This is a genomic window from Mycobacterium genavense ATCC 51234 (assembly GCF_000526915.1).
Taxonomy (GTDB): Bacteria; Actinomycetota; Actinomycetes; order Mycobacteriales; family Mycobacteriaceae; genus Mycobacterium; species Mycobacterium genavense.
In genome coordinates this window covers 288,358-346,028 of sequence record NZ_JAGZ01000004.1, presented here as the reverse complement: position 1 = coordinate 346,028, position 57,671 = coordinate 288,358, and the positions used below count along the sequence as shown (strand labels likewise).

The following is a 57,671-nucleotide window of genomic DNA, read 5'->3' as shown; positions in this document are numbered from 1 at the left end:
TCGGGCTGGACCCCAAACGGGCGCGCGCGATCGCGCGCAGCAGCCCACACCGTCACGAGATGCAGGCGGCCGGATTCGCTCCGCTCGCAGCGTTTTTGACCGAGATAGGCCTGCTGGGACCGATTGCGCGTCGCGGCTGGAAGCGCACCAACTTTCTGTGAGTCCCACTCAGGTCATCGTCGTCGGAGCCCGGGGCCGCGGCGTCGCAACCGAACTAGTGACGGCGGGCATCACCGACGTCGTCGTTCTCGATCGATCACCGGTCGTCTGCTCGCGCTTCGACGACGACACCCACACCTGGGAGCTGCGCACCGCCGCCGGCGAGAGGTTGCACGGCTCGGCGGTCATCGCCGTCCAGCAACCGATGCTCGCCGCATGGACCCCAGAACTGGCCGGCCGCAACGACTTTCACGGCGTATCGTTTCACGCGGCGCAGTGGGACGCCGATTTCGATCCGATCGGCAAGCACGTCGCGGTCGTCGGCACCGACTCCGCAGCCGGTTACCACCTGCCACCGCTGACCGCGGCGGCGGCCTCGGTAACCGTCTTCGCGCATCCGCCGCGCCGCATCGTCGCCGAATTGCCGCTGCCGCCAACCCGTGTCAAACGCTGGCTGCGCCGCCAGGCTCGAGCAGCGCTGGGCCGGCGGCCTTCTCGGCCGGCGCTGGTGACCTCGCCGATCGCCGCCATCACCGCGTCGGGCATCCGCACCAGTGACGGCGTCGATCACCGGGCCGACGCGATCATCTACGGCACCGGGTCCACGATCGCCGACGCGGCACCCGAGTTGATCGGCACCGGCGGGGTGTCCGTCAAACAGGCCTGGGTCGACGGCACCGAACCCTTTCTGGGCGTCGCGATGCACGGGTTCCCCAACTACTTCTCGATCACCGGGCCCGATGTCGACGCGCAAACTCGCTACGTCGTCGCATGCCTGAAGGCGATGAAACGCAGCGGCAGCACGCGAATCGAGGTGTTGCGCAGCAGTCAGCAGGTTTTCAACGAGCGCGCCCATCTGCAAGCCGCTCCGGCATTCCGGGTGGCGTCGGCGTTCGACCTGTCGGCCGGTGCTCCCGGCGGCGACCAGGTTTATGACGGTATCGCGACACTGACCATCGCCGGCACGTCACATCGGGTGCGGGTGCGGCTGGCCGGACACCTCCACCCGATCGACGGCCGCTACCACTGGCAGGGCACGCTGTTTGGCTGCCCGGACCAGCCCCTGCCGGACGACGCGCTCAAGCAGACCCGGACGGCGACACTGACAGTGGGCGACCACAGCGCGACCGCCCGCATTGTGGAGCAGACGCCCTGGGGCACGCACGCGGTCGCCGGCGTGGGCGCACCCCCCTATGCGATGGCGCAATCCTGAACGGCCCCACAAGTCCGTGCGCTGGTGGCATCGATGCCACTGAACTAACGTGAGAAGTCTCTGCCGCCGGGGGCAGTTCCTCATTTGGTTTGCCGGATGGGAATTCGAGGAGCAGGAGATGGAAGGCCGGATCGATACATTCGGTTGCTTTCCGGCAGCGCTAGGAAGGATTCGTGTGCCCTGACCGCAATTAGGACATGCGCCCACAAACCGCTGCATCGCGGAGGGCGATATGCAGGGATAATGCCCTAGACGGAAAGGAGTGCCTAGCGTGAGTGCGGTAGCGGAGTCGCCGAGCTCGCTGGCCGCCGCGACGCGGACGAACGATTCGATCGCCGTCCTCAATCGTCGGCGGTGTGCTCGACGCCAGCAACTCCGGGGCCCTGCGCGAGAGCATCTCCAAGGCGACGCTGCAAGAGCCGACGGCCGTCATCGTCAACATCAGCGAGCTCAAGGTGCCCGCGGAGTCGGCATGGTCGGCCTTCATCAGTGCCCATCTAGGGCTCGGGACCACGACGAAGGTCCCCATTGTGCTGGTCAGTGCGCACCGCACGACCCGCGAGGCGATCACCCGCAGCGACGTTTCTCGGTTCATGCCGGTCTACTCGACGGAAAAGGGGGCCATCAAAGCGCTGGGCAAGCTCACCCGTCAGACCATCCAGCGCGCCGATGCCGAGCTGCCCGCGAACCTGACCAGCCTGCGTGAGTCACGCCGGCTGGTGCGCGAGTGGCTGACCGAGTGGAAGAAGTCCGGGCTCATCCCGGTCGCGCTGGTGGTCGTCAATGTTTTCGTGGAAAACGTGCTCGAGCACACCGGCAGCGTCCCGAAGATGCGGATCGAGACCGACGGCGAAACCGCGACGATCGCGGTATCCGACGAGAGCACGGCGGCCGCCGTGCGGTTGCCGTCGCCGGACAAGGGCATCGACGTGTCGGGGCTGGCGATTGTCGACGCGCTGTCCCGCGCGTGGGGCAGCACGCCGACCGCGTCGGGTAAGACGGTGTGGGCCGTTATCGGCCCCGAAAACCAGCTCTAGCCGGGTCGCGTCATCCCGCTGGGAGGGACCCGCTCGCAAGCCAAACTAGAACACGTTCTAGTGTCATGTGACGGCCCCCACAAGGAAGGCGGATGACGTGCGGTTCACCTACGCAGAGGCGATGACCGACCACCGGTACTACATCCCGTTGGCCCAAGCCGCCGAGGCGGCCGGGTACCACGCGATGACGATCGCCGACAGCATCGCCTACCCCTGCGAGTCCGACTCGAAGTATCCGTACACTCCGGACGGCAACCGCGAATTCCTGGACGGCAAGGAGTTCATCGAAACCTTCGTGCTGACAGCGGCGTTGGGTGCGGTGACGACGAAGCTGCACTTCAACTTCTTCGTCCTCAAGCTGCCCATCCGGCCGCCGGCGCTGGTGGCCAAGCAGATCGGGTCGTTGGCCGCGCTGATCAACAACCGGGTGGGCTTCGGGGTTGGCACCAGCCCGTGGCCGGAGGACTACGAACTGCTCGGTGTGCCGTTCGCCCGGCGCGGCAAGCGCATGGACGAGTGCATCGAAATCATCCAGGGTCTCACCAGCGGCGACTACTTCGAATTCCACGGCGAGTTCTACGACATCCCCAAGACCAAGATGACGCCGGCCCCGACCGAGCCGATCCCGATCCTGATCGGCGGGCACGCCGACGTCGCGCTCAAGCGCGCCGCCCGGCTGGATGGTTGGATGCACGGCGGCGGCGACCCCGAAGAACTCGACGGGCTGCTCGCCAAGCTCAAGCGATACCGCGAAGAGGCGGGCAAGACCGGGTCGTTCCAGATTCACGTGATCTCGGCCGACGCCTACACCGTCGACGGCATCAAGCGGCTGGAGGACAAGGGCGTCACCGACGCGATCGTCGGATTCCGCATCCCCTACATCAAGGGCAACGACACCGAGCCGCTGGACGCCAAGATCCGCAACCTCGAAATGTTCGCCGAGAACGTCATCGCGAAGCTCTAGCGCGGCGAGGCCGGGCGCAGCGGGCCGCCGCCGTCGAATCCCGCCTCACAGCGGATCCCATTTGGGCGCGCGCTTCTCCATGTGCGCCTTGGCGGCCTCGACCGGGTTGTTGGTGAAGCCGTTGAGGATCTGCGTGCGGTTCTCGATCTCGATCGCATGCCGCAAGCTGGGTGCGTCCAGCGCCGCGTTGAGGCCAATCTTGTTCTGCCACACGCCGTAAGCGTTGTTCTCGGCGATCTCGCGGGCCTTGCGCAAGGCCGCCCGCATCAAGTCGTCCGGCGCGACCACCTCGTGCACGAGCTTGATCCGGTAGGCCTCTTCCGCGTCGATATGTGGCCGGTCAGCATCAGCTCGCGCGCCACGCCGGCGCCGACGATTTTCGGCAGCAGGTAGCTGGTGCCCATGTCCATCGACGAGAAGCCGGCCTTGATGAACACCGAACCGTACCGGGCCTGTTCGGATGCCACCCGGATATCGCTGACCAGCGTGAAGGCCAAGCCGCCCCCGACCGCGACACCGTTGACCGCGGCGATCACCGGGATGTCCAGCTCGTAGATCCGGGTGTAGAGGTTCGCCAGCCGTACTTGAGCGTCGTATCTGACCTTGACCGGCGGAGTGGCCGGACCGGCGGGCTGGGTCCAGGCCTGGCCGGTGCCGCTCAGATCGGCGCCGGCACAGAATCCGCGTCCGGCACCGGTGATGATTGCGACCCGGTATTGGCCGTTGCCGAGCACGTCCAGGGCGGCGTCCACGCCGTCGATCAGCGACCCGTCGATCGCGTTGAGACGCTCCGAGCGGTTCAGGGTGATGCAGGCGATGTTGTCCTCGAGAGTTTCCAGTTCCACTGCGGGCATATCGAAACCGTATGCGACATCGTTGTTCACCTTGCAGGCATTTCGCGATTCGACTCGATGCCGAAGGAGACCATGGCGCGCGGGTGGCCGCTCTACAGCGCGAAACTGTAACTACTGACGGCCGCACTCGGTCAACGGGTAGCGGAATACAGTTTCGCGGTTAGGACGACCGTTTGGCCAGCCACTCGGCCTGCATCACCAGCAACGCCATCGTCTCCAATTGCGGTGTGCCCGAATCGAGTTCGCGATAGCACTGATAGACGTTGACGACCACCCGCTCGGCGTCCAGCCAGGTCGCGTACTCGCCGAGGTCGATGGTGTCGGCGGCCTCGGCCCAGGACAATCCCTTGTCATAGGCGGCCTTGGCTTGCTCGGCAACGTGCACGAGGTAGCCCCGCACCGCGCGGATTCCGTCCGGATCGGTCACCGGGCCGTGCCCCGGCACCACCGTCGGTGTGTCCAGGGCGATCATCGCGTCGCAGGCGGCGACCCAGTTGGCGATCGGGCCCGCCCACACGATCGGGGTGCAGCCGATGAACAGCAGATCGCCACCGAACAGGACTCCGGCGTCGGGCACGTGCACCACCGAGGCGGCGGCGGTATGCGCGGGACCGAGATTGCGCAGCTCGACCCGGCGCCCGCCGACCTCGATGGACAGCTCGCGGTCGAACGTGTGGTCGGCGTTGCGCACCCGGATGCCACTGAAGTCGAAAGGCCCGAAGCGGTCTCGCGTGTACGGCGTCGCGACCGGGCCGAGGTTGGCGGTCTGCACCATCGCCAGCATTTCGGGTGCCATCCCGTGCTCGATCTCATCGGCTGTGCCCTGCGCGGCGATGATACGCACCGACGGGTCGAGCAGTTGGTTGCCGTGGGTGTGGTCGCCGTTGGAGTGGGTGATCAGCGCGTCGGTGATCGGCGCGCGTTCGGTGAATGGCCGCATGGCGGTGAGCATTTCGCGGGTCAGCGCCAGGTCGAACAGCGTGTCGACCAGTAGTGAGGCGCCGTCGCCGCTGACCAGTCCGGCGTTGCTCCAGCCGTAGCCGCCGTCCGGCAACGTCCACGCCCACACCCGATCTGCAACCTCGTGCAGCCCGCGGGTGTAGGGCACCCGGGCGGGCGCCCGGTTGACGCGGTTCGGCGCGGGTGCGGCCTCCGGATTGGGCCGGGGCGCCAGCCGGTGCGGGGGGCTGCTGGCCCGCACGGTTTGCCGGCTCTCCCCCAGTCCCTGCACCCGCAACGTGACGACGTCGCCGTCGCGCAGCCACCCCGGGAAGGATTCCAGCTCCGTCATGCTGAGGTGCTCGACGAGCGTGCAGGTGGGCACCGTGCCGGAGCCGATCACGTCGCCGGGCGTGAGCTGCACGCCGCGCGAGACGTAGGAGATGACTTCGCCGAAGCTCCAATCCATCTGGGGCGTCGAGCCCGACCCGATCACGCGATCGTTGACCGACGCGGTCACCTGCAGATCAAGCTTGCCGTCACAGCGATACTCCTCGAGCTCGTCGGGTGTCACCAGGTACGGCCCGAGTGTGACTCCGCTGTCTTTGCCTTTGCCCTGTCCGATCACCAGTTGGGTTTCCAGCTGTTGCAAGTCGCGCGCCGACCAGTCGTTGAAGATGGTGTAGCCGATGATCGCCTGTTCGGCCTGCTCGACCGTCAAACTCTTTACCGCCCGTTCCGATGATCGCGGCGATCTCCAATTCGAAGTCCGGCCCCAGAACGGTTGCTGGACAGGCGAAGTAGAACGCCGGGATGCGATACCAGGTATCGCCGAGGACCCGTCCGCCCCCCACGGCGGCCTGACAATTGCGCATATGATCCAAAAAGCACAGCGAATCCCGGATCGACGGCGGCCGCGGGATCGGCGCCAGCAGCGTCACGTCATCCAGACCCACCGGGTCGAAACGCCGTGCCTGCTCACCGGCTTGGCGCAGCCCCTCGGCGCCGCGGCCGATCAGGTCGAGCAGCGTCACCCCCGACGGCATCGGGTGGATCGCATCACCGGCGAGCAGCCCGGTCCGCTCGCCGTCGGCCCCTCGAAAGGTCACCCATTTCATTCGCGCACCACCTCACTCGGCTTTTTGTCAGGTCGTAGTCCACGCCAACTCGGTTGGCGCAAGCGGCCATCCGGTGTCCACTCGCTGTAGCGCACCTCGCCGACCAGAACCGGCTCGACGAACGTCACCCCCTTGGCATCGCGGGTGGGCAGCCTGGCGTCGAAGGGCGACGCGTCGGTGTGCAGGGGCGCCAGCGTCTTTTTCAGATTCGCCAGGTCACGTTCGGTGAAGCCGGTGCCGACCCTGCCGGCGAAGCGCAGCCCGCCGCTGGCGGGAATGCCCACCATCAGCGAGCCGATGCCGCTGGTGCGGCCACCCTCCCCGGCCTTCCAGCCACCAATGACGACTTCCTGTGTGCTCCAATGCTTGTCCTTGACCCAGGATGCCGATCGTCGGCCCGGCTGATAGGTGGAGTCGCGCTTCTTGGCCACCACGCCCTCCCAGCCGTGCTCACGGGAATGCTCGAGAGCATGCGCACCGTCCTCGCCGGGCAGCAACTCGGGGACGACGAGACTGCTTGCGCTGCCGAGGGTTTCCAGAAGCTTGCGCCGGTCGGAGTATTTTGCCCGGAGCAGCGAGCGACCGTCCAGGTAAATAAGGTCGAACGCCCTGAACTCGATGCGGGTGGCGCGATTGCGATTCTGCATCTCGTTGAAGCTGGGCACCCCCGATTTGTCGAGCGCCACGATCTCGCCGTCGAGTACCACATGGTGGTCAGCGAGATCTTCTGCGAGCGAGTCCAATTGAGGGTACTCCTTGGTGACGTCGCGGCCGCTTCTCGAGCGCACCCGCACCGTGCCGCGGTCCGCCTCGATCAGCAGCCGATAGCCGTCCCACTTCCCCTCGAACGCCCACTGTCCGGCCTTGAGCGCGGCCACCGAGCCGTGCGTGGCGAGCATCGGGGCGACCTCGTCGAATTCGAAGACCTTCTGGTCCTTCATCCGGTGCGCCAGCCACTGGTCACCGTTGGTCTGAATCAGCGCGTAGCGCCCGGAAATTCGGCTGCCATGCAGATTCACGATCACCTCCCCCTTTTCGGCGGAGTCATTGAACTTCTCGGTGTCATACGTTCCGGCGTCCCAGATGACCACCTTGCCGGCGCCGTACTCCCCCTTGGGAATGTCGCCCTCGAAGGTGCCGTATTCCAGCGGATGGTCTTCGGTGTGCACCGCGAGATGGTTCACCGACGTCGTCTCGGGCAGGTTTTTCGGCACCGCCCACGACACCAGGACACCGTCTCGCTCAAGCCGGAAGTCGTAGTGCAGCCGGCGAGCGTGATGCTCCTGGATGACGAACGTATTTCCTGGGCCCACAGTTGGTTTAGTGTGTGGTACCGGTTCGGGCGTCTTTGCCGCGTCACGCATGCTGCGGTACTTCGTCAACCGGTCGGCGACCGGTGCGTCGGGGTCCAACGGCGCCAACAGATCACCGTCACGGGCCACTCGGGCCAGCACCTCGTCGTAACGCAACTGAGTCAGCGCCGGATCGTCGAGTTCCTCCCAGGTGCGGGGCGCCGCAACAGTCGGATACTCCCGCCCACGCAGCGAATAGGGGGCGATCGTGGTCTTCGATCCGTTGTTCTGGCTCCAGTCCAGGAACACCTTGCCGGACCGCACGCTCTTGGTCATCGTCGAGGTGACCAACTTCGGCATCGATGTTTCCAGTTGCTGCGCAATACGTTTCGCCAGCACGGAGGCGCCTTTGCTGCTCACCGGCTCCGCCAGCGGCGCGTAGAGGTGCAGCCCCTTGCTACCGCTGGTGAGCGGGAAGGTGGTCAGCCCGATGTCGGCGATCAGGTCGCGCACCGCGCGGGCCACCTCGCTCAGCTGCTCCATCGTGACGCCCTCACCCGGATCCAGGTCGAACACCAATCGTGTTGCCGGACCGGGCTTGAGTTCCTCGGCTTTGCTGCGCGTCCACTGCGCGACGAACCGCCACTGCGGAACGTGCACCTCCAGCGCGGCCTGCTGCGCGATCCAGGCCAGCCCGTCGACGCCGTCGATGATCGGATAGGTAGTCGTCCCGGACCGATGCGCAATGCTGGCGCGCGGCAACCAGTCCGGCGCCGAGTCGGCCAGCTGCTTCTCGAAAAACGATGACTGCTCAACACCATTGGGCCAACGCTTACGGGTCGCCGCACGCCCGGCGATGTGCGGCACCATCACCGCCGCGATAGCGGTGTAATACTCGAACACGTCGGACTTGGTGGTACCGGTCACAGGGTAGAGCACCTTGTCGGGGTTGGTCAGCTTCACCCGGGGCGCCATGGGATCAACTTACGCGTTTCAGTCGTGTTAACGGCCTTGACCACCGAAAATCGTTCTCGCGGCTGATTTATTTTGTGACAACAACCACGGATGGGTTAGTCCAGCGGCTATGTCGGGCACAGGGGAACAATGTTTGATGTCATCCCCCCTGGCGTCGAAAAGGCGGCGTCCCCCTCAGCGACGCGACCCTCCAACTGCATGCACAGCGTGTTGACGTGCCCGGCTACGACAGATCGGCGCTTGCCCGTGGTGTGGTTCACATCGGCGCGGGCAACTTTCACCGCGCACATCAAGCCGTGTACTTCGACGACCTTGCCCGCTCGGGAATCTCCGACCATTGGGGGGTGACCGGCGTCAGCCTCAACTCCCCCAACGCCAACGACTTGCTGTCGGCCCAGGATGGGCTGTACACCGTCGTACAGCGCGGCCACGACCGTCAGACCGCCCGCGTGGTCGGCTCGATCGGTTCGGTGCACTACGCGCCCAGTGACGGCACTGCCGTCCGGGCCGCCCTGGCAGACCCACAAACCCGCATCGTCAGCCTGACCATCACCAACAACGGCTATTTCCTGAATCCCGTCACCGACGAGTTCGACGCCGACCACCCCGACGTACGCGCCGACTTGGTCGCGTCCCAGGGCTATGCCACCGCGTGGGGATATCTGGCAGAAGCACTCGACCGGCGCCGCCGCGCGGGCGTGGCACCGTTCACCGTGCTCTGCTGCGACAACATTCCCGGCGACACCCGGCCGGCGCGGACCGCGCTGGTGTCGTTCGCCGCGTTGAAGGACCCGGGCTGGCCCGGTGGATCGACACGCATGTCGCGTTCCCGTCGACGATGGTCGATCGCATCACCCCGCAGACCTCGGAGTCGGAGCGCAAGTTCGTCGAGCAGACGTTCGGCGTCGCCCGATAGATTCCCGGTCGTGACCGAGCCGTATCGCCAGTGGGTCATCGAGGACTCCTTCTGTAACTGGCGTCCGCCGCTCGAGGAGGTCGGCGCCGAATTCGTGGCCGATGTCAGCGACCACAAGCTGATCAAGACCCGTCTGCTCAACGGGTCCCACATCGCGCTCGGGTGTTTGGCCACGCTGGCCGGGTATCGGCGCACCGACGAGCCGATGCGGGACCGCGTCCTCGTCGATTACGTCGAGCGGCTGCTGCGCGACGAGGTCCAGCCGTTGCTACCCGCCGTGCCCGGGATGAACATACCCAACTACCGGGCCACCCTGCTCGCAAGACTCGGCAACCCGCGAATGAGCGACCAGCTGTCGCGGCTGGCTCGTCGGGGAACGAGCAAGATCGCGCAGTTCGTGATGCCCTCGCTGCGGGAGGCAATCGCGCGGGGCAGGCCGCACACGTTGCTGATGTTGGCCGTTGCCGGATGGGCCCGTTACATGCGCGGCCACGACCTCAGCGGCCGCAAGCTGAGCTTGGAAAACTCCCAGGCGATACCGCTGGTCAAGCTGGCCAACATGGCAAGCAGCGATCCCGATCCGCTGCTGGGGCATGAGATGTTCGCCGAGGTACGCGGGGTTCCGGGTTTCGCGGAGCGACTACACGAGATGATTGCCGACATCGACGAGCGCGGTGTGGTGCCCACGCTGCGCGACGCGATGCGCAACGACGAGCGGGAGTTGGTCTCGCGATGAACTCCCGCCTGACCTTCGTGCGCCCCTTCGACCCGGCGCCGCTGACTACCCTGCTCTGCGACGCCGACGACAACCTGTTCGCCTCGGAGAGGCCGGCGTTCGACGCATCGACCGAGGTGACGAATCGTTTCCTGGCCAGGTTCGGGGTAACCGCGCCGCTGTCGTCCGAGGAGTTGCGCAAGCGGGCCGTCGGCAAGAACTTCCGGACCACGGCCCTGGACCTGGCGGTGCGGTGCGACGTGCCCCTCGAGCCGACCTTGGCCCAGGACCGTCCCGCAGCGGTGGTCGCCTCGGCCGGCGACCTCGCGGACGGCACCGGATTGTCCGTCGACGAGCTCGAGCGGTGGGTGCGCGAAGAGCGCGAACGGGTCACCGCCCATCTGGGGCACACCCTGAAACCCGATCCGCAGGTGCTGGAGCCGCTGCGCGACCTCGGGGCGCACTACGCACTGGCGGCCGTCAGCTCGAGCGCCACCAAGCGCCTGCGCGCCTGCTTCACGGCCACCGGTCTCGACGCACTGATCGCGGAATCGGCGACCTTCAGCGCGGAGGATTCGCTTCCGGTGCCGACCAGCAAACCCGACCCGGCGGTGTATCTGCATGCCGGCCGAGAATTGGGCGTCGCGGCCGAACAAGGGCTGGCCATCGAGGATTCCGTGGCGGGTGTGTCGTCGGCGGTCGCGGCCGGCTACGCCACGGTCGGCAATCTGATGTTCCTGCTGCCTGACGAACGGGATTGCCGCCGTGCAGAATTGATCGATGCCGGCGCGGTCGCGATCGTCGATTCGTGGCGTGCGCTTGCCGATTTCCTGCTGTCGTCCGCGGTACCGACCGGAGGTTCCCGACTCAGCTAGGGCAGGGGTAATCCGGGCGGTGGTCCGGAAAGGAGGTGGCCGACGATGGCCAGCGCGATCGACCTGAACAATGCGTCGCTGTCCAACCTGCCCATCGACGCGCCGAAATACGATCGCGGCAGCGTCCGGGTCGGCATCGCACACATCGGCGCCGGACACTTCCATCGGGCGCATCAGGCCGCCTACCTCAACCTGCTGCTGCAGCAGAGGCTGGCGCGCGAGTGGGGCATCTGCGGGGTTGGCGTGCTGCCCGCCGACTGGACCATGCGCGACGTGCTGTCCGATCAGGACGGACTGTACACGCTGATCTTGGAAAACCCCGACGGCAGCCGCGACGCCCAAGTGATCGGCTCGATCGTCGACTACCGGTACGCCCCGGACGATCCGGAGTCGGCGCTGCAGGTGCTCGCCGCGCCGTCCACCCGGATCATTTCGCTGACCATCACCGAGGGCGGCTACCGCGACCCCGACGGTCCCGCGTTCACGTTGATCACCCAGGCGCTCGCCCGGCGGCGCGATCGTGGCGTCCCCGCGCCGACGATCGTGTCCTGCGACAACATCGAGAACAACGGTGAGGTCGCCAGGCGCACCGTGCTCGCGAGCGCCGAACGCATGGATCCCGGGCTGGCGGCGTGGGTGACCGAGCACGCCCGCTTCCCGAATTCGATGGTCGACCGCATCACTCCGGCAACGACTTTGGAGATGGCCGCCGAAGTACGGCGCGACTTCGGCGTCAACGACCGATGGCCGGTGGTGGCGGAGCCGTTCACCACCTGGGTGCTCGAGGATGATTTCGCCGATGGCCGGCCACCGCTGGAACGGGCGGGCGTGCTGATGGTCGACGACGTCCGCCCGTACGAGCTGATGAAGCTGCGACTGCTCAATGCGGGACATCAGTGCCTGGCCTACTTCGCCCACCTGTGCGGCTACGAGTTCGTCCACCAGGCGGCGCAGGATCCGTTGTTCGCCAAGTACTTGCTCACCTACTTCGACACCGAGGCCATCCCGACGCTGCCGCCGGTGCCCGGGGTCGACCTTCACCAATACGGCCGCACGCTCGTCGAGCGGTTCGCCCACCCAGCGGTGCGTGACACCGTCGCCCGCCTGTGCGCGTACTCGTCGGACCGCATCCCGAAATGGCTGGTGCCCGTCATCCGCGACAACCTGGCCAACGACGGGCCCGTGCAAATGGCGTCGGCGGCCGTGGCCAGCTGGGCACGCTACGCCGAGGGCGTCGACGAGTGGGGCGAACCGTACGAGGTGCTGGACCAGCTGGCGGATTCGCTCATCCCGATCGCCCGATCGCACCGCGAGAACCCGTGCGCTTTCGTCGAGATCAGTGCGGTATTCGCAGACCTGTCCCACCAGCATCGCTTCGTGGAGGCATACCGCTGGGCGCTGGATTCGTTGCACAGCAAGGGAGCTCGCGCCACATTGGAAGCGTTGGTGCAGTGACCCGAGGCCTGGTGATCGGTGAGTCACTGATCGACGTCGTCGGGGCCGACGAACACGTCGGTGGTAGTCCGCTCAACGTCGCCGTCGGACTCGCCCGGTTGGGCCGCGACGTCGACTTCCTGAGCCACATCGCCGACGACCCGCGCGGGCACCGAATCGCCGAATACATCAAAGCCTCTGACGCACAGCTTGTTTCGGGAAGTATGACCGCCGCTCGCACACCGACCGCCGCGGCAACGATCGCCGAGGAAGGGTCGGCCACCTACCGTTTCGATCTGGACTGGCAGCTCTCCGGCACACCCGAGGTTTCCCCGCCGTTGTTCGTGCACACCGGGTCCATCGCGGCCGTGCGCGAACCGGGATGCTGGGCGGTCGCGGCCTTGCTCGACGCGTATCGGGTGTCGGCGACGGTCACGCTGGACCCCAACGTGCGGCCCTCGTTGATCACCAACCGGGAATCGGCGCGTCAACGCATCGAGCATCTCGTGGAACGCAGCGACATCGTCAAGGTCAGCGATGAGGACCTGCGCTGGATCGACCCCGATCACGCGCCCGACCACACGGCGCGAACCTGGTTGGCGCTGGGGCCGGCAATCGTCGCGGTCACGATGGGCGAACAGGGTGCACGGGGGTTCTGCGCGGCGGGCGAGGCCCACGTGGCCGCCAAGCGCGTTCCGGTGGTCGACACCATCGGCGCCGGCGACGCGTTCATGGTCGGTCTGCTCGACGCGCTCTGGGAACTGGGCCTGTTGGGCTGCAAAAGCTTGGCCGAATTCGAGCGTAAAGTCAGCTCGTCAAGTCGGCAGCGGTCAAGTCGTCGACCAACGCCAGGAGGTACGAGCGAGTTTCGTGGCAAAGCAGCCAGACCAGTTCGACTGGATCAGTGCCTACCTGGACGGTCACGGCCTCCTGAAGCCGTGGCGCAGGATCTCGGCTGTCTTTATCGCGTCATTCGCGGCGTTTCCGCTGATCATGCTCTGGAGTCCGGCCGGGCCCGCGGATCCGGTCACCCGGACGGTGACACTGGTGGCATCGGCATTGGGAATCACCGGCGCGAGTCTGCGGTTGAAGCGCTGGCCCTCGCGGCGCCAGTCGACCAGCTGGTTGCTGATCGCCATGGCGGGCATCGCGGCGGCGCTGTTGACGCTGTCAAATCCCTACGTGGGATTGCTGGGGTGCACGACCTTCGCGATCCTGGGTGGCTACATCGCCTACTTCCACGCCTTTAGCTACGTGCTCACCAACTTCGCCGTGGCCGCGACGTGCGTGGTGGTCCTGTCGTATCGCATCATCGCGGACACCGGCGACGTAGCGTTGACCGCCGCTTCGCTGATCGTGGTCGCGGGACTCAACATCGGCGTGCCGGTGGGCATGCAGTCGTTGGTGCACACGCTGCGACGGGATCTGCAGAGCTCCGGCCGTGACCCGCATACCGGCCTGCACAACCGGCGTTCCTTCACCAACTCCGCCTACGAACTGATCCGCGCTCACCGCAACACGGCGGGCTCCTACCTGGTGGTCGCCGTGATCAATCTCGACCACTTCAAACGGCTGAATGACACTCACGGCCACGCCGCGGGCGATCAGGCGTTGGTCGCGGTCGCCGCCGCGCTGCAGCAGAGCTGCCGCGCCACCGCCGTGATCGGCCGGGCCGGTGAGGAGGAGTTCGTCGTCGCCGACATCAAGACGACACCCGATCCGACGAGGATGGCCGAACGAATTTGCGATGCCATCGCGGCCATCCATTTCGAGATCACCGCGAGCATCGGCACCTCCACCGCGCCGCTCGGCACCGGCCCGGTCAGCCCGGCCATGGAACCCATCGACGATCTGATCAGGACGTCCGACGCCGCCATGTACGAAGCCAAACGCGCGGGGGGCAATCAGGTTCGCCACTATTCCGGTGACGTACCCCCGCCGGCGACGGCCTGACCGGGTTGCGCGTCAACGACTTTCGCTCTTGCTTCACGCGCAATAGTGGACGTTACAGGCCCACCATGCTCCGCCTGAGCGCCGCTGAATCCCAGCTCACGGGCCTGTCAGGCTGTTTTGCGGGCCAGCGTATGGGCATACTGACAAGATGCGCTCCATCTGGAAGGGTTCGATTGCGTTCGGGCTCGTCAATGTGCCAGTCAAGGTGTACAGCGCCACCGAGGACCATGACATCAAGTTCCATCAGGTGCACGCCAAGGACAACGGCCGTATCCGCTACCAGCGGGTGTGCGAGCTGGACGGCGAGGTCGTCGAATACCGGGACATCGCCCGCGCCTACGAATCCGACGACGGCCAGATGGTGGTGATCACCAACGACGACATCTCCACCCTGCCCGAAGAACGCAGCCGCGAAATCGAAGTCCTGGAGTTCGTCCCGGCTAGCGATGTCGACCCGATGATGTTCGATCGCAGTTATTTCCTGGAGCCGGACTCAAAGTCGTCCAAATCGTATGTGCTGCTGGCCAAGACACTGGCCGAGACCGACCGGATGGCGATCGTCCATTTCACGCTGCGCAACAAGACTAGGCTTGCGGCGTTGCGGGTCAAGGACTTTGGCAAACGCGACGTGATGGTGATTCATACCCTGTTGTGGCCGGACGAGATCCGCGACCCCGACTTTCCGGTGTTGGACAAAAAGGTCGAGATCAAGCCCGCCGAGCTCAAGATGGCCGGGCAGGTGGTGGAGTCGATGGCCGAGGACTTCAACCCGGACCGCTATCACGACGACTATCAAGAGCAACTGCACGAATTGGTTCAGGCCAAACTCGAAGGCGGAGAAGCGTTTACCGCCGAAGAAAAGCCCAAGGAGCTGGACGAGACCGAAGACGTCTCCGATTTGCTCGCCAAGCTGGAGGCCAGCGTGAAAGCGCGCTCGGGCGACGGAAAGGCGCCGACCAAGAAGACCGCCGCCAAGAAGTCCGCCACGAAAGCGGCGTCGCGGTCCTGATTACGCCCGGGTGAAACTTTCGCCGCGCGGTCGGCTGGCCAAGAAACGGACCGCGCCGGCAATGAGGTTGATGGCGGCCACGATAATGATCAGGGTCAGTGCCGCGCCCCAGATCCGCAGGAACCCCGCGTGCTCCGGGTTGGTGAGTTCCGTGTAGATCAGCAGCGGCAGCGACGCCATATTGCCGTGGAAGACGTCGAGGTTGATAGCACGGCTGTAGCCCACCAAAACGAGCAGCGGCGCGGTCTCGCCGATGACGCGTGCGATGGCCAGCAGAATGCCTGACACGACGCCCGGCATAGCGATCGGAAAGACAATCCGCACAATCATTTTCCATTTGGGAACGCCCAATGCGTAGCTGGCCTCGCGGAGTTCGTCGGGAACCAACCGCAGCATCTCCTCGGTGGAGCGCACCACGACCGGCAACATCAGCAGGACCAGCGCCAGTGCCACCGCAAAGGCACTCTGCTGGAACCTCAAGGTGGCGATCCACAGGCTGAAGATGAACAGCGCCGCCACGATCGAGGGCACCCCGGCGAGCACGTCGACCATGAAGGTGGTCACCCGGGCCAGCCGTCCCGAACCGTATTCCACCAGGAACACCGCCGTCATCAAGCCGACCGGCCCGGCCAGCACCGAAGCCACGCCGGCCTGCACCAGCGTCCCGTACAACGCGTGGTAAACCCCGCCGGTGAACTCCTCGGGCAGCACGCCGCGCAGCGAGTGGGTCCACCACTGCGACCGAATGACGGCGTGACCCCCTCGGTGGATCACCACCGCGAGCACCCAGATCAGCGGTCCCAACGCGAGAGCGAACGAGGCGAGGAAAAGAATCGTCGCGAGGTGATTTTTGATCTTTCGCCACATGCTGACCGGCTGTATCACCGCACCTTTGACCGGCCCACGCAGTGTCTCGGCGGTCATGCGTTGACCTTTCCACCGGCGATCGCGCGAGCGGCGGCGTTGACCACGAAGGTGATCACAAACAGCGCGAACCCAGCCGAGATATAGGCCCCCGTCGGCAGCGGTTCGCTGAATTCGGATGCCGCGGAGGCGATCTTCGAGGCGAACGTGTAACCGCCGTCGAACAACGACCAGTTACCGGGCCGGGCCGCCGCGCGCAAGATGATCAGCACCGCAACGGTTTCGCCCAGCGCCCGGCCCAATCCCAGCATCGAGGCGGCTACCACACCGCTACGGCCGTAGGGCAGCACGGTCATTCGGATGACCTCCCAGCGGGTCGCGCCCAGCGCCTGCGCCGCTTCCATTTGGATGCGCGGGGTCTGGCGGAATGCTTCGCGGGAAACCGACGTGATGATCGGCAAAATCATCACCGACAGCACGATCGCTGAGGTGAAGATGGTCCCGCCGCCCGCCAACGACACGTTGCCCTGCTTGAACAGAAAGATCCAGCCGAGGTTGCGGTTCAGAAATTCGGCCAGCGGCCGCAGTTTGGGCGCCAGCACGAAGATCCCCCACAGCCCGAAGATGATCGACGGCACCGCGGCCAACAGATCAACCATCGCGGCAAACGGGCGCGCCAGCCGCGCCGGCGCATATTGGGTGAGGAACACCGCGATCCCGATCGCAACCGGCACGGCCATCACCAAAGCGCTGGTGGCACTCAACACCGTGACCATCAACAAATCGTGGATGCCGAACGCCAACTTCTTCGGGTCGCTGGTATCGAATTCGTTGCTGGTCAAGAAGTTCGCGTGGTTCGCCTGCAGCGCAGGGATAGCGCGAATCAACAGGAATATCGCGATCAGCACGATCGCGATGACGATCGTGGCCCCGGCGGCAGCGGCGACCGAGGAGAATATTCGGTCACCCCGCCGCACCGCGCGGGGTTTGGTCTTCGTGAGCGTGGGCTTTGCCTTGGGAGGAGAAGCGAGCGCTTCGCGGGCCATGGCTGCGCTAGATCACGAGATCGCGTTGACCGCGGCCGACAACCTCGACCCGAACGCGTCCGGAATCGGGATGTATCCGTTGTCCGCCAAGCCATTCTGGCCGGCGCCGATGGTGCTCTGCAGGAACGCCTTCACTGCCGAGCCGACCTGGGCGTCGGGTTACTTCGAGCAGACCACCTCATACGTCGCCAACACGATCGGGTACGAGCCCGCCTGCTTCGGCCGGTAGAACGAAATCGTGTCGAGAACCAGGTCGTTGCCCTGCCCCACGATCGAGGCCCCCGCGATCGTCTTGCCCACCGGGTCGGTGCTGATCCCGACCGGGTCCGGACCCGCCGACGTGACGACCTTCGCGACGTTCAGGTGTTGCGCCTGAGCGAAGGACCATTCGTTGTAGGTGATGGACCCCTCGGTGCCCTTGACCGCCGCACTGGTGCCGTCGTTGCCCTTGGCACCCTCACCGACACCGCCGTTGAACTTCTTGCCAGCTCCCCTACCCCACGCACTCTTGGAAGCGGCATCGAGATAGTTCTGGAAATTGTCCGTCGTTCCCGACTCGTCACTGCGGAACACGACCTGAATCGGCTGGGCCGGCAGGCTGACACCGGGGTTGAGTTCCTGGATCGCGCGGTCATTCCACCTGGTGATGCCGCCATTGAAGATCTTGGCCGTGGTCTGGCCGTCCAGGATCAGCGAATTCAGGCCGTCGACGTGGTAGGTGATCGCGATCGGGCCGATCACCACCGGCAGCTGCCAGGCCGGCGAGCCACAGCGACGCACTGCCGCGGCGTACTCGTCGGGTCGCAACGGCGAGTCCGAACCCGCCAAATCAGTTCGATTGCCTGTGAATTCGTCGATGCCCGCACCCGAGCCGTTGGGTGTGTAATTGACCGTGTGGCCCGGGCACGCCCGTTCGTACGCCTTGAGGAACCGAGTCATCGCGTTGGCCTGAGCCGTGGATCCGCTGGCCTTGAATTTGGCTTTGCCGCCGCAGGCCACCTTCACCGGCGCCGCCGACGTAGTCGCCTTCTCACCGCTTACGGCGTTGTCGTTGCCACACGCCGACAACGCCACTGCGGCAGTAACCAGAACACCCAGGACGGCACCAAATCGGTTGATGTTCAATTCAATCCTTCGACGGTACGCACGACGCTATCGTCGCAGGCCACCGCGGGCGCGGGCAATTTCCGTCCCGATTCGCGAGCAGTAACGCCGAGGCGGTATGCGGACGCCGCATCGCCGCTACCGTATGCCAAACTAGAACCTGTTCCAGAAACTTCGCGATCGTAGACGGTCAGTCTTGCTTCCGTTTCGGCCGACAACTCGACGAAGAGAGACCGTAATGATCCTTGATAGGTTCCGTCTCGACGACAAAGTCGCCGTCATCACTGGTGGTGGCCGTGGCCTCGGGGCGGCGATGGCGGTGGCGTTCGCCGAAGCCGGCGCCGATGTCCTGATCGCCTCGCGCACGGAATCCCAACTAGAGGCCGTCGCAGAAGAGGTCCGCGCCGCGGGCCACAAAGCCCACATCGTCGCCGCCGACCTGGCCCATCCCGAGGCCACCGCGAAGCTGGCCGAGCAGGCCGTCGAGGCGTTCGGCAAGCTGGACATCGTCGTCAACAACGTCGGCGGGACCATGCCCAACACGCTGCTGACCACGTCGACGAAGGACCTCAAGGACGCGTTCACCTTCAACGTCGCCACCGCTCATGCGCTCACCATCGCGGCGGTGCCGCTGATGCTGGAGCACTCCGGTGGCGGCAGCATCATCAACATCACCTCGACGATGGGCCGACTGGCCGGGCGTGGTTTCGCCGCCTACGCCACCGCCAAGGCCGCGCTGGCCCATTACACCCAGTCGGCAGCGCTGGACCTGTGCCCGCGCATCCGGGTCAACGCGATCGCGCCCGGCTCGATCCTGACCTCAGCGCTGGACGTGGTGGCTTCCAACGACGAACTGCGCGCGCCGATGGAGAAGGCGACACCCCTGCGCCGCCTCGGCGATCCGGTCGACATTGCCGCTGCGGCAGTCTATTTGGCGTCACCGGCCGGCAGCTTCCTGACCGGCAAGACGCTGGAGGTCTACGGCGGACTCACCTTCCCCAATCTCGACATCCCCGTCCCGGACCTGTGATCGCCGACCACTAAGGAGCCCCTCATGCCCATCCCCGTCGTCCAACTGGGCACCAGCAATGTCGGTATCCACGCGCTGCGAGCGCTCATCGCCAACCCCGAATACGAACTCACCGGCGTCTGGGTGTCATCGGATGCCAAAGCCGGTAAGGACGCGGCAGAGCTTGCCGGACTTCCGGATTCGACCGGCGTGCTCGCCAGCACCGACCTCGATGCCGTGCTCGCCACGGGGCCCAGGTGCGCGGTGTACAACGCACTGGCCGACAACCGGCTGCCCGAGGCGCTCGAGGACTACCGGCGGGTGCTGGCGGCCGGAATCAACATCGTCGGCAGCGGTCCGGTGTTCCTGCAGTACCCGTGGGAGGTGATTCAAGAGGAGCTGATCAAGCCGCTGGAAGACGCTGCCCGCCAAGGCAATTCGAGCCTGTACGTCAATGGCATCGATCCCGGCTTCGTTAACGACCTGCTGCCGCTGGCGCTGGCGGGTACCTGTCAGAGCATCCAGCAGATTCGGTGCATGGAGATCGTCGACTACTCGACCTACGACAGTGCGGCGGTCATGTTCGACGTCATGGGATCCGGTAAACCGATGGACGACATCCCGGTGCTGCTGCAGCCGGGCGTGCTGAGCTTGGCGTGGGGATCGGTGATCCGCCAGATAGCGGCGGGTTTGGGCGTCTCGCTCGGCGCCGTCACCGAGGAGCACGTCCGGATTCCCGCGCCCGAGGACTTCGACATCGCGTCCGGTCATATCGCCAAGGGCACTGCGGCGGCGCTGCTTCGAGGTGTTCGGCATCGTCGACGGCAAGCCCGCGATCGTCCTGGACCACGTCACGCGGTTGCGTCCGGACCTGCAGCCCGAGTGGCCCCAGCCCGCCCAGGAGGGCGGTTCGTACCGCATCGAGATCACCGGCGAACCCTCCTACGCCGTGGATGTCTGCCTAGGCAGTCCAAACGGTGACCACAACCATGCCGGGCTGGTCGCCACCGCGATGCGGGTGGTCAACGCAATCCCGGCGGTGGTGGACGCCGCGCCGGGCATCGGGACGACCCTCGACTTGCCGCTGGTCCCGGGCAAGGGGCTCTACCTGCCCGGGTGACCGATAGCACGGCATGAAACGCCGCCGTTTCGGCGTTCCCTCTAATCGGCTGCATCCGCGAGCGCGAAAGGGGAAAGCGATGTCGAAGCGGCGCGTACTGGTCACCGGCGCGTCAAAGGGGATCGGCCGTGCGGTGGTCGACCGCCTGGCTGCCGACGGCTTCGAGCCGATCGGGCTCGCGCGCAGCGCACCGCCGGATTTTCCCGGCCAGTTCGTGGCCGTCGACCTCGCCGATCGGGCCGCCACCGCGGCGGCGCTCGATACGATCGTCGCCGAAGGCCGGGTCGACGCGGGACGCGGTGGTCAACAACGTCGGCCTGGCCCGGTTCGGCCACATCGGGTCGGTCGATCTGGACGACCTGTTTCTCACCTACGACCTGAACGTGCGCACCGCGGTCCAGTCGTGCAGGCCGTGCTGCCCGGCATGGTCGAGGCCCGGTGGGGCCGCATCGTCAACATCAGCAGCCTGACGACGACCGGCGTCGACGAACGGACTCCGTACGCCGCCGCCAAGGGCGCGTTGGAGACCGCGACCCGCATTTGGGCCGACGAGCTGGCCTCCTCGGGCATCACGGTGAACGCGGTGGCGCCCGGTCCGATCGAGACCGAGATGTACCGGGAACGCAGCCGAGTCGGGTCGGCGCGCGAAGCGCTGGTGCTCAAGGGCATCCCGATGCGGCGGGTCGGCACTCCCACCGAGATCGCCCACGTGATCTGTATGTTGCTGCACGATGACGCCGGCTACATCACGGGCCAGATCGTTCGGGTCGACGGCGGCGGGAGCATCGGCGCCAGCTAAACCGGCGGGCCGCGGCACACCGGCCCGCGTTTATCGGCTACCCTCACTTTTTCATTCGGTGACACGTTGAAGGTCGGATAGTTGGCGCAGGACACCCGGGCCTCATTCAAGACCAGCTGGTATCTGCTGGGGCCGGCGTTCGTCGCCGCGATCGCGTACGTCGATCCGGGCAACGTCGCCGCCAACGTCAGCTCCGGGACACAATTCGGCTATCTACTGCTGTGGGTGATCGTCGCGGCCAACGTGATGGCCGGGCTGGTGCAGTACCTCTCAGCCAAGCTCGGGCTGGTGACCGGGCGCTCGTTGCCCTCGGCCATCGGCAAGGAGATGGGGCGCCGGCTCCGGCTGACCTTTTGGGCGCAGGCTGAAATCGTGGCGATAGCAACGGATGTCGCCGAAGTCATCGGTGGTGCGATCGCGCTGCGGATCCGGTTCGGTCTGCCGTTGCCGCTCGGCGGGGTCATCACCGGGGTGATCTCGTTGCTACTGCTGGCGATCAAAGATCGGCGGGGGCAGATCATTTTCGAGCGCGTCATCACCGGTTTGCTGCTGATCATCGCCGTCGGTTTCACGGCCAGTTTCTTCGTCGCCACGCCGCCGTCCGACGCGGTGCTCGGTGGATTCGTACCACGCTTCCACGGCACCGAAAGCGTGCTGCTGGCCGCGGCCATCCTGGGCGCCACCGTGATGCCGCACGCGGTGTACATGCACTCGGGTCTGGTCCTGGATCGGCACGGACATCCCGAGCCGGGCCCCGAGCGACGCTGGCTGTTGCGGGTCACGCGGGTGGATGTGGTGCTGGCGATGGCCGTGGCCGGAACGGTGAACGCGGCGATGCTGCTGGTTGCCGCGATCAACCTGCAGGGCCAGCAAGACGTCGCGTCCATCGAGGGTGCCTACACCGCGATCCACAACACGCTGGGCCCGGCGATCGCGGTGCTGTTCGCGGTCGGCTTGCTCGCGTCCGGATTGGCGTCGTCGTCGGTGGGCGCCTACGCCGGCGCGATGATCATGCAGGGTCTGTTGCACCGGTCGATACCGATGATGGTGCGCCGCTTGGTCACGTTGTGCCCGGCCGTCGCCCTGTTGGCGATCGGTCTCGACCCGACCCGCTCATTGGTGATCTCACAAGTCATTTTGTCGTTCGGAATTCCGTTCGCGGTGCTGCCGCTGGTCAGGCTCACCAGCAATCGAAAACTGATGGGCGGCGACACCAACCACCCGATCACCACGGCCATCGGCTGGGCGGTGGCGATACTGGTGACCGCGCTGAACGTCGTGCTGATTTATTTGACCGTGAAGGGGCACTGACGTTTCAGGCGTTTCGGTTGATTTGTCCAAGGTTTCTCTATTTTTCATATTTGCGCCATTTTTCATATTTGCGCCGCATTCGGCCCGCACACTGACTCGGCCTTAAATGTGTAGACGGAGGGGAACGCGCACATGCCTTCATCCCGCTGGCTGGCCAGCCTCACCGCCCCTCTCGTCGTTGGAGCCGCCCTGGTGACCACCGTGTCGGTGGCGGCGGCCGACACCGTCGACACCAACTTCCTGGCCCAAATGCGCGGCCTCGGATTCACCTGGCCGCCGAACGAGGACGGCGACATCCTGTTTATGGCGCACCATATCTGTGCCGATCGGTGGAATCGCTGGTCGTCTCAGCAAATTCCCGACGACGTCCACAACACTTGGGCCCGCGCGGCATCAATTTCGGTGACGTCACCTCGATGGTGAACCTCGCGGTCTCGACCTACTGCCCGTAGGCCGCGGCTCAGGTTCATTCGGAGCTTGTTTTACATAGCTATACGAAGCACATAGGCTCACCTGGTGCCGATTTGTCCGACGGCGAGCAGCTGAATGCCGGCGCGCCGACATCTCTACTTCGCATACGGCTCCAACCTGTGCGTCAGGCAGATGGCTCGGCGCTGTCCCGACGCCGCCGACCCGCGGCCGGCGGTGCTGTCCGATCACGAATGGCTGATCAATCAGCGTGGTGTGGCGACCGTCGAACCATTCGCCGGGAATCAGGTTCACGGGGTGCTCTGGCAACTCTCCGACCATGACCTGGCCACCCTGGACAGCGCCGAGGGCGTTCCGGTGCGCTACCGGCGCGACGAGTTGACCGTGCACACCGACGACGGCCCGTCGGCGGCCTGGGTCTATATCGACCACCGGGTGACCCCGGGTCCACCCCGCCCCGGCTATCTGCCGAGGATCATCGCCGGCGCCGTTCATCACAGGCTTCCGCAGCGCTGGATCGACTTCTTGAAACGTTGGGATCCCACGAACTGGCCCCGTCCGGCGGCCGTGCGATCGGCGTCCGGCCCTGGGCCACAGTCACTTTCGGCGCTGCTGATCCAGCCGTGGGTGGTCGAGGCCAGTCGGCTGCGGTCGCGTTTCGGCTTCATGGCCATCCATGGCGGTGGCCTGGAACACATGACCGACGTCATCTCCGAACGCGCGGCCGAGGCCGCCGGCGCGTCGGTATACGTCTTGCGCCACCCCAACCGCTACCCGCATCACTTGCCCTCTGCGCGGTTCGATCCCGCCGAGTCACCACGGCTGGCCGAGTTTCTCGAGCATGTCGACGTCGCGGTGTCACTGCACGGGTACGGGCGCATCGGTCGGAGCACGCAACTGCTGGCCGGGGGCCGCAATCGCACGCTGGCCGCCCACCTGGCCAAGCACATTGCGCTGAGCGGCTATCAGGTCGTCACCGACCTCGACGCTATCCCGCTCGAACTACGGGGGTTACATCCTGACAACCCGGTAAACCGGGTACGCGAAGGCGGAACACAACTCGAGTTGTCCGTACGCGTCAGGGGTCTCAGCCCGCGCAGCCCGCTGCCGGGTCCTGATGGCCTATCGTCGGTCACCTCCGCCCTGGTTCAGGGCTTGGCGGCCGCGGCTCGCTCCTGGTAATTGTTGCTAACTCATTTGGAGGTTGTTGGTGGCCAAGGATTTTCGATTTGGTATGAGCATGCGGTTCTTCAAGTCGCGCGAGGCGCTCCTCGACAAGGCCAAGCGCGCCGAGGATTCCGGATTCGACATTCTTTGTGTGCCTGACCATTTGGGCGCCGCGGCGCCATTTCCTACCCTGACCGCGGTCGCGATAGTCACCACGACACTGCAGCTGAGCATGTATGTGCTCATCTGCGCGTTCTACAAGCCCGCGCTGCTCAGCCGGGACATGGGCGCCCTGGATCTGCTCAGTGACGGCCGCCTCGAAATCGGGCTGGGCACCGGCTACGTCCGCGAAGAGTTCGAGGCTGCGGAGATCCCCTACCTTAGCGCCGGTGCCCGGGTCGACTACCTCGAACACATGACGAAATACCTGAAGGAGCACCACCCCTCGACACCGCTGATCATCGCCGGCAACGGGGACCGCGTGCTGACCATCGCCGCCCACCACGCCAACATCATCGGGTTGACCGGCTCCAAGGTGCGCGACGTGGCGGACCCGTTCGCCGAACGTGTGGACTTCGTCCGCAAGGCCGCCGGCGATCGGTTCGACTCACTCGAGCTGAACCTGGCGATCACAGCGATGCCACGCGACGGCGAGACCGAGCCCGACCTGAAGCTGACGCGCAGCTACGCGCCGGACCTCTCTGACGCCGAGATCCTGTCGATGCCCTCGGTGCTCAGCGGTTCGCCCCGCGAGATCGCCGACACGTTACTGGGCTACCGCGAGAAGTACGGCGTTTCCTCCTTCACCGTGCAGGACAACAACATCGCCAACTTCTCGAAGGTGATCGCCGAACTGCGCTGACCGTCGTCGCGGCCAACGGGCCTGAGCCTGCCGTCACGGTAAGCTCAGGCCCGTCCGCCCTCGTAGCTCAGGGGATAGAGCACGGCTCTCCTAAAGCCGGTGTCGCAGGTTCGAATCCTGCCGGGGGCACCAAAACGTGGTTCTTTCAAACCTGCGCCACAGAGCGCGGGTTTGTTTGTTTGTCTATTAAGACTGCCAGCCAAGCTAGCTGACTCGTCCGGCTCGGCATCTGTCGCCGAACCCTGACGCAGAACGTGCTTAGCCGCATCGTGCAGCGCGGACAAAAGCGGACCACAGCTATTTATAGTAGAGAATGCTATAGTTGAGCATGACCGGTCGGAGTGACGTATTGCGGACGGTGATGCACGAAACAGGCACCACCCAGTCCGAGTTGTCTCGGCTCAGCGGCGTGCACCAGCCGAGCATCAGCCAGTTCCTCTCCGACAAGGTTGAGCTCAGCGATGAGCAGCTCGACCGACTTTTGTCCTGTATGGGGTACCGACTCGAGATCACCCGCCAACCAGTCACTCCCAAGCTGACACGTTCAGAACGCCACTCGTGGAAACTGCACCGCGAGCTGGCCAGACACCTGACGCGGTCGACTCTCACACAATGGCAACCCACGATCGAGCACAACCTGCGACGATTGCGGTCCGGCGTCACCGGCCAGCCGCATATGAGAAATCTCGACCGCTGGGAATCGCTCGTGAGAGACGGCGACGTACCCGGCCTTCATCGCGTCCTTACTGGACTCGGCCGCGATTGCATCGAGATGCGCGAAGTTTCACCGATGGGTGGACTGCTTCCCGATGAGGAGCGGATCCGCGTTCTACGCACGGTTCGCTGATGCGCCGCGACCAGCTTGAGCATGCTATCCGGGCCGCCTGCCAAATCACCGGCCTGACTGAAGTGATTGTCGTCGGCTCCCAAGCGATCCTCGGCACTTATACCGATGATCAGCTGCCCTTGTACGCCACAAGGTCGGTGGAAGTCGACGTTCTGCCGATCACCGACGACACGGGTGAAATCGCCCGTCTTGCAGATGAACTCGCTGGAGCAGCGGGCGAGTTCTCCCCGTTTGAGCAGCTTCACGGTTTCAGCATCGACGGCGTGGACCTGCAGACCTCGGCACTGCCCGACGGATGGCGCGATCGACTGGTCAAAGTCCAGAACGAGAACACCGCCGCCCCATCGGGCGATCCTAAATTCATCGGATAGTGCCTCGACAAGGAAGACCTGTGTGTTGCGAAACTGTGTGCCCTACGGAAGAAGGACCAGAATTTCGTCGACGCACTGATCGCAGCTGATCTTGTTGACCCGCAAGTCATCGCAACCCGCCTAGCGGCCGTACCTGAACACTATCGGAGAGCCTCCCAACGAGCGGCCGCCTGGCTCACTCACCGCACAAACAGCGTTGAGTAGCTTAGGAAGCTGCGGACAACTGCGGCCGCGATGGCGGCCCCTCGGTGTCGAAAATGGACCGCTCAACGCACAACCTCTCCAACCGAGGCTTGTGTGAGACGGGCCGGTCCAGCGCGGCGAGGAAATCAGTCCACGCGGCATCGGTGAGCACGAAGAGCCGGCGGTCGGCCAGCACGTCGCGCGCGTGCGCCGCCGCCGCTGTCACCGCGAAATTGGTGAAGTCAGTCCCCTCGACCTCGGCGGCACGACGAATCAGCGCGTCCTGCTCAGGGGTCAGGCGCGCTGAAAGAGGCCAGGTCATCCGCTCAGGCTTGGCAGCCATGCCATCAACTGTGTGACTGATAGGCGTACAAGCCAACGCTGGCAAGCCGCGACCACTAAGCGCTCTAATGCTCGCCTGCCGCCGCAGACGCTTACCGCGTAGCAGGCCGCTACAGGTTCCTAAAGGCATCAACAGCGCTGGCGTAGATACGTCGTATACTGACGACATGACTACGACTGAGGCCGTGGCGACGCCCGATCTCGCCTCGCTGCTCGACCGGGTCAACGACGCGACAAAGTTGTTACAGCGCTCCCCGACGGTTCCCGACGAGGTCGCTCAGCTCGCCGACAGTTTCGAGCCGACACTGGGTGCGGCGTGCCGCTGCGTCTGGAAGCCGACCCATACCTGACGACGACGCTATGGGCCGCGGCGTTTCGCGCGGAGAAAGCACTTCGCCGCGCCAATGACGAGCAGCAACGTCGGGATGTGCGCATCGCGCTCGAGCAATTCCGCCATGCGCTACGCGACATTGTCGAGAACCGGCCGTACAACGATGATGCTCCGGTCCGCGACGTTCTCAGCAAATCCGCCGAGGTCCTCGCCGCCCCGCAGAAAACCCTCGCCGAACTGCTCGGGGTCTCCGTTCGTCAGCTGCAACGCTGGCGCGCCGATGACGGGACGAAGCCCGCAGCCGAGGACGCCGCGCGCATCCGCGTCGTCGGGCAGCTGGTGAATCAGTTGCGCCATTCCTTCACCGGTCCGGGCGTCATCGCCTGGTTCGATCGGGAACACCCCGTGCTGGGCCGGCAGCCGATCAAGCTGCTCGACGATCCCCTGCGCTATCCGGCACTCCTGCAAGCCGCGACCGCGACCCGTGCAATGACTGCATGAAACTGACGGTGTTTCGCCACGCGTCGTATGACTCGCCGTGGTGGGCATTCCCCAGCTCGCGCGCCGGTCGTTTCCACCACGCAAAGAGCCAAACCGTTCAGTACCTGAGTCTGCATCCGCTGGGCCCAGCCGCCGAGATGCTTGCGCCACAACGTCGGGCCCACCGGCAATCCCGACGAGGTCGTATTGAATTTGTGGACGGCCGTCATCGACGTGGACAGCCCGACACGGGTCGACTTCGACGACTGCGCGACATACGGGCTGACGGCCGACGAGCTGGTCGGCGACGATTACACGCCGACGCGGGCCTTGGCCGACGCCATCCGAAATGACGGCGCCACCGCAATGATCGTGCCCTCGGCCGCACTACCGGGAACCCACAACCTGATCCTGTTCGGTGTGCGGATTCTCAACCCGTACTTGGACATACCGCGAACCGTCGAGGAAGTCCCGACCGAACACCTCACCGACGCCGCACGTCCACCAGCCGAGGTGGCACCGCACGTGCGCTGGTTCGGCGCACCACACACCGCGGTAGAGCAGTGGAAGGCGACTGGGCGCTACGACCTGTTCGACGATCCCATCGCAACCCGGTGGTAGCTGACATCCGGTGCAGTCCAGTCACTTTGCCACAACTATCGTCAAACGTATTGCCCGACAGTATCTTTCGTCATTCCAGTCACAGACACGGATGCCTATTCGTAAAGATGCGACGCCTGCGCCGAGATCGGGCCACACAGTTGCCGCGCCACGGCAGCGAACCAGCCGAGGTGGAAGTGGTCCCCGTCGGCCGCGAACGCCGCGCGCAGTTCGTACCACGCCAGGCCGGGATGCCGGTGGTGAACGCTGTGCAAATTGAAGGCGAGGACGAATAGCTCCAGCGGTCTGGGCAGCCGGAGATTCATCGCCTCCAACCGGGCGTCCAGCCGGGTGCCGTAGTGATATGCATTGTCCGCAACCGAGATCAGCACCGCACGGGCGACGAGCGCGGCGGCGAGCATCCAGACATGACGACCGTAGGCAACGCCGGCAATTGCGTAGACGGCGACCACCGCCACCGCGTCTGCCCGGAACTGGCGCAAGTGTAGTCGGCTGATGCCCTCGAGCAACATGCCACCGAACGTGTCGGGCGAGTCGAGCAGCCGCGCCAGGAAGCGCCAGACCCGGCGCGGCGCGGCCGCGAGCAGCACCGACGCCACCTCGATGAGGTAAAGCCCGCCGAGCAGGTGCAGGTAGTAGCCGGGAGCCGCGGCCCAACTCGAAATGCCCGGGTCATAGACCTCGGTCCGCTCCCGGCGACTGCGGTTGTACCGGTGATGGAGCAGATGGGCCGACTTGAGCAGCACGAAAGGCGCACCGTAGCCGACGGCAAGCATCCGCCCGACTCGATCGTTCCACGTCCGTTCGCGCAGCAAGGTGGCGTGAATCGCCTCGTGGATCAGGGACCACAACGGGGTGGAGAGCAGCACCAGCGGCGCCAGCAGCCATCCCCAGGCCGCATCGACGGGCAACAGGACGACCGGCAGCACTGCTAGCTGGAGGCAGAGGCCGGCCAGCGCGGCCGCGATCAACACGACGGAGACGACGTAATCGGGCGTACCGTCTGTCGCCCGGGCGCGCTGTTGCGTCGTCAACGGGCGCTTGGTCCGCCTGCCTGACGACGGGATTAACACCATTGCCGGCTGCCCCCTTGTCTCGGCGCCAATTGATGCCTGACGGATCGGATTCGGGTCGTCCATGGACACTTGGGTGATGGCCGATGCGTCGCTGCCGGCCACGTCGAATACGCTCAGCGAACGGGTGCGTCGGCGGTGTCAGCGGCCCGCCTGCCGAGCGCGAGCAACGCACCAGCATATAGGAAGTCGGACGCGGTGCCGACCATCACCGGCGGTGCGATCGCCAGCACGATGTTCGGTGTGCCGACCAGCAGGTGGCCTGCGTAGAGCCACGCCGCACTGAGCGTCGACGTTCCGAGCGCGGCTAACCAGAAGCCGCGCACGGGATTTGACGGCCAGCGAAAAAGTCGTTCGAGCACCAGCACCACAACCAGGGTCGCGATCACGCTCAGTCCTACCTGCGCCAAGCCCGCACGCAGTGCCACGCCCAAGCCGAGCTGCTGTTGGGCGAACGCCGCCCAACAGCCGTATGCCCCACCCCCGATCAGCGCGGCCAATACCGGCCGCACATGCTCCCCGAGCCGCCTGCCGAGAAGTACGTTCATTAGGCTAGCCCCGCGCTCGTCGCGGCCCGCACCGACGAGCAAGTTCTGTGGGCACGCAATTTTGTAGAAGGCGAATTTAAGAGAAAGGAATTTACCTCATCTAAAACTGCGGTACGCATGAAAACCCTTTTTGTTGGGTACGCCAAACATCGATTCAGCTGCCGCTATTGCTTCCTTCGCCAATCATCCTCGCATCGGCCGGGGGTATTCGCAACGACCCCGACCGCCGATTCGCTTCCCGCGCGCCCGCCTTTGACAACGCAGCGCAGCCGCACCCGACTTCGGGCTGGTGGTACCCACCCGTTGACACGCCAATCTGTCCGCTGAGTTGCCATTGCATGACCGCTCGGTGACGAAACGTGTTGGCGGAGGGGCGTGTTGAGCACCAAACGAGGTTGTGGTTAGGATCGGGCCAGCGGCCCCGGGGCCCGGACAGCATGAGCCCCTACTATTTCGCTCGACTCTTTTGTGCCGTAGACGTGACTACCCACGCCACCAACATTTGCAGTCCGACAATACTTTTGCGAGATGGCGGTGGCAGAAAGGCTGATTCCATGGCAGGTTCCGTCCGACGCACCGTAGGTGTCGAAGACACTTTGAGCCGGCCGGGGCTCGTGAATCGGGCACTGATGGGTATAGCCGAATGGGCCCAGGGGCTTAACGATAAATACTCGAAACTTCCCAATTGACCCGTCTACGACGCCGCCGAATTCCCGTGGGCGGCCGATGTCGAGCGCGAATGGCACCACGTCCGTGCCGAACTCGACACCCTGCTCACGCGCAAGGAAGAGCTACCCGGCTGCCACGAAATCTTGAGTGAGTTGCGCTCGATCAGCACCGACCGCGACTGGAAATCGTTTGTCTTCGCCTGCTACGGCGCCAAGTCGACCGAAGCCATTCGGCAATGCCCACAGACCTGGCGCGTCCTGCAGACGATCCCCGGCATGAAGACGGCGATATTCTCGGTCCTCGAACCTCGCACGCACCTCAAGCCGCACCGCGGGCCCTACAACGGGGTGCTCCGGCTCCATCTGGGGTTGGTCGTGCCGGACGCGCTGCCAGAGACGGTCGCAATCCGGGTGGACGACACCGTCTGCCAGTGGGAAGAAGGAAAGGTCCTGATCTTCGACGATTGCTACGAGCACGAGGCGTGGAACCAGTCCGACAAGACCCGCGTCGTGCTGTTCGTCGACTCGTCAAGCCGTTGCGTTTCCCCGCGTCGTTCGTCAATTGGCTGATCCTCAACATCGCGGCTTTCACCCCGTTCATCAGGGAGGGGAAGAAGGCTCAGAAGAAGTGGGAGGAGGGCTTTTACGGAAACGGCGGCCCGCCCGCGACGGCGGCCCCGGTCGTTGCCCCAACCCAGTCTTCAAGCCACACCGCATAGCTCGGTCGACGAGTCCGAGTGAGCGAAATGACTTCTGGGACAACCGAGTACAAGACGGTGAAGCTCCCGTCTGGCCGAGAGCTGGTGATCTCCCTCGGGCTCTGGCTGCTACCGATCGTCGACCGGATCATGATGTGGTCAGCGGCCACGAAGGAATACCAGGTCTTCCCGAACGAGATCTTTTCGTCGACAACGTATCTGGCCGAGAACTGGACCGCCATCCGCGACGAGGCGCAGGCAGTGATGTGCGACCCGATGTCCATCCTTTCGTTGCGCGAGATTTCGGTCGATCATGAAAAGATCGCGGTCGATGATCGCTGGCGCTCCTTTTTCCTCTGGGGGTATGGGATCCGCAGCGACGTAAACTGCGCCCGCTGTCCCGAAACGGCACGAATCCTGGAACACATCCCCGGCCTGCTGACCGCCATGTACTCGGTGATGCTGTTGGGTGCGCACGTGCCGCACCACACCAAGTCGACCAAGGGCATCGTCACCGCCCATCTGGGGCTGATCGTGCCGCGCGAGCGCCAGAACTGCCGGATGGAGATCGGCGACCACGAGGTGGTGTGGCGGGAGGGCCAGATCGCGATCGTCGACGACATGTTCCCGCATGAGGTGTGGTACGACACCGAGGATCATCGGGTGGTGCTACTGTTCCACGTGAAGCGACCGCTCCGCTTCCCGGGCTCGTTGGTCCGCGACACATTGTTCGCTCTGTTGCGGGCCAGCCCGTTCGTGCGCGACGGGGTGCGCAACATCGAGCGGTGGCATGAAGTCGGTGCTGCCGCAGCCGACTGACGGTGCTGGGCCGTATATCGGGCGATCAGCAAAACCCAACACCACCACATCCGTTCGTAGGAACCCTTACCGGCGCGCTGCTTTCGTGCGGGAACGGCGATTCGTCTTATGGTTAGAACAACTAACGGCATCGACGTCAAACGGTGTCCCGTCGAGCACGTCGCGAATCTGGAGTGCACGCGCGATGCGCCGAGCCTCCAGCCGCACCCTGTGCTCGCCCTGGTAAGCCGCGAGCGCCTGTTTTGACACCACGTCGACGTACTTCAACAACGTCCTGGCCAGGGTCTCGATGACCGCAGCCTGGCTCTCGGGCGCCATGCCGAGGGCCTGCAGCTCGGCGAGCACCACCTCGCTTAGCTGGTGCTGCCCCAACCGGTGACCGCGCATCATCGCGTCGATCGGAACATCGCGGCGCGCAAGGGCTTTGGCGTACTCGACATGTGTCGGCGGTGCGGTGATCTTCGTGACGTCGATGTCGTGTAGCAAGGCAACGAAGATCGTGTGCAGATGATCCCGCATCGCACTGCGCATCAACGTGCTCATCGCGCCGTCGCGGGGAAGCTCCGGAACATTGTCTCGGGCCGTGGTGCAGAGAATGTCACTGATCGTGGCCGCACGCTCGTCGAGTCGAGCGACCATCCTCGCGACGTGGCTATTCACGCCAGCCTCGCCGCTGGGGTGCGTTGGGCATTGGTCGACGGTAGCCCGTTTCCGCGACCATCGGCTACCCGTTGAGTTGGCAGCACCTCGCGCTCATCGTCTGGTACCCAAGCGAACAGACAACACCCGGCCGGCTCGCGGACCTATCACAGTTCGTCGATGTGCTGGCCGCGGCTGTCGGGACTTCGGCACGCCCGCTGCTGACCGGAACCGATTCGGCCACCGTCTGGGTTTGGTTGCCGTTTCGCTCGGTGCCCGGTGAGACCGTCATGAAGATCCACGAATTCGTGCGCTCACGGACGAACGCGCCCAACATCGCGATCGGGGCGATGGGTTGCGATGTCGCCGGATTTCGCCGATCTCATCGTCAGGCGCAGCGCGCACGCGAAGCCGTGCAGGCGTACGGCGTTCAGCAAAATGCGGTGATCGCGGCCACGGACGCCGATGTTGTTGGTGCGGCGCTGCTGGACGCCGATCTCGAGGAAGTACGCGGGTGGGTGGTCGATGTCCTTGGCCCGCTGGCGTCGGACAGCGACGACGACGCCCGCCTGCGGGAGACCTTGCGCATGTTCCTGCGTTTCGGTAGGCCCTACCGGGTCGCAGAGGAACTCGACATTTCGCTGGGGGCCGTGAAGGACGACATGGAGCGAGCCATTACCAGACGCGGGCGCCCGATCGACGACAGGCGCAATGTCGAACTCGCACTGCTGGCCTGTCAGCGGTACGGTTCGGCCGTTCTAAAGCCCGGCTAGGACCTCCAGCCCGACGAACACGTCGCCAAAGAGTGCCCAAGACCGTCAGCACCCGGATGCCGCAACCAGCAAGCCGATCGCGATATCGGTAAGTACCGCATCGACTCCAGGCAGGTCGCGTAACCGCGGCATGACCGCGACGTCGTTGATCATTATCTGCGCCGCCTGCACTCGGATGCGCGCTTCGGTGACTGTCTGGCCGGGGTGCAGCTGTCGCGCGAGATGCACCCACTCGTCGATGTAGGCCCGTTGGGCACTTCTTGCGCTTTGACCATCTGGCAGTGGGAGATTCGCTACTTCGGTAATGAGGAGCTCGACGGCGTCTGGATTCTGGAACGCGAAACTCTGGTAGCTGCGCACGACGCCGTTCAGCGCCTGGTCCGCATCGCGCGCATCTGCGACGGCGCGATGGAACTCCGTCCAAAGCCGCTCGTTGCCCCGGAACATCACCGCCGTCAAGATGTCGGTCTTGGAGCCGAAGTAGGTGTAGATACTGGGCCCGGCGATGCCGACAGCGGCACCGATATCGTCGACGCTGACCCCGGAGAAGCCCCGCTGGGCGAAGAGGTCGGCGCTGGCCGACAGGATCGCCTCTCTTCGTGAGAATGCGGCTGAACTCCGTTGCGGCCCAGCGCTGTTGACCTCACGCAGCTCTGCGCGGGCGCCGAGTGGCACCGCGATCAATTTGGTCAACAACGACGAAAACCCGGGCTCGGGCATCGAAAAGTGGTGAAACGAAACGGTGTTGGCGATACCAAGCGCGCACCATGCGAGCAGTTCAACTTGCACGGATTCCAACTCGGGACGCCGGTGTTGAATGTGTTGGGCAAGTCGATCACCGATCCTGCGGGCAAGCCTGCGTAATCTTGTGCGGTCGGGTGCCGACAAGTGTCGGGCTTCTCGCCGCCACAGCACGCCAACGGTGCGGCGATCCAACACCACGTTGGCCAAAACCGCGGCCACGTCGGCCGACGCGTCCGCCGCTTTGAGCGCTTGGTCCAAGGTGCCAAGCGCATCCTCGATAACTGTTGCCAGCAGCGCCTGTTTACTGCGGAAGTGTCGGTACAACGCCGATGGACCGACCGCTACGGCCGCGGCGACATCGCTCATCGAGACATTGCCGAATCCCGCGTCACAAAGGAGGCCCGCTGCCGCGTCGATGATGAGCTGACGCCGGTTGGGAGGTCGCGTTCCGCGCGCGGGACGACTCGACGGCGACTGCCGCTGACTAATCACTATCGCTTGCCGATAGGGCCCCGATAGCGTTGGCGCAGTTCACGCTTGAGCACCTTACCAGCCCCGGAAATGGGCAGGCCAGGGACGAACTCGATACTGCGCGGTACTTTGTAGCCGGCAATGCGTGCGCGGCAGTGCTCCCGCAGCGATTCTTCGGTCGACGCGCGGCCCAGGCGCAACACGACGAAAGCGTGGACCCGTTCACCCCACCGATCGTCAGGTACCCCGATGACCGCCAAGGCGGCGACCGCGGGGTGGCTGGCCAGGGCGTTCTCGACCTCGGCCGAATAGACGTTTTCGCCGCCGGTGATGATCATGTCCTTGAGCCGGTCGATTATGAACAGGTACCCGTGCACGTCCATGCGCGCCATGTCGCCGGTGTGCATCCACCCGTTTCGAATGGCCGCCGCGGTGTCGTCGGGCCGCTTCCAATAACCAAGCATGACGTTGTAACCACGAACCACCACCTCCCCGATCTCGCCGGCGGGCAGCTCGGCGCCGTCGGTATCGACGACCCGCACTTCGACATGCGGTAGTGCCCGACCGCCGGATCGTTGCAGCTCCGGCTTCTCGTGGTCCGACGCCGTCAGCAGCGTCGCCGCGGGCCCCAATTCGGTCATACCGTAAGCCTGCGTGAAACCCGTTGCGGGGAAAACCTTCTTGGCACGTTCAACCAGAGCTTCGGAGATTGGCGAGGCACCGTAGATGAGGTTGCGCAGCGAGGTGAAATCGAACGCGGCGATCTCGTCGTGATCGACCAGCATCTGAATCATCGTCGGCACCAGCAGAACATCCGTGACCCGACGATCGCTGATCGCCTGGGCCACGCCACGGGGGGTAAACGACTGCACCATCACATGGGTTGACCCCGCAACGTTGCCGGCGATCCACATACCGATCGCCGCCAGGTGAAACAGTGGTGCCGCGGACAGAATTCGTCCATCGTCCGTGAGGAACCGGCCGGTGGCCAGGCTGCCCAGCGCCGACGTCATCACGTTGGTGTGGCTGAGCAACACCCTTTAGGCTCACCGGTCGTGCCGCCGGTGTAGAAGATGCCGAAAAGTGCATCCCCATCGCGTCGTGCGTCCGGGACCGGCGACGTGGCGGCGATGACCAATTCGTAGTCGATCATGCCCGCCGGGCACCCGCCCTCCCCACAGTAGATCACGGTGGATAGCTCGGCGCCCGCAGCGTGAAGCTTGGGGATCTCCGGCGCGAATGCGTCGTCGACAAGCAGCACCGTGGTTTCAGATTCCCGCAGCGAGTACGCGATTTCGGCTGCGCTCCAACGAACGTTGACCGGATTCACCACCGCATCGGCCCACGGTACAGCACAGAGGTATTCGTGGTAACGGTCCGAGTTCAAACCCAAGAACGCGATTGGGTCGTCGGCGCGAACACCATGCACCTGCAGGGCACCAGCCAGCCGGGCTATGCGATCGACGGATTGGCGTACCGTACGTTGACGGTCGGCGAAGACGGTTAGCGGCATCTCCGGGCTTTGCCGCAGCATCCGGTGCAGCGGCTGCGTCACATACATTTCGCCTCCTCCCACCAACGCGGTTCATAACGAACGTTTGACCAGTTCTTTCATCACTTCATTAGTGCCGGCGTAGATCTTTTGGGCACGCGAATCGGCGTGCATCCGCGTGATCGGGTACTCGAGCATGTAGCCATATCCACCGAACAGCTGCAAGCATCGATCGATGACGTGACACTGCATATCGGTGACCCACGCCTTGGCCATCGACGCCGTCGCAGCATCGAGTTCTCCGCGCAGGTGCTTGACGACGCAGTCGTCGACGAAGGTACGCGCCACCCGCGCGATCGTGACGCAGTCGGCGAGTTCGAAGCGCGTGTTCTGCATGGAAAACAGCGGCCTCCCGTAGGCGCAGCGCTGTTTGGTGTAGGCGATGGTGTCCTCGACCGCACGCTCCAGCGTGGCGATGCCGACGAGGGCCACAATCAACCGCTCGTGCGCAAGCTGCTTCATCGCGTAGCCATAGCCGGCGCCCTCCTCACCCAGCAGGTTATCCGCCGGCACCCGCACGTCATCGAAGAACAGTTTGGCGGTGTCTTGGGCTTTCATCCCGAGCTTGTTCAGCACCCGGCCCACCCGGAAGCCCGTGGCGCCGTTCGTTTCCAAGACAAGCAGGGATACGCCTTTTGCGCCCGCGGCCGGATCGGTCTTGACCACGAGGACGATCAGGTCCGCGCTGGCGCCATTGGAGATGAACGTCTTGGACCCGTTGAGTCTGTAGTGGTCGCCATCGCGGATGGCGGTGGTGCGAAGGGCCTTGAGGTCGGAGCCGCCCCCAGGCTCCGACATCGCGATCGCGCCGACGTATTCGCCGGTCGCCATCTTCGGCAGCCACCGCAACTTCTGTTCTTCGGTTCCGTACGCGAGGAGATAGTGGGCGACCAGGCCGCTGTGCACTTGATTGCCGAATCCGCTGTCGCCACAGCGGTACTGTGCCTCGAAGATGGCGAAATCATGGGCGAGTGTGTCGCCGCCCCCGTACGTCTCAGGAATCGAGGCGCACAACAGCCCCAACCGGCCTGCAGCCAGCCAGAATTCACGGTCAACGCACTGCTGTTGCTCCCAGCGTTCCCGATTGGGCAGGGATTCGCTTTCAAAAAAACTTGGTCGTCTGCTTAAGTTCGACGATTTCGTCGTCGACCCACGGCGAACGGTGCGCCTGGCTCACGGTTCCCTCAGAAGTTCAGCCCGCCACCGCAGACCAGGGTCTGCGCGGTCACGTAGTCCGACTCTGGTGTACATAGCAGGTAGACCGCACCGGCCGCTTCGGCGGGGGTGCCGGCCCGCCCCAGCGGGATCAGCTGTTCGGTCGCGGCAATCAGACCGGGATTGAGGCCCACTTGAATCTCCTTGCCTTGCACCGTGATCTTGTTGTCCGCTGCCGAGGACTCGGTGAGGCGGGTCTTGATGAATCCGAATGCGACGGCGTTGACCGTGACGTTGTAACGGCCCCACTCCTTGGCCAGGGTTTTGGTCAGACCCAGGATGCCTGCCTTGGCCGACGCGTAATTGGTCTGCCCGGCGTTGCCGCCCACCCCGGCCAACGACGAGATATTGACCACCATGCGACATGGCACTGACTCACCGGCGGACTTGGCGCGCTTGACGAATCCGCTGATGACCGGCTGTGCTGCCCGCAAGATCTGAAACGGTGCCTTGAGGTGCACGTCTAAAATTGCGTCCCACTGTTCGTCGGTCATCTTCTGGATCACCGAATCCCAGGTGTAGCCCGCATTGTTGACGATGATGTCCACCACCGAAGGTGTCGACGGCGGTCTGCACGAATCGCTCTGCGAAGCCGTCGTCGGTGATGCTCCCTACGCAGCTGGCCGCCTTGCCGCCGACCTCCTCGATGGCCGCGATCGTCTCGGCGGCGGGTTCGGCGTCAAGGTCGTTCACCACGACGTTGGCGCCTTCGGAAGCCAGCTTGACAGCAATCTGACGGCCGATCCTACGGCCCGATCCCGATACGATCGCGACTCTGCCGTCTACAGTTCCCATGTATAGCAGTGCCTTTCAGCTAGATAGCGACGACGGCGTCGCCGGTGAGGGTGGTAGTGCCGTCGGGAAGCCGCACGGTCAGTTCGAGGGTCGCCAACCGTTGGCCGCCCACGTCGTCAACCCGCGTCACTCGACCGGTACACGTCGGTTCGCCGCGTACCGGTGTTATCGCGACGAACCGGACGCGATAGGAGCGAATCTGCCGCTGGGGCACTCAGTTCGTCAACAATCGGCCCGGGTAGGCCATGGACAACATGCCATGCGCGAACACGGCGGACAGGCTCACCAATTTGGCGGCGTCGAGATCGACGTGCATCGGGTTGTGGTCGCCGGAAACGCCGGCAAACAGCGCCAGCGTGAGCCGCGAGATCGGAGGAACCTGCAGCGGTTGCAGTTCGGTTCCGGCCACCACGGGCCCAGCGAGAGTCATGCTGGTTCCCGGGGTTTTGGATCACGATCACCGATTGAGTGAATCGCGGTCGGTACCGCGCAGGTCGTTTCGCAGCGTGTGCATCAGCGACAGAATGCCAAAGGGCACACCGAGATTGAGCACCGCAACGGTGATCAGCCCGGCACTGATCAAGGCGACGTCGCCGGTGGCCGCGATGTATCGATGCACCAGGATCGCCGCGCAGATCGCGGCCACGAAAAAGTTGGTCAGCAGACGAACCGAGTGGAAGTACGCGATGAAGCCCCCGAGAATCGCGAAAACCGTGCATCCCATCAGACCGGTATAGGGATTGGATAAACACAGGGACGCGACGGCTATGGCCGTCATCGCCGACAGCGCAAAGAGGATCGACTCCCGGCGGGTGGGCCAACGAATCAACCACAGCGTCGCACCGACAAGCCCCAATACCGATATCGCGACCGAAATCGCCCGCAGGGCCGGCTAGGTGGGCCCCGTCGGACTCCACAACATGATGGTCGGCAGCGCCGACTGCGCGACGATCGCAAGGAAATTCGATCGTTGCCAGACGATTTGCAGACTGCGGTTCTTCAAATAGGCGCTGAGAAGGTCGTAATGATCCGATTGCTTCACCATCGAGATATGCCCATTCGGGGCCCGCGGGCCGGGACAATACCGGCACTATTCTACGGAGGTCCAACAAGCTGCCACCCGTTAGGGTAGTCGGCGGGGCGAAAAGGGGCGGCGGCCCAATAAAAAGCAATGTTCGGCGTTAGCGTGAATTCATGACCGCTGGATATCCGCGCAGCTAGCCCCGTGATAACCCCTGGGCCGACCATGACCGACGCACTCGACGAGGCGGTCACGGGCACCGGGCTGGTCTCGAAATTCCAGCAGGTGGTGGCGCTACCGAGTGAAACGGTAGTCGGCTATGAAGCGTTGGCGCGCTGGCCGGAACTGGGCGACCCGTCGCCGATCGACGTTTTCGCCCGCGCCGAGGAAACCGGCCGGTTGAATACGCTGGACCGCGCATGCATTCGTGCCGCGGCCCGCGGGGCGCTGCGGGGCTGTTCCACGCCCGGGATGTTGCTGCTGATCAATTGCGAACCCGCGACAACGCACGTCGATCCGAATCAGGACGACGACGTTATGCGCGCCGCCTCGCGCTTCCGGCTCACGTTCGAAGTCACCGAGCGCGGATTGTTGACCAATCCGCGCGCACTTCTGCGCAAGGTCGCGGCACTGGGTTCGTCGGGATTTGCGATCGCGCTCGACGACATCGGCTCGCACCCCGATTCGCTGGTGTTGCTCGATGTGCTGGCGCCGGAAATCCTGAAACTCGACATGGGCTTGATACAGCACCAGCCGGATCGGATGCAGGCCCGCACCGTCGCGGCCATCACCGCGCACCACGAACGGACCGGTGCGGTGATTTGCGCGGAGGGTATCGAAACCGACGACCATCTGGAACAGGCATTGGCCTACGGTGCCACGCTCGGTCAGGGCATCCGCTTTGGGCGCCCCGGAGACCTCTCGACCACGCCGCGGGCCTTCTCGCGGCCGGCGAGAGCAAAGCCACCGAGGAAAGTCGAGCCGGTGAATGTTGTTCTGGCAGCGACGATTCCGACAACACGGATCGTCCGCAAGCAGACCGTACTTGAACTCGCCCGACACATCGGCCGGACAGCCCTCGCCGCGGAAAGCCCTCCGATGATTCTCTTCACCATGAAGCACACGGCCGACATTCAGCGGTTTTCGGCCACCATCTGCCCGAAGACCTAGGACCCCTAGTCCGGCAGGTGCGGCTTGACGAGGACGACCCGCTAAGACACGAGTCGACCATCCTGGTGCTCGGTCCCGACACTGCCGCCGCACTGATCGCGCGGGAGCGGACGTCGCCCGGATACCGAACGGACGGCGACGATCTGCGTTACGAGATGTCGATCACGTTCGACCGCGCCCGCGTCACCGCGGCGGCACGAAGCTTGCTCGGCCGCCTCGCTTGATCGGTTCATGGCAGGAGCCGACGTCGCCGCGCCTCCGCGATCGATTCGCCGCGGCGAGCGACACCGAGCTTGACGTAGATGCTCTTCAAATACCACTTGACGGTGTTGACGGTGACCCCGAGGTCGCGGGCGATCTGCTTGTTGGAAAGGCCGCGTTCCAGCAGATACAAGATATCCATTTCGCGGCCGGTCAGCCCCTCCTCGGGCAACGGGCTGCGCTGCCCGGCACGGCCGATCACCGGAATCGCCGCGTGCTGCGCGTCGGCGTGCGCGGTGCTCAGCAACGTCGACAGGTAGTCGACCGGTAACGCCGCAAGATCTCGTTCCCGACGACCGGTTCGGCTGGCTTCGCGCAGACCGACGACGACGTTCATCAGCTCGGGCCCCGCATCGACGACCGTCCGCAGCAGCCCGGAATGTGCTCCCGCGACCAACGCGGGCACGAGGGTCTCGATTGCCGCACGCGTGTCGCCGGCCACGGCAAATGCCCGGGCAAGTGCGATGGTGCTGGCGATCTCGCCGTACCGTGCTCCCACGGCGCGGCACTCCCGCGCGACCCGGGCAAGCAGTGCGGTCGCGGCCTCGTGCTCGCCGCGCGCGCTCAGCACCTGTGCCTGCATGTTGAGCCGGTAGTGGCGCACGGCCATGGCGATGCCGTCCGGCCCCGACGCGACCGCGCTGTCCTGACGGACGAGCACATCCTGGGCACGGTCGAGCTCACCCACGGCCAGGTGCAAGCCAAGGCGCGCACAGTCGAGAGCGGCAGATAACCGCGGCAACGAAAGCCGTTGTGCGGCTTGACTTCCCTCGCTCAGCAGCGCGAACGCGCCGTCCATGTCGCCGCGTAGGATCCTGACGCGCGCCAGCGTGTCGTAGGTGGCGATCATGAAGTCGGGTACGCCACTTTCCGCCCCGAGTTCGTGGCATTCGCCCAAAAGCTTTTCCGCGGCATCGATTTCGCCACGATCGTAGTGAAGGCGGCCCACCAGCGCGCCGGCCAACCGCGCGGCATGTGAATGTTCGCCGGCCATGCTCTGCGCCAGATCGCGGGCCTCGGCATAGCGCTGTTCGGCGGTGCCCAGGTCCAGCTGGGCGAACGCCGCCAGCCCCGCGAAGCATCGTCCGTACACACCGGCGAAGGGGCCGGCGGCCATCGCCTGGAACGGGTGGGCCCATTGTTGGCGTGAAAGCGCCTTGTCGTAGGCGAAGGTGTGGATGTTGACGAACGTGCAGATGTTGGCCGAGACGGCCACCAAAAACGGCCGGCAGGCCGGCTTTTCCACGAGGCACGGCGCGACCAGCGCGGCGGCCCGGTCGATGCGGTCGCGGTACACATCGGTACACGCCTGCACGACGTCGGCCTCGCCGAGGATCTCCGCGGTCGCCGCATCGGGTGACCCGTCCAGGGCGGTGCGCACGTGATCCAGTGCAACCTGGGCATCCTCGGCCCGCTGCAGCAGACAATTGGCCCACGCGATCGCGATCTGCAGTGCCGGCCGGCCGGGCACCAGGTCTTTCGGCAGTTTGCTCACCAGTCCGAGCAGACTGGCCATGCGGCTGTGCTCGACGAGGTACATGGCGTGCCGTTCCACCAGATCGACGGCCTCGCCGTCGTCACCGGTGACCACCGCGTGCGTGACCGCCTCGCTGAGCAGTCCCTGCTCGGAAAACCACGCGGAAGCGGTCCGATGCAGGTCGACGATCCGATCCGCCCGGTCGCGTGCCAGGCGTTGGCGCAGGTATCCGCCGAAGAGGTGGTGGTAGCGAAACCATTCGCGGTTGTCGTCGAGTGGCACCAGGAACATGTCGCGGCGTTCCAGCTCTTCGAGGACGGCCTGCCCGCGCGGCTGGCCGCTGACGGCTGCGGCGAGCCCACCGCACAGGCGATCGCAGATGGAGGTGGCCAGCAGAAAGTCGAGCAGCTCAGCGGGCAGACCGTCGAACACGTTTTCGGCGAGATAGTCCCCGATCGAGTGATGACGGCCCGAGAAGCCGCTGATCAGCGCCGACGCATCCTTGGTGTTGCGCAGCGACAGTGTCGCCAGTTGCAGTGCGGCGATCCAGCCGTCGGTGCTGGACCACAGCCGCAGCACGTCCTCGCTGTCGAGCTCGAGCGCGTTGAGCTCGAGCAAAAACGCCGCGGACTCGTCTCGGTCGAATCGCAAGTGCGACGCGTCGATTTCGCTGACCTGGTCGCGCACCTAGAGTTTTCCGATCGCCGGGGTACGGGTTCGGCTGGTCACGATCAGGTGCAGATTGTCCGGGCCGGCGTCGAGCAGGAATTCCAGTGCCGCGATCGTGTCGGCGTTCTCGATGAAATGCCAATCGTCGAGCACGATCGCCACGGGCCGGCGGTAAGCGGCCACGTGGTTGACCAGCTCGGCCAGCACGTAGCGCTGCGCGTCACGCGAATGCTGTTCGAGGAGATCGGCCAGTTCGGCGCCCACCGTGGGCTCGACAAGACGGACCGCCTCGATCAGGCTACCGAGGAACGAGAAGACGTCGTTGTCGTCGCGGTCGAGACTGATCCATGCCGTCGGAACGCCTTCGGCACGCAATTCGCGCTGCCACTGCAAAGCCAGGGTGGTCTTGTCGAATCTGGCCGGCGCGTGGATCAGGGCCAGGCGCTTGTTTCGGTTGGCCCGCAGCAGATCGATGAGGCGGTCGCGGGCGACGAGCCTGCCGAAGTGGGTCGGCGGCTGAATTCGGGTAGCGACGATCCGCGCGGGGCGCGTGTTGGTCGGCACCGAATTTCGCCTCCCCTCACGCGGCCGCCCTGCAATACAGGTGCGGCTTCAAATTCACCTTCCCCCCTCACACATTTAGTCCAACAGCGTTGCGTTCGCTAGAGCTGGAACTTTCGAATTCCGTGATACGGCAGTCGTATACGACGAGCGGCGCGGCTCCTACCACGGTCGCAGATCAAGATCGAACCCGAGCACGATGCGCGTCGATGGCCGAAATTCGTAGCGTCGATTCATGGCACAACACGAAGAGCGATCCGATGGCTGACATCGGCGCGGTGTGGCGGCGTTCGGCCCCCGTCGAACGTGCATTGGTTACCGGCTGGTTCGCCGTGGTTGCCCTCCCCGCAAACGCGGCAGAGGCGGGCGTCAGATCATTTCCCTTGCCCCGCAACAGTATCGGCCGCCTGCTGGCCGACCTGGTCGCGGGTAGCGCCGCGGCGGTCCGCAGCGCATTCCGGACCCGGGCGCCGCGCAACGAACCCCGGCAACGCTACCATCACCCACGTCGCGAGGCCTTAATCGAGGAGGCGGCGATGTCTCGCGAGATGTACAGACTCTGACCGGTCGCGATGTACTACCGGGGTAGGACATCGTTACCTGCCCCGGGGTGATGTCAACGATGCTTGGGCCCTTTACGATCAGGCCATGCCGCGCGCGCTGAAGCGCCGGGTGCAAGCCTGGGCGCGACGAAAAGAACAGTTGCTGCCCTATGGCTTCAGCATGACCGTCGTGGCCGGTTTCGACGCGATGATGGTCGTGGTGGGCAGCATCGCGGCACTGCAACGCCCCGCTGCCGAGTGGCCGATCGTGGTGATCGCGATGGTGATCGCGTTCAGCCCCGAGATCGTGTTCTTCACCTTCGATCTCAGCGGCATCGCCGACAGGAACGAGGGGCCGACGCTGTGGGCGGCGTTCATGGTGGGGACCGCGATCCTGCTGTTCGCCAGTCCCACCGCGATCACCGGCGATTTCGCTCCGCTGATGCTGACGTTGACCGTCGGCATGGTCAGCGCCATCACCTCCGCGCGCGGCGGCGCGCTCGCCGCTGCTTCCGCGGCCGCCCTGTTGGGCGTACGCGGCGGCCATGCGCCGACTGAACACCCCGGCGCTGTATCTGGCTTTCGTCGCAATCGGTTGGCTCGTCGGCTATCTCATGCGCACTCAGCAAGACCTGCTCACCAAGCAGGGCCAGATGCAGGACCAGCTGGCCCGGCACGCGGCCGCCGATGAACGCCGGCGCATCGCCCGGGAAGTTCACGACGTGATCGCGCATTCGCTCAGCGTCACCTTGCTGCACCGGACCGGCGCGCGCCACGCGCTCGAACACGACGGCGTCGACGAGGACTCTGTTCGCGCCCTGCAGCGCGCCGAACACCTTGGGCGACAGGCGATGGCCGATATTCGCCGCACCGTCGGTTTACTCGATGCCGAGACCACGGCACTCACTCCAGAACCCGCGATCACCGATATCCCCACTCTGGTCGAGGATTTCAGCCGTGCGGGGCTCGACGTCAGCTTCGGGGCCAGTGGATCTCTCGACGACGTCTCCGCGGCCGCGGGACTGGCGTTGTACCGGATCGCCCAGGAGTCACTGGCCAACGTCGCCAAGCACGCGCCCGACGCGGCGGTCCGGATCACCCTCACCGTCTCGCGAAACTCGGCGACGCTCAGCGTGGTCAACGAGCTGCCTGCCACCCACCGCGAGCGGATCGTGACGCCCGGGCGCGGGTTGCAGGGAATGACACAACGCATCGAATTACTGGGTGGCACAATCAGTTTCGGCCCAGACAAAGACGAGTGGTCGGTGTATGCCAGCGTGCCGTCGGCCGCCCACGAATCCGACCCGCCAGCCCGGGTGCAAGCCTCGTGAACGACGACGAATCCCTGGTGAATGCCCTGATCGTCGACGATCAGGAGCTGGTCAGATCGGGCCTGTCACTGATTCTGCGCGCCAAGCACGGCATCGTCGTGGTCGGCGAATGTTCGGACGGCGACGAGGTTCCCGATGCCGTGGCGCGACATCGACCCGACGTCGTGGTCATGGACCTGCGCATGAAACGCGTGGACGGGATCGAGGCGACCCGGCGTCTGACCGAAAGCGGCGGGCCACCGGTGCTTGCGCTGAACACGTTCAACGACGACGAACTGCTATCCGGTGTATTGCGCGCCGGCGCCGCGGGTTTCGTGCTCAAGGAGTCGCCCGCCGAGGAACTCATCCGCGCCGTCCGGGCCGTTGGCAGCGGCAACAGCTACCTCGACCCCGTCGTCACCGGGCGGGTCCTGACAACCTATCGCAGCATCGCGGCACCGCGCGCGGTCCCCACCGTCTCGATCGACGAGCTCACGCCACGGGAACACGATGTACTGACCCTGATCGCCAAGGGGCACACCAACGCTGAGATCGCCGACGAGCTCTTCATCTCTGGCCTCACGGTGCAAACGCACATCGGTCGCATCTTCACCAAGCTCAGGTTGCGTGACCGCGCCGCCGCGATCGTCTTCGCCTACGAGCACCGCATCATCGCCCCGTCCTGACGGTGCGACTACGGCAACACCGTGTGCATCAGCATCACGTCGTACGCCGACCACAGCGACAGGTTGAAGTACAGGTCCCGGCCCGACGACCAGGGATGGATCATCGGTGCGTAGATGCCGCCGGGCATCGAGAACGACGAGATGAGCGGCTGCTCCGCGCTCCACGGGCCCTGCGGCGTCGGTGCGGTGCGCGCCACGACGTCGTTGCTGCCGCCATTGGTGTACAGCACCAGATACTGCTTCAGGTAGCTGTTGTACTGGGCCGACATCTCACCGACCGGCCCGGGCCAAAGCGGCGTCGCCGCACCAGGATTGGCCGGAACCCAGTGGCCGCCATTGTCGCCGTTCCAGTATTGGTACTTGCTCACATCGGGCAGCTGACTCGGCACGACGCGCGACAGGTAGGCCGCACCGCCACGTCCCGACGGCGTTCCGAAGTTGTAGATGTAGCCGTCCTGCCCCTTCATGAACGCGCCCATTTGGAAGTTCTCGTTGCCCGGGGTGAACCCGGCGCCGGGCACCGTATCGGGTGCGGCCGTCCGTATCGAGCTGGGGAAAATTCCCCAGTTCTGGCCGTTGTCATTGGATCTCGCGATCGCCGAATAGTTCGTCGACCATTCGCCGTCGCGACCCCATTGCCGGATCGACATGTAGCTCATGTACTGCGTGCGGCCCAGTGAGATGCCCGACGTCGGGATGATTCCGGTTTCGTGCCGTGCCTTGTGGATGGTGTTGACGACCTGCTTCGACAGGCCGTTGGTCCACACCGGCGAGCCCGAGTAGTTGTTGTTGGGCACGCCGTCGGCGAAGTGGATTCCCTGCGACAGATCGCGGTCGTTACTGCGAAACAGCACGTTGTACCGCCATTGCTGGCCGCGGACCTTGCAATAGCCGAAGGTGTCTCCGAAGGCCATCAAGGCTTGGCGGTTGACGGGATCGCCGTTGTCCCAAATGATTCCGAGGTCCGTCCCGGAAATGCCGAAACGCTGCAGGGTTTTGTTCGGGCCGTTCGGTCCGGTGACCCAATCGACCAGCGAGGTCGGGGCACCCGCGATCTGGGCGGGCGGTGGCGGTGCGGGCTGGGGCGCCGGCTGCTGGCCCGGTGGAGCCGCATTGGGCCGCAGCGGCGTCGCATTCGGGGACTGCGGCAGCCCCGGCACGGGCGGGTTCGGTGCCGGCGGCGGCACCACACCGGCCTGCGGAACCATCGGGGCCGAGTAGCGCTGGCCCCCGCCGGTAGCCGGCTTGAGGAACGAAGAGATCAGCGGGCCCAACTTGGGCAGCGGCGCCTGGTCATTGGCGTGCGACGGCCGTCGCCCGGTCGGCGGTTGGACCACCGGCTGAGGTGCGGGCATGGCCGGCGGCGCGGCGGGAGGTTCGACGTTGGCCTCGGGAGCCCCACACGGCGTGGCGTTTGCTGATGGCGCCGGGCCCGCCGCGACGATGTATGCGATTGCGGCCACCGGCACCACCGCTAGCGACATGGTCCGAAGAATCCCCGACAAAGTCACACCCTTCCAGAAGCGAGACGTCACATTGACGTACGCAGTTGGCTCATGTGACGATAGTGATTCACGGGGCATATGTGACCAGCCGGTAGCTAATAGGTATGCATCCGTGACCGTGTCGCAACCCAGGTTTCAAGCGTTTCCCAGGCGGATTTGCTACATGCGTTATCCCGGGGGCCCGCTGCCGTCCTCGGGCCCGGAGCGCCCGCCGCCATCCGGCCCCCGGCTGCCGAAACCCACCGCCGTGCCCGCGATCCTTCGGGCGCGCGACGCAACGGGCCGGGGACAACCCGCGTTGCCAGGCCGGACCCGGTACGCTCCCATCCGCAGCACACCCATCATCCGGTGACTCGCAGGAACACGGGTCCGGACTGCCGAGTGGGTGGGCAATCCGCCAAGGAGGGCGAGCGGTGAGCACGGGTAATAGGTTGCAGCCGAAACGATTCGGACCCGGACGCGGATACCTTAATTGTGTGGTCGCCGCCTCGATGGCCGGCACCGTCGTCGAATGGTACGAGTTCTTTCTTTACGGCACCGCGGCCACCCTGGTGTTCGGGAAGGTCTTCTTCCCCAAACCTGGACGCCATTCTCGCGGCCTTCGTGACCTACGCGGTCGGCTTCGCCGCGCGCCCGTTGGGCGGCATCGTCTTCGGCCAGCTCGGGGACCGTTACGGACGCAAGAAGCTGCTGCAGCTGAGCCTGCTGCTGGTCGGCGCCTCCACCTTTGGAATGGGGTGTCTGCCGACGTTCGCTCAGATCGGATACTGGGCCCCGGCGGTGCTGGTGACGTTGCGATTCATCCAGGGTTTCGCCGTCGGCAGGGAGTGGGGCGGGGCGGTTCTGCTGGTCGCCGAGCACAGCCCCAACGCCAGCCGCGGATTCTGGGCAAGTTGGCCACAGGCGGGCGTACCGGGCGGGAACATGCTGGCCACCGCGGTACTGCTGGTCCTGACCTCTACCCTGTCCGACGCGGAATTCCTCAGCTGGGGCTGGCGGGTGGCCTTCTGGTTGTCCGCCATCGTCGTCCTGATCGGTTACTACATCCGCACCAAGGTCACCGACGCCCCGATCTTCCTCGAAGCGCGGCGAGAGGCGGAGCGCGCCAAGTCGACGCGGGCCGGTGTCCTGGAAGTGATAAAGCGTTATCCGCGCGGCATTTTCACCGCCATGGGACTGCGGGTGGGTGAAAACATTATGTACTACCTGGTGGTCACCTTCTCGATCACATATCTCAAGGTGCATTTCCACGCCAACACCAAAGCCATCTTGTGGTGGCTGTTGATCGCGCATGCCGCGCATTTCGCGGTCATTCCCTTTTTCGGCCGGCTCAGCGACCGATTGGACAGGCGCCCAGTCTATTTCGCCGGTGCTGTCGCGACCGCCACCTGGGGGTTCTTCGCATTCCCGATGATGAACAGCGTCCGCAACGCGATCATCATGTCCGCCGTCGTCATCGGCCTGGTGTTCCACGGCGCGATGTACGCGGTTCAGCCGTCCGCGATGGCCGAGATGTTTCCGACCCGGATGCGGTATTCGGGCGTGTCGCTCGGATACCAGGTCACCTCGATCGTGGCCGGCTCACGCGCCGATCATCGCCGTGCGACTGCTCGAGACCTACAAGTCGGCGGTGCCCATCGCCTGGTACCTGGCCGCCGCCGCCGCGGTGAGCGCGGTGGCCGCCGTGGCCGCCCGCGAGACCAAGGGCATCGACCTCGCCGATGTTGATCTCGCCGATTATCACAATGCGCGGGAGGGGTCCACGCGGACTCCGGATGGCCCCGAACCCACCGAACTTGTCGGGGGCGCCGTCTAGGCACAATGCCTCGCTGAGCTGGACGAATCCTCGTTCACACAGGTCAGAGCGATCTCAGGCAACTTGACACTAGTTAATTCGCGATGTTTGCCGGGCGGTGAGGATGGTAATGCCCCAAAAGGGTGGGCGCGTCGGCGGGCCTACGCGCCCATCTAGGTCCCGTCGGTTCAGCCCGAGAGCCGACGGGTCCGCCATTTTCGGGGTCATCCAGGAGTACCGTGCGCTGATATGGACGGCGCGGCAAACGTGTGGATTCTCGGCGGGTACCAGAGCGATTTCGCCCGCAACCTGACGAAGGAGAACCGCGACTTCGCGGCGTTGACCGGCGAGGTGGTCGACGGCACCCTGGCGGCGGCGAAGATGGACGCCGCCGACATCGGCGTGGTCCACGTCGCGAATGCCTTCGGCGAGCTGTTCGCCGGCCAGGGGCACCTCGGCGCCATGCCCGCCACGGTGTGTGACGGGCTGTGGGACACCCCCGCTTCCCGGCACGAGGCCGCGTGCGCGTCCGGCAGCGTCGCGGCGCTGTCGGCGATCGCCGATCTACGCTCGGGCGCCTACGACACCGCGCTCGTGGTCGGGCTCGAGCTGGAAAAGCCGGTGCCCGGCGACGTCGCCGCGGTTTATCTGGGCGCCGACGCGCGCTACCTGTGGCCGTCGATGTTCTCCCAAGTTGCCGACGAGTACGACCGGCGCTATGGCCTGGACGACTCCCACCTGCGGGCCATCGCGCAGCTCAACTTCGCCAACGCCCGGCGCAACCCCAACGCCCAGACCCGCGGGTGGACCGTCCCCGACCCGATCACGGCCGACGACGCGACCAACCCGATCACCGAGGGCCGGCTGCGCCGCTACGACTGCAGCCAAATGACCGACGGCGGTGCGGGTTTGGTGCTGGTCAACGACGCCTACCTGCGCGACCATCCCGACGCGCGCCCGATCGGCCGCATCGACGGGTGGGGCCACCGCACGGTCGGGCTGGGTCTGCAGCAGAAGCTGGACCGGTCGGCCTCGCAAACCGCCGGGGATCCTTACGTCCTGCCCTTGTGCGATCGGCGGTGTTGGACGCGCTACGGCGCGCGCAGGTGTCCCTGGACGACCTCGACGGGTTCGAAGTGCACGATTGCTTCACGCCGAGCGAGTATCTCGCCATCGACCACATCGGGCTGACCGGTCCGGGCGATTCGTGGAAGGCCATCGAGAACGGGGAGATCGAAATCGGCGGCCGGCTTCCGATCAACCCCAGCGGCGGGCTGATCGGCGGTGGGCACCCGGTCGGGGCCTCGGGCGTGCGAATGCTGCTGGACGCGGCCAAACAGGTCAGCGGCGCCGCCGGTGATTATCAGGTCGACGGCGCAACGGCCTTCGGGACGCTGAACTTCGGCGGCAGCACCGCCACAACGGTCAGCTTCGTCGTCGGCACCACCGAGGGCGCATGACATGGATGTCGAAATCGTCGACAAGTTTTTGTCGACCCTGCCCGAGGACGACGACCACCCGTACCGGACCGGCCCGTGGCGGCCCCAGACCACCGAGTGGGACGCCGACGACCTGGTCGCGGTGGAGGGGAAATCCCGGCCGACCTCGACGGCATCTACCTGCGCAACACCGAGAACCCGCTGCATCCAGCGTTCAAGACCTACCACCCGTTCGACGGCGACTGCATGGTGCACGTGGTCGGTTTCCGGGACGGAAAAGCCTTCTACCGCAACCGCTTTATCCGCACCGATGGCTTTCTGACCGAGAACGACGCCGGCGCGCCGCTGTGGCCGGGCCTGGCCGAACCGGTGCAATTGGCCCAGCGCGCGCAGGGCTGGGGCGCCCGCACGCGCATGAAGGACGCGTCGAGCACCGACGTCATCGTGCACCGCGGCATCGCGCTGACCAGCTTCTACCAGTGCGGCGATCTGTACCGGATCGACCCGTATTCGGCCAACACCCTGGGCAAGGAAACCTGGAACGGGCGCATCCCCCGAGACTGGGGCGTGTCCGCACATCCGAAGGCGGACAACAGGACCGGAGAGCTGCTGTTCTTCAGCTACAGCAAGCAGGATCCGTACCTGCGCTACGGCGTCGTCGACGAGGACAACGAGCTGGCCCACCATGTCGACATTCCGCTGCCCGGCCCGCGGTTGCCCCATGACATGGCGTTCACCGAAAACTACGCCATCCTCAACGATTTCCCGTTGTTCTGGGATCCGCGGCTGCTCGAACACGATGTGCATCTGCCCCGCTTCTACCCCGACATTCCGTCGCGCTTCGCGGTGATCCCGCGCCGCGGATCGACCGCCGACATAAAGTGGTTCGAGGCGGACCCGACGTTCGTACTGCACTTCACCAACGCCTACGAGGAGGGCGACGAGATCGTGCTGGATGGTTTCTTCGAAAGCAATCCCCAGCCACTCGATACCGGAGGAACGAAGTGGGACGACCTGTTTCGCTTCCTCGCGCTGGACCGCCTGCAGACTCGGCTGCACCGGTGGAGGTTCAACCTGGTCACCGGCGCGGTGCGGGAGCAGCGGCTGTCGGACTCGATCACCGAGTTCGGAACGATCAACCCTGAGCATGCGGGCGGCAGCTACCGCCACACGTATGCGGCCACCGGCAAGCCGGGCTGGTTCCTGTTCGACGGGCTAGTCAAACACGACCTGCTGACCGGGGGCCAGGAGCGCATCTAGTTCGGCGACGGCGTCTACGGCAGCGAGACCGCGATGGCGCCGCGGATGGGCGCCGCCGGTGAGGACGACGGCTACCTGGTCACGCTGACCACCGACATGAACACCGACGCCTCCTACTGCGTGGTGTTCGACGCTGCCCGCGTCGGCGACGAGCCGGTGTGCAAACTTGCACTACCGGAACGCATTTCGAGCGGCACACATTCGACGTGGGCACCCGGTGCCCAGTTGCGCCGCTGGCAGACGGCCGAGTCGGCAGCCGCCGCCGTGAGCCTTTGAACGTCCCACACCGGTACTCCGTCATCATAGGGTGGCCATGAACTCCGAGAGCTCCGAAAAGTCCCGCCGGACCACACACTGGCCCATGCGGATGGCCTCGATAGGCGCCATCCGCTTCGCTCGCAGATCGTCGAACTTCGAAGAGACGGTGCGGTTTTACCGTGGGCTGGTGGGTCTGCCGCTGTTCGAGACGTTCGAGGCCAGCTATAGCAGCAACGGCGCGATTTTCGGTCTGCCCAGCTGGAATCTAGATCGTTGAAGCCCCGGACGGCGACGTCGCGGTCGACCAGCACGAGCAGCTGTGCCTGTACTTTCCGGACGAGCCGTCGCAGCGGGCCGCGATCGCGCGCCTGCGGCAAGCAGGAGTCGAAGAGGTGCAGCAGCACCCATACTGGGCGGCGACGGGCGCGGTCACCTATCGCGACCCCGACGGCCGCGAGGTTGTGTTCGCGCCCTTTGTATTCGGAGTCAACGAGCCCGGCAACAGCTCGATTTCGGGTAAGCACGAGTTCCCGTCGGGCTGAGGGTTCACCGGCGGGAGCGGCCGCCGAGGACGGCAGCGGCCAGCGACGCTATCGAACACACGAGGGCGCCGACGGCGGCAACGCCGCCGACATAGAGCCCGTATTCCGCGGACACCGGCGGGTTGACGTTGAGGTGGTAGTACCACACCACCAATGCCATGATGAGCAGCGAAATCACCAGCGCGGCAATCGAAGCGATCCGCACCGACAGGCCGCGGGCCACCATCGCGCCGGCCACCAGCAATGCCGAGGACAGCAGCACGATGAGCTGGCCCGCGCCGAATCCCGGCGGAAGCTGCAGGCTGCCGTGTTTGCCGCCGATCGCGCTCGCCCAGCCGCCGCCCTCGACCGACGTCGTCAGCCATGGCATCCAGGCGCTGGCCGAAACGACCAGGGCAGACAACGCCACCAGCCATCCGGGGCGCAGGCGGCGGGTCATGGCTGCGACCTTAATAGGGCGCCGGATCGGCCGCCCGCGCGCCACGCGCGGGATGGGCACGGCGGTCCGGGGGTCCCGCCCCGCGGCCGTCCCAGGCGCGCAGCCGAACCGGCAGTTCGGTCAGCGACCGGCGCCACCATGGCCGTTGCGGCCCGGGTCGGGAGCGGTGAACACGGTGACGAATCTTTCCAGGGATTCGTTGATGTCGCTGCGCAGTGCGGCGGCCACGATCATGCCGATCGGCCCGAACAGCGCGGGGCCACCGAGGTGCACGTCGAAGCTGACCACCGATCCGTCGTCCTTCGGCTTGACCTTCGCGATCAGCTTGACCTTGACGCCGCCGACGCCGTCACCGTTGAGCGTCATGGCCTCCGGCGGCTTGTAATGCACGATCGTCCACTTGATGCGGTTGAGCATGCCCTTGACTTCGACGATCGATTCGATGACCGTGCCTTTTTGCAGGTCGTCGGGCAGCTTGCTGCGCCACACCCGGTGGATGCTCAGCCAGTCCTGGTAGCGGGACAGGTCGGAGGCGTGCGTCCAGGCCTGCTCCGGTGACAGGGGTACGTCGATGGATCCGGAAAGTTTCGCCATGCGCTAGTTCTGGTCGTCCTGAGCCAGCGACCCGGCGGCCTTCTTGGCCTCGTCGGCCACCTTGTGGATGGTGTCGGCGTACTTGCCCTGGGTCTTGTCGTCGACGAACTCGCCGGCCTTGTCGATCGCGGTCTCGACCTTGTCGGCGTTCTGCGCCAACAGGTCCTTTGCCTTATCCAGGAGTCCCATTTGCTTTCCCTTCCCCGCGCATCCCCGGGGCCGCCGGGGATCCTTCTTTGCTGGTAAACCCTAATGGCCGCCTGCCAGCGCTGCCCAGCGCCCTGGTCGGCCCGCCACCACTGCGGCTCGATGCCCAGCAATCTGGCCCGGATCCACCATGTCGCCTCGATCACCACCGCGCCCAGCGCCCCGAGGCCCAGCGCGGTGGACGTCACGGCCAGATTGGACGGGTCGAGCAGAAACTTCTCCCGCGCCAGCGGGATGCTGAAGATTGCGACATATGCCACGCCGCAGGCGGCGACCATCGCGATCCGCCACCACTGGTAGGGACGCGCCACCACGGCCAGCACCCACAGCGCGGTCATCAGCAGCGTGATCAGCGCGGCGGTCGACGCCTGGTCCTGTTCGGCGAAGCTGGCATGACGGCCCCGGTAGGCCACCAGGTACGAGACGAACGTCGCGGTGCCGACCACCAATCCGGACGGCAGCGCCGAGGTCAGCACGCGCCGGACGAAGCCGCGGTGGGCACGCTCGTTGTTGGGGGCCAGCGACAGGACGAATGACGGGATGCCGATGGTGAACCACGCGGCGATCGTGACGTGGATCGGCTGAAACGGGTAAAGCAGCGGATCGGCCCCCAGCGGTTTCGACAACAGACATTCGACACCCACGAACAGCGCCAGCAGTACCGAGTACACCGTTTTCGTGAGGAACAGGTTGGCGACTCGTTCGATGTTGCCGATCACCCGCCGGCCCTCGCCCACGACGTAAGGCAGCGTCGCGAACTTGTTATCCAGCAACACAATCTGGGCCACCGCCCGCGACGCGGGGCTACCGGCGCCCATCGCCACGCCGATGTCGGCATCCTTGAACGCGAGCACGTCGTTGACACCGTCGCCGGTCATCGCCACGGTGTGCCCGTGCGCTTGTAGCGCGTGCACGATGGCTCGCTTCTGCGCGGGCCGCACCCGGCCGAAGGTGGTGTAGCTGTCCAGTGTCGGCCAATTCGCCGGGTCCCGTGGGCAGTCGGCGGGCGTCCATCGCCTCGCCGTGCAAGCCGAGCTTGGCCGCCACGGCGCCCACCGACACCGGGTTGTCCCCGGAAATCACCTTCACCGAAACACTTTGGGCGGCAAAGTATTCCACTGTCTTTCGGGCGTCCGGCCGTACCTTCTGCTCCAGCACCACCAGTGCGACCGGCTCGACCTGCCCCGGGGCGTTCGGATGATCCACGGCGACGTCGGCGGCGCCGAGTAGTAGCACCCGCAAACCCCGGGCACCGATGCGTTCGGCCTGCGCCGCGACGGGCGAAGCGGGGTCGAGCAGCACGTCCGGCGCACCGATCACCCAGTTGCCATGGTCCTGGTAGGACACGCCGCTCCATTTGGTGGCCGACTTGAAAGGCGCTGTGGCCGTGACGATCCAGCCGGGCGGCCGGTCGAACGCGTCGGCGATCGCCCGAATGCTGGCGTTGGGACGAGGGTCGGCCGCGGTCAGCGCGGCCAGCGCCTCGGGTATGGCCCGTGGACCGGACAGTTCGACGACATCGGAAACCCGCATGCCGCTTTCGGTCAGGGTGCCCGTCTTGTCGGCGCACACCACGTCGACGCGGGCCAGCCCCTCGCTCGCAAGCAATTCCTGTACCAGGCAGGAACGCTGCCCGAGCCTGATGACGCCGACCGCGAACGCGATCGACGTCATCAGCACCAGCCCCTCGGGCACCATCGGCACCAGCGCACCGACGGTCCGCAGCACGGCGTGGCGCCAATCCGCATGGACGGTGGTGAACAGCTGCGTGTAGATCGTCAACAGGCCCGCCGGCACCCGCAGGTAGGTGATGAACTGCAAGATCCGGTTGATGCCGTTGCGCAGTTCGGATTTCACCAAGGTGAACTTGCTGGCCTCCTCGGCGAGTTTGGCGGCATAGGCCGCCGGTCCGACCTTGGTGGCACAGTAGGCGCCGGTACCGGCGACGACGAAACTCCCCGACATCACCGTGTCGCCGGTGTGCTTGTCGATCGGGTCCTCCTCACCGGTCAGCAGCGATTCGTCGACCTCCAGATCCTGCTCCTCGAGGACCTCGCCGTCGACGACGATCTGATCGCCGGGTCCGAGCTCGATGACGTCGTCGAGCACCACCTCGCTGGGCGGCAGCGTTGTGGTACCGGATTTCCTGCGCACCAATGGTTTTGCCTGGCCGATGATCGCGAGGGCGTCCAGCGTCTGTTTGGCGCGGATCCCCTGAATCATCCCGATGACGCTGTTGGCGATGATCTGCAGGCCGAACAGCCCGTTGATGAGCGAGCCGGTCGCGAGCACGACAGCCAGCAGCACGCCCAGGATCGCATTGATCCGAATGAAAACGTTGGCGCGCACAATGTCCGCGATACTGCGGCCCGCCCGGGCGGCAACCGCGTTGCTGTTACCCTCGGCTACCCGCTGCGCCACCTCGGCGTCGGTTAGCCCGTGATTCATCGGGTGAACGTTCCGAGCTTGTCGGTGTCGAAGTACTCCAGGTTCAGCGTGTTACCGGCGAACACGGCCTTGGAAATCGTTCCGGGCGGCGCATTTTCGTCGGTGATCGAGAACGTGAAGGTATCGCCGTCCCAGTGCGTGAGGCCGAACGTCTGATTCTTGGGCCCCAGCGCCAACTGAAGTCGCCCGTTATCTTCGGTAACGACGGCCGGACCCCAGTAGTCGCTGGCGTAGACACCCAGGTAGTCGGTGAGCGGCCGGGCCGGCGCGGCGTTGGCAGGCGGCTGCTTGCCGACCAGCGCACCCCCCGCGTTGTTCATCCAACCTACCGCATGGTTGTACAGAGCCGGCCAATCCTCCCGAATTTCGCCGTACTGCACCAGATCCATGAATTGCGCGGTCAGCGCCTCCGGAATGCCGTACGGCGCACCGTTGGTCAGCGCAATAATGCCGACGTCCTGGGATGGCATCACCACGAAGTTGGTCGCCGCGCCCGACGCGAAGGCCCTGGAGTGGCTGTACTCTGTGCGCCCCGACGAGGTCACCGAGGCGTTGAAACCGTGACCGTAGTTGCCGGTCCGGGCTTTCGGCGACGACGCAGGCATCGAAACGACCTGTGGCGTGATCGCGGGCAGCAGCGCTTCCGGCGAGGTGATCTGCTTACCGTCGTAGGTTCCGTTGGCCATCACCATCGTCAGCCACCGCGCCATGTCGTTGATCGACGAACTCACACCGCCGGCGGGCGCCTGCGCATCGGGGTCGCGCTGAAAGCGTGGCTCCCACTTGTCGCCGACTTCGACGTGCAGCACCGCCCGGTTGGGCCTGGCCAGGTAGTCGGCGTATTTCGAGCTCGTCGACGCCATACCCAGCGGGCGGTAGAGCACCTCGTCGGACAAGTCCTCCCACGATTTTCCCGCGGCGGCCGCCACCGCCGCGGCGGCTGCCGTCAAACCAAAGTTGGTGTAGGCGTAGCTGCTTCGAAAAGGCGCCAACGGCAAATACTTAAGCCGCTGCAATACCTGCCGACGGTCGTACCCGAGATCCTCCAGCTTGTCGCCGGCGTGGTCGGGCAGCCCGGAGCGGTGCGAGTACAGGTCGGCGACGGTCACGTGGCCGGTGACGTAGGGATCCGACAATGCAAACCACGGCAGCT

At 65.2% G+C, this 57,671-nt stretch carries 43 protein-coding genes, 1 tRNA gene and 17 pseudogenes (2 of these 61 only partly in view); 36 read left to right on the top strand and 25 right to left on the bottom strand.

Annotated elements, in window-relative coordinates:
• From T428_RS0111985 to T428_RS0111970, 4 genes and pseudogenes are all read left to right on the top strand, one after another.
• Positions 1-161, top strand: partial view of an AurF N-oxygenase family protein gene (locus T428_RS0111985; protein WP_025736660.1) — the final stretch only. 745 nt of this gene lie to the left of the window's left edge; only the last 161 of its 906 coding nucleotides appear in the window; its start codon lies off the left edge, out of view; it ends in the stop codon at positions 159-161.
• On the top strand, positions 158-1,372 hold the full coding sequence (locus tag T428_RS0111980) for a DUF4873 domain-containing protein (RefSeq protein ID WP_025736659.1): 1,215 nt from the start codon (positions 158-160) through the stop codon (positions 1,370-1,372). Before T428_RS0111985 ends, T428_RS0111980 begins: the two co-directional genes overlap by 4 nt.
• 262 nt (positions 1,373-1,634) lie before the next feature.
• A pseudogene (locus T428_RS27555) lies at positions 1,635-2,409 on the top strand (STAS domain-containing protein).
• Between the two features lie 97 nt (positions 2,410-2,506).
• Complete coding sequence (locus tag T428_RS0111970; protein WP_025736658.1) at positions 2,507-3,373, top strand: LLM class flavin-dependent oxidoreductase; 867 nt, start codon at positions 2,507-2,509, stop codon at positions 3,371-3,373.
• 45 nt (positions 3,374-3,418) lie between these two features.
• On the opposite strand, the pseudogene T428_RS27550 reads toward T428_RS0111970, so the two are convergent.
• The 3 genes and pseudogenes from T428_RS27550 to T428_RS0111955 all read right to left on the bottom strand — a co-directional run bounded on the left by T428_RS27550 (position 3,419) and on the right by T428_RS0111955 (position 8,551).
• A pseudogene (locus T428_RS27550) lies at positions 3,419-4,218 on the bottom strand (enoyl-CoA hydratase/isomerase family protein).
• A 169-nt stretch (positions 4,219-4,387) separates the two neighbouring features.
• A pseudogene (locus T428_RS27545) lies at positions 4,388-6,284 on the bottom strand (fumarylacetoacetate hydrolase family protein).
• The gene (locus tag T428_RS0111955; protein ID WP_036467825.1) at positions 6,281-8,551 is read right to left on the bottom strand and encodes an ATP-dependent DNA ligase; all 2,271 of its coding nucleotides are present in this window, start codon (positions 8,549-8,551) and stop codon (positions 6,281-6,283) included. The pseudogene T428_RS27545 and the gene T428_RS0111955 overlap by 4 nt, the downstream one beginning before the upstream one ends.
• A gap of 215 nt (positions 8,552-8,766) precedes the next feature.
• Between T428_RS0111955 and T428_RS27540 the strand changes: the two genes are divergently transcribed.
• The 6 genes and pseudogenes from T428_RS27540 to ku all read left to right on the top strand — a co-directional run bounded on the left by T428_RS27540 (position 8,767) and on the right by ku (position 15,453).
• Positions 8,767-10,203, top strand: coding sequence for a mannitol dehydrogenase family protein (locus tag T428_RS27540; RefSeq protein ID WP_245604872.1), 1,437 nt, complete (start codon positions 8,767-8,769; stop codon positions 10,201-10,203).
• Positions 10,200-11,057, top strand: a complete 858-nt coding sequence (locus T428_RS0111945; protein WP_025736656.1) for an HAD family hydrolase — start codon at positions 10,200-10,202, stop codon at positions 11,055-11,057. The genes T428_RS27540 and T428_RS0111945 overlap by 4 nt, the downstream gene beginning before the upstream one ends.
• Positions 11,058-11,102: 45 nt before the next feature.
• Positions 11,103-12,512 (top strand): mannitol dehydrogenase family protein, encoded by a 1,410-nt coding sequence (locus tag T428_RS0111940; protein WP_025736655.1) that lies wholly within the window; start codon positions 11,103-11,105, stop codon positions 12,510-12,512.
• A pseudogene (locus T428_RS31975) lies at positions 12,509-13,267 on the top strand (carbohydrate kinase family protein); the annotation flags it as partial. The gene T428_RS0111940 and the pseudogene T428_RS31975, both read left to right, overlap by 4 nt.
• A gap of 361 nt (positions 13,268-13,628) precedes the next feature.
• Positions 13,629-14,444 (top strand): GGDEF domain-containing protein, encoded by an 816-nt coding sequence (locus T428_RS0111920; protein ID WP_245604871.1) that lies wholly within the window; start codon positions 13,629-13,631, stop codon positions 14,442-14,444.
• Positions 14,445-14,592: 148 nt separating this feature from the next.
• Positions 14,593-15,453, top strand: coding sequence for a non-homologous end joining protein Ku (ku, locus tag T428_RS0111915; protein WP_025736652.1), 861 nt, complete (start codon positions 14,593-14,595; stop codon positions 15,451-15,453).
• On the opposite strand, the gene pstA is transcribed toward ku, so the two are convergent.
• The 3 genes and pseudogenes from pstA to pstS form a co-directional block, all read right to left on the bottom strand.
• Entirely contained in the window at positions 15,454-16,377 is a 924-nt protein-coding gene (pstA, locus tag T428_RS0111910) for a phosphate ABC transporter permease PstA (protein ID WP_025736651.1), read from the bottom strand.
• Complete coding sequence (gene pstC, locus T428_RS0111905) at positions 16,374-17,363, bottom strand: phosphate ABC transporter permease subunit PstC (RefSeq protein ID WP_025736650.1); 990 nt, start codon at positions 17,361-17,363, stop codon at positions 16,374-16,376. The genes pstA and pstC overlap by 4 nt, the downstream gene beginning before the upstream one ends.
• 12 nt (positions 17,364-17,375) lie before the next feature.
• Positions 17,376-18,488 (bottom strand): annotated as a pseudogene (gene pstS, locus T428_RS27535) (phosphate ABC transporter substrate-binding protein PstS).
• 217 nt (positions 18,489-18,705) lie between these two features.
• Here pstS and T428_RS0111895 point away from each other — a divergent pair.
• The 10 genes and pseudogenes from T428_RS0111895 to T428_RS34475 all read left to right on the top strand — a co-directional run bounded on the left by T428_RS0111895 (position 18,706) and on the right by T428_RS34475 (position 26,382).
• Positions 18,706-19,497 carry an SDR family oxidoreductase gene (locus T428_RS0111895; protein ID WP_025736649.1) on the top strand — a complete coding sequence of 264 codons (792 nt, stop codon included), beginning with the start codon at positions 18,706-18,708 and terminating at the stop codon, positions 19,495-19,497.
• Positions 19,498-19,521: 24 nt separating this feature from the next.
• A pseudogene (locus T428_RS27530) lies at positions 19,522-20,596 on the top strand (NAD(P)H-dependent amine dehydrogenase family protein).
• Positions 20,597-20,675: 79 nt separating this feature from the next.
• Positions 20,676-21,395, top strand: a pseudogene (locus T428_RS27525) (SDR family oxidoreductase).
• Positions 21,396-21,476: 81 nt separating this feature from the next.
• Positions 21,477-22,706 (top strand): Nramp family divalent metal transporter, encoded by a 1,230-nt coding sequence (locus tag T428_RS0111880; RefSeq protein WP_025736648.1) that lies wholly within the window; start codon positions 21,477-21,479, stop codon positions 22,704-22,706.
• Positions 22,707-22,838: 132 nt separating this feature from the next.
• A complete protein-coding gene (locus tag T428_RS27520) occupies positions 22,839-23,129 on the top strand; it encodes a DUF732 domain-containing protein (protein ID WP_245604870.1) in 291 nt (96 codons plus the stop codon).
• A 123-nt stretch (positions 23,130-23,252) separates the two neighbouring features.
• A complete protein-coding gene (locus T428_RS0111870; protein WP_025736647.1) occupies positions 23,253-24,317 on the top strand; it encodes a poly-gamma-glutamate hydrolase family protein in 1,065 nt (354 codons plus the stop codon).
• 22 nt (positions 24,318-24,339) lie between these two features.
• A complete protein-coding gene (locus tag T428_RS0111865) occupies positions 24,340-25,164 on the top strand; it encodes an LLM class F420-dependent oxidoreductase (protein WP_025736646.1) in 825 nt (274 codons plus the stop codon).
• A 56-nt stretch (positions 25,165-25,220) separates the two neighbouring features.
• A tRNA-Arg gene (locus T428_RS0111860) sits at positions 25,221-25,296 on the top strand.
• Between the two features lie 196 nt (positions 25,297-25,492).
• Positions 25,493-26,011 (top strand): helix-turn-helix domain-containing protein, encoded by a 519-nt coding sequence (locus tag T428_RS0111855; protein ID WP_245604883.1) that lies wholly within the window; start codon positions 25,493-25,495, stop codon positions 26,009-26,011.
• A complete protein-coding gene (locus tag T428_RS34475; protein WP_245604869.1) occupies positions 26,011-26,382 on the top strand; it encodes a DUF6036 family nucleotidyltransferase in 372 nt (123 codons plus the stop codon). The genes T428_RS0111855 and T428_RS34475 overlap by 1 nt, the downstream gene beginning before the upstream one ends.
• Positions 26,383-26,587: 205 nt before the next feature.
• Here T428_RS34475 and T428_RS0111845 read toward each other — a convergent pair whose 3' ends face one another.
• Positions 26,588-27,037, bottom strand: a complete 450-nt coding sequence (locus T428_RS0111845) for a type II toxin-antitoxin system TacA family antitoxin (protein WP_245604882.1) — start codon at positions 27,035-27,037, stop codon at positions 26,588-26,590.
• A 37-nt stretch (positions 27,038-27,074) separates the two neighbouring features.
• On the opposite strand from T428_RS0111845, the gene T428_RS0111840 reads away from it, so the two are divergent.
• From T428_RS0111840 to T428_RS0111830, 3 genes are all read left to right on the top strand, one after another.
• Complete coding sequence (locus tag T428_RS0111840; RefSeq protein WP_025736643.1) at positions 27,075-27,257, top strand: hypothetical protein; 183 nt, start codon at positions 27,075-27,077, stop codon at positions 27,255-27,257.
• The gene (locus T428_RS0111835) at positions 27,224-27,739 is read left to right on the top strand and encodes a hypothetical protein (protein ID WP_025736642.1); all 516 of its coding nucleotides are present in this window, start codon (positions 27,224-27,226) and stop codon (positions 27,737-27,739) included. The genes T428_RS0111840 and T428_RS0111835 overlap by 34 nt, the downstream gene beginning before the upstream one ends.
• Positions 27,740-27,925: 186 nt before the next feature.
• On the top strand, positions 27,926-28,339 hold the full coding sequence (locus tag T428_RS0111830; protein ID WP_169733651.1) for an RES family NAD+ phosphorylase: 414 nt from the start codon (positions 27,926-27,928) through the stop codon (positions 28,337-28,339).
• Between the two features lie 95 nt (positions 28,340-28,434).
• Here the strand turns inward: T428_RS0111830 and T428_RS0111825 are convergent, their stop codons facing one another.
• Together T428_RS0111825 and T428_RS27510 are read right to left on the bottom strand one after the other, a co-directional pair.
• Positions 28,435-29,517 carry a fatty acid desaturase gene (locus T428_RS0111825; protein ID WP_025736640.1) on the bottom strand — a complete coding sequence of 361 codons (1,083 nt, stop codon included), beginning with the start codon at positions 29,515-29,517 and terminating at the stop codon, positions 28,435-28,437.
• Positions 29,518-29,528: 11 nt separating this feature from the next.
• On the bottom strand, positions 29,529-29,960 hold the full coding sequence (locus T428_RS27510; RefSeq protein WP_025736639.1) for a hypothetical protein: 432 nt from the start codon (positions 29,958-29,960) through the stop codon (positions 29,529-29,531).
• A 770-nt stretch (positions 29,961-30,730) separates the two neighbouring features.
• Between T428_RS27510 and T428_RS33585 the strand changes: the two genes are divergently transcribed.
• Both T428_RS33585 and T428_RS0111810 read left to right on the top strand, forming a co-directional pair.
• On the top strand, positions 30,731-31,198 hold the full coding sequence (locus T428_RS33585; RefSeq protein ID WP_211243945.1) for an aspartyl/asparaginyl beta-hydroxylase domain-containing protein: 468 nt from the start codon (positions 30,731-30,733) through the stop codon (positions 31,196-31,198).
• Positions 31,199-31,374: 176 nt separating this feature from the next.
• Complete coding sequence (locus T428_RS0111810) at positions 31,375-32,145, top strand: aspartyl/asparaginyl beta-hydroxylase domain-containing protein (protein ID WP_025736638.1); 771 nt, start codon at positions 31,375-31,377, stop codon at positions 32,143-32,145.
• A gap of 66 nt (positions 32,146-32,211) precedes the next feature.
• On the opposite strand, the gene T428_RS27500 is transcribed toward T428_RS0111810, so the two are convergent.
• Positions 32,212-32,784 (bottom strand): RsbRD N-terminal domain-containing protein, encoded by a 573-nt coding sequence (locus T428_RS27500; protein WP_156942935.1) that lies wholly within the window; start codon positions 32,782-32,784, stop codon positions 32,212-32,214.
• Positions 32,785-32,864: 80 nt separating this feature from the next.
• Between T428_RS27500 and T428_RS27495 the strand changes: the two genes are divergently transcribed.
• Complete coding sequence (locus tag T428_RS27495) at positions 32,865-33,557, top strand: CdaR family protein (protein WP_281173788.1); 693 nt, start codon at positions 32,865-32,867, stop codon at positions 33,555-33,557.
• Between the two features lie 45 nt (positions 33,558-33,602).
• Here T428_RS27495 and T428_RS0111795 read toward each other — a convergent pair whose 3' ends face one another.
• The 7 genes and pseudogenes from T428_RS0111795 to T428_RS32765 form a co-directional block, all read right to left on the bottom strand.
• The gene (locus T428_RS0111795) at positions 33,603-34,793 is read right to left on the bottom strand and encodes a TetR/AcrR family transcriptional regulator (RefSeq protein WP_025736636.1); all 1,191 of its coding nucleotides are present in this window, start codon (positions 34,791-34,793) and stop codon (positions 33,603-33,605) included.
• Positions 34,793-36,333: pseudogene (locus tag T428_RS27490) on the bottom strand (long-chain-fatty-acid--CoA ligase). The gene T428_RS0111795 and the pseudogene T428_RS27490 overlap by 1 nt, the downstream one beginning before the upstream one ends.
• 24 nt (positions 36,334-36,357) lie before the next feature.
• Positions 36,358-37,501, bottom strand: a pseudogene (locus T428_RS27485) (acyl-CoA dehydrogenase family protein).
• Positions 37,502-37,508: 7 nt separating this feature from the next.
• Positions 37,509-38,334 (bottom strand): annotated as a pseudogene (locus tag T428_RS27480) (SDR family NAD(P)-dependent oxidoreductase).
• Positions 38,335-38,353: 19 nt separating this feature from the next.
• Positions 38,354-38,764 (bottom strand): annotated as a pseudogene (locus T428_RS27475) (MaoC/PaaZ C-terminal domain-containing protein).
• Positions 38,765-38,791: 27 nt separating this feature from the next.
• Positions 38,792-39,058, bottom strand: coding sequence for a hypothetical protein (locus tag T428_RS31155; RefSeq protein ID WP_156942933.1), 267 nt, complete (start codon positions 39,056-39,058; stop codon positions 38,792-38,794).
• Positions 39,059-39,226: 168 nt separating this feature from the next.
• A complete protein-coding gene (locus T428_RS32765; RefSeq protein ID WP_156942932.1) occupies positions 39,227-39,379 on the bottom strand; it encodes a hypothetical protein in 153 nt (50 codons plus the stop codon).
• 201 nt (positions 39,380-39,580) lie between these two features.
• Here T428_RS32765 and T428_RS27465 point away from each other — a divergent pair, with 201 nt between their 5' ends.
• On the top strand, positions 39,581-40,525 hold the full coding sequence (locus tag T428_RS27465) for an EAL domain-containing protein (RefSeq protein WP_245604867.1): 945 nt from the start codon (positions 39,581-39,583) through the stop codon (positions 40,523-40,525).
• A 17-nt stretch (positions 40,526-40,542) separates the two neighbouring features.
• Positions 40,543-40,749 (top strand): hypothetical protein, encoded by a 207-nt coding sequence (locus T428_RS34470; RefSeq protein ID WP_245604866.1) that lies wholly within the window; start codon positions 40,543-40,545, stop codon positions 40,747-40,749.
• Positions 40,750-40,754: 5 nt separating this feature from the next.
• Here the strand turns inward: T428_RS34470 and T428_RS27460 are convergent, their stop codons facing one another.
• Both T428_RS27460 and T428_RS33580 read right to left on the bottom strand, forming a co-directional pair.
• The gene (locus T428_RS27460; protein ID WP_211243937.1) at positions 40,755-42,950 is read right to left on the bottom strand and encodes a winged helix-turn-helix domain-containing protein; all 2,196 of its coding nucleotides are present in this window, start codon (positions 42,948-42,950) and stop codon (positions 40,755-40,757) included.
• The gene (locus T428_RS33580) at positions 42,951-43,496 is read right to left on the bottom strand and encodes a P-loop domain-containing protein (protein ID WP_211243936.1); all 546 of its coding nucleotides are present in this window, start codon (positions 43,494-43,496) and stop codon (positions 42,951-42,953) included.
• 206 nt (positions 43,497-43,702) lie between these two features.
• On the opposite strand from T428_RS33580, the gene T428_RS0111745 reads away from it, so the two are divergent.
• From T428_RS0111745 to T428_RS0111735, 4 genes are all read left to right on the top strand, one after another.
• Positions 43,703-44,056 carry a hypothetical protein gene (locus tag T428_RS0111745; RefSeq protein ID WP_025736634.1) on the top strand — a complete coding sequence of 118 codons (354 nt, stop codon included), beginning with the start codon at positions 43,703-43,705 and terminating at the stop codon, positions 44,054-44,056.
• Positions 44,057-44,141: 85 nt separating this feature from the next.
• The gene (locus T428_RS34465; protein WP_245604865.1) at positions 44,142-44,726 is read left to right on the top strand and encodes a hypothetical protein; all 585 of its coding nucleotides are present in this window, start codon (positions 44,142-44,144) and stop codon (positions 44,724-44,726) included.
• Positions 44,650-45,366: a sensor histidine kinase gene (locus T428_RS34460; protein WP_245604864.1), complete on the top strand. Its 717-nt coding sequence runs from the start codon at positions 44,650-44,652 to the stop codon at positions 45,364-45,366. Before T428_RS34465 ends, T428_RS34460 begins: the two co-directional genes overlap by 77 nt.
• A complete protein-coding gene (locus tag T428_RS0111735; RefSeq protein ID WP_025736633.1) occupies positions 45,363-46,031 on the top strand; it encodes a response regulator transcription factor in 669 nt (222 codons plus the stop codon). Before T428_RS34460 ends, T428_RS0111735 begins: the two co-directional genes overlap by 4 nt.
• Before the next feature lie 8 nt (positions 46,032-46,039).
• On the opposite strand, the gene T428_RS0111730 is transcribed toward T428_RS0111735, so the two are convergent.
• Positions 46,040-47,515 (bottom strand): glycoside hydrolase family 183 protein, encoded by a 1,476-nt coding sequence (locus T428_RS0111730; protein WP_245604863.1) that lies wholly within the window; start codon positions 47,513-47,515, stop codon positions 46,040-46,042.
• Positions 47,516-48,027: 512 nt separating this feature from the next.
• Here T428_RS0111730 and T428_RS27450 point away from each other — a divergent pair.
• The 4 pseudogenes from T428_RS27450 (at position 48,028) to T428_RS27435 (ending at position 52,830) form a co-directional block, all read left to right on the top strand.
• A pseudogene (locus T428_RS27450) lies at positions 48,028-49,352 on the top strand (MFS transporter).
• Positions 49,353-49,580: 228 nt separating this feature from the next.
• A pseudogene (locus T428_RS27445) lies at positions 49,581-50,791 on the top strand (acetyl-CoA acetyltransferase).
• Between the two features lies 1 nt (position 50,792).
• Positions 50,793-52,306, top strand: a pseudogene (locus T428_RS27440) (carotenoid oxygenase family protein).
• A 37-nt stretch (positions 52,307-52,343) separates the two neighbouring features.
• Positions 52,344-52,830, top strand: a pseudogene (locus tag T428_RS27435) (VOC family protein).
• Positions 52,831-52,834: 4 nt separating this feature from the next.
• On the opposite strand, the gene T428_RS0111700 reads toward T428_RS27435, so the two are convergent.
• The 5 genes and pseudogenes from T428_RS0111700 to T428_RS27420 form a co-directional block, all read right to left on the bottom strand.
• Positions 52,835-53,269, bottom strand: a complete 435-nt coding sequence (locus T428_RS0111700; protein WP_025736631.1) for a hypothetical protein — start codon at positions 53,267-53,269, stop codon at positions 52,835-52,837.
• A 120-nt stretch (positions 53,270-53,389) separates the two neighbouring features.
• Entirely contained in the window at positions 53,390-53,863 is a 474-nt protein-coding gene (locus T428_RS0111695) for a type II toxin-antitoxin system Rv0910 family toxin (RefSeq protein WP_025736630.1), read from the bottom strand.
• Positions 53,864-53,866: 3 nt separating this feature from the next.
• Positions 53,867-54,052: an antitoxin gene (locus tag T428_RS27430; protein WP_036467894.1), complete on the bottom strand. Its 186-nt coding sequence runs from the start codon at positions 54,050-54,052 to the stop codon at positions 53,867-53,869.
• A gap of 101 nt (positions 54,053-54,153) precedes the next feature.
• Positions 54,154-56,518: pseudogene (locus T428_RS27425) on the bottom strand (cation-translocating P-type ATPase); the annotation flags it as partial.
• A pseudogene (locus T428_RS27420) lies at positions 56,515-57,671 on the bottom strand (serine hydrolase); it runs 467 nt beyond the window's last position. The pseudogenes T428_RS27420 and T428_RS27425, both read right to left, overlap by 4 nt.

Coding starts and splice junctions, on each gene's coding strand:
- T428_RS27430 (WP_036467894.1), bottom strand. CDS start 54,052: ATGGGACTCCTGGATAAGGCAAAGGACCTGTTGGCGCAGAACGCCGAC.
- T428_RS34465 (WP_245604865.1), top strand. CDS start 44,142: ATGCCGCGCGCGCTGAAGCGCCGGGTGCAAGCCTGGGCGCGACGAAAA.
- pstC (WP_025736650.1), bottom strand. CDS start 17,363: ATGGCCCGCGAAGCGCTCGCTTCTCCTCCCAAGGCAAAGCCCACGCTC.
- T428_RS0111695 (WP_025736630.1), bottom strand. CDS start 53,863: ATGGCGAAACTTTCCGGATCCATCGACGTACCCCTGTCACCGGAGCAG.
- T428_RS27465 (WP_245604867.1), top strand. CDS start 39,581: ATGACCGACGCACTCGACGAGGCGGTCACGGGCACCGGGCTGGTCTCG.
- T428_RS0111730 (WP_245604863.1), bottom strand. CDS start 47,515: ATGTCGCTAGCGGTGGTGCCGGTGGCCGCAATCGCATACATCGTCGCG.
- T428_RS0111700 (WP_025736631.1), bottom strand. CDS start 53,269: ATGACCCGCCGCCTGCGCCCCGGATGGCTGGTGGCGTTGTCTGCCCTG.
- T428_RS0111920 (WP_245604871.1), top strand. CDS start 13,629: ATGGCGGGCATCGCGGCGGCGCTGTTGACGCTGTCAAATCCCTACGTG.
- T428_RS0111855 (WP_245604883.1), top strand. CDS start 25,493: ATGACCGGTCGGAGTGACGTATTGCGGACGGTGATGCACGAAACAGGC.
- T428_RS34475 (WP_245604869.1), top strand. CDS start 26,011: ATGCGCCGCGACCAGCTTGAGCATGCTATCCGGGCCGCCTGCCAAATC.
- T428_RS34460 (WP_245604864.1), top strand. CDS start 44,650: ATGCGCACTCAGCAAGACCTGCTCACCAAGCAGGGCCAGATGCAGGAC.
- T428_RS0111840 (WP_025736643.1), top strand. CDS start 27,075: ATGACTACGACTGAGGCCGTGGCGACGCCCGATCTCGCCTCGCTGCTC.
- T428_RS0111945 (WP_025736656.1), top strand. CDS start 10,200: ATGAACTCCCGCCTGACCTTCGTGCGCCCCTTCGACCCGGCGCCGCTG.
- T428_RS0111870 (WP_025736647.1), top strand. CDS start 23,253: ATGCCGGCGCGCCGACATCTCTACTTCGCATACGGCTCCAACCTGTGC.
- T428_RS0111955 (WP_036467825.1), bottom strand. CDS start 8,551: ATGGCGCCCCGGGTGAAGCTGACCAACCCCGACAAGGTGCTCTACCCT.
- T428_RS0111940 (WP_025736655.1), top strand. CDS start 11,103: ATGGCCAGCGCGATCGACCTGAACAATGCGTCGCTGTCCAACCTGCCC.
- T428_RS31155 (WP_156942933.1), bottom strand. CDS start 39,058: ATGGGATGCACGGTTTTCGCGATTCTCGGGGGCTTCATCGCGTACTTC.
- T428_RS0111810 (WP_025736638.1), top strand. CDS start 31,375: ATGACTTCTGGGACAACCGAGTACAAGACGGTGAAGCTCCCGTCTGGC.
- ku (WP_025736652.1), top strand. CDS start 14,593: ATGCGCTCCATCTGGAAGGGTTCGATTGCGTTCGGGCTCGTCAATGTG.
- T428_RS27520 (WP_245604870.1), top strand. CDS start 22,839: ATGCCTTCATCCCGCTGGCTGGCCAGCCTCACCGCCCCTCTCGTCGTT.
- T428_RS32765 (WP_156942932.1), bottom strand. CDS start 39,379: ATGGTGAAGCAATCGGATCATTACGACCTTCTCAGCGCCTATTTGAAG.
- T428_RS0111745 (WP_025736634.1), top strand. CDS start 43,703: ATGGCCGAAATTCGTAGCGTCGATTCATGGCACAACACGAAGAGCGAT.
- T428_RS27500 (WP_156942935.1), bottom strand. CDS start 32,784: ATGGTCGCTCGACTCGACGAGCGTGCGGCCACGATCAGTGACATTCTC.
- T428_RS0111845 (WP_245604882.1), bottom strand. CDS start 27,037: ATGCCTTTAGGAACCTGTAGCGGCCTGCTACGCGGTAAGCGTCTGCGG.
- T428_RS27510 (WP_025736639.1), bottom strand. CDS start 29,960: ATGAACGTACTTCTCGGCAGGCGGCTCGGGGAGCATGTGCGGCCGGTA.
- T428_RS0111895 (WP_025736649.1), top strand. CDS start 18,706: ATGATCCTTGATAGGTTCCGTCTCGACGACAAAGTCGCCGTCATCACT.
- pstA (WP_025736651.1), bottom strand. CDS start 16,377: ATGACCGCCGAGACACTGCGTGGGCCGGTCAAAGGTGCGGTGATACAG.